This window comes from Methylovulum psychrotolerans, from assembly GCF_002923755.1.
Taxonomy (GTDB): Bacteria; Pseudomonadota; Gammaproteobacteria; order Methylococcales; family Methylomonadaceae; genus Methylovulum; species Methylovulum psychrotolerans.
On sequence record NZ_PGFZ01000002.1, the window covers coordinates 1 to 57,551 of the forward strand.

Genomic DNA, 57,551 nt, shown 5'->3' on the forward strand with positions numbered 1-57,551 from the left:
TTTGGCACTTGGCAAACCGTGTCATCCGCAAGCTGCTTGCCCATACCGTAGGGGTGTTTCTGAATTGTTGCCTGGGCCGCCACCAACCCCTCCAATTTGAGGGGTTGGTACAAATCTAAAAAGTCGAGCATATCGTAACTATATGTTATATATGGTAAAAAACCATGATAAAGCAATTCTAAAGGATCTCAATTTGATAAGCTAGGAGAAAGTAGGCGGAGAGTAGGGGATATTACGGTGCGGTTTGGGGGCAAATGTGGCTGTCGCCGCGCACCTGCGCCATGACGCTGCCTGCGGTTAATTTGAATGTGGGGGACAGGTCAAATCCTGCTTGTTGCAGGCCTTTCGCCGTCCATTTATTGCAGGTATTGAAGAGATGGTAAGTGCCTACGCCTTCGTAAAATTGGCTGTCGCCATAAATGCCTTGCTTGAGCGGTTGTACCCGCCCTTGTGGGTCTTTAGCGAAACTGGCGGCGATAAAGTCAAGCAGTGCCGTGTAATTGCGCTCACTGAGGCAAAAGCTGGCCTGTTCGCTGTTGGCAAAATAGCGGCGGACGTTGCGCGGTACGGCTACGACATGGAGAATGGCCCCAGATGACCAAAACATCGCCCTTAAGGTCAGCCCCGTGGTGATTTCCTGGGCTTGGTAAAAGCCTTTGTCACCCCAGCCAATTTCTAAGAACGGGGTATCGGTAAAACGGGTTTTTAGGGCAGGGATACGCGCTTGGAGAGCGTCGGCGGGGACGACAAAGCCGGTATGCCAACCGTGGCTGACGACGTAGACGGTCGTGCTGCTTTGGGCTTGGTCGGCTAATGGAGCGGGTGCGTAGGGCTGTGCGGCACAGGCGGTTATTAAGTGTAGTGCGGCTAGAAAGAATAGCTTCATGGGCTGATTTGGTCACTAGCTTGGTTGTGGCATTAGTATAGCAATTGCCTGCTTAAGTTAGGCGGTATTAGTAAATCCTGAACCGCCTAAAAGGCGGATGCCGCCAGTTGCCGACATCCGCCTAAGCCCTTAAGGTAAAATGTCCACTATGCGGCCATTTAATGCTTGGGGTAGCCTGGCGTTATTGATATACAGAGCTTCAAATTCGGCGATTTGGGCGCTGGACACGGTAATGGGGGCGCGGGCGACCGACCAATCGACACCTTCGGTACACGGCGGTGTGGTTAATGAACCGGCATAGGAGTAAAACTTTCTGCTGGGCGATAACAGCCCGTTGGGGTCTAAAGTGACTCCAACGGGGGTGTTGGTGTTGCCTGCAATGCTTGGCGCATTATCCAAGATTTTTTGGAATTCTGGGTTTTCTGCGCCCGCTTTGATCATGACACCCAGTACGGCCAGCTTGCCGCTAGGTGTGGAGTGGACAAAATGCAGTTCCAGCGGAAAAGTCTTCCCGTTCAGGGTATGCTCGCTGGGGGCGTGGAAGTGGAATTGCAGCAACTGATAATTTTCTTTGCCGATCAACAAGGCATTCGGGTTTGCGGTTATCGGCATGTTTACCTTGATGGTATGGCCGTTATTGCTGACCGAAAGCGGTACTGATGCGTACAGCGGATTTAGGTGGTTTAAGGAAGCCTTGGCGGCAGGTACGCTGATGTCGACAGGCGATTGCTTTTGGCCTAAGCCGCATTCGGCAAAAGGATACAAGGCCGGAATGGGGGCAGTGGGGTCGGTGTTTTCTAATGCGCCCCAGTCGGCTTGTTCGTCATAAGTCCAATGCGGGTCGGCGGCATGGCTGGCGGCGGCAGTGGCGATCATGCCGATGAATGCGGCGTATTGCAGACGCTTGATAATAGTCATGTTGTGTACCCCTTCTGTTAGCAAGTGTGTTCGCGGCAGTAGTCCGCAATACTGGGTTTTGGGGCACTGGGGGTGTTAGTGCCGTTTGTTTTGGCTTTGCCTGCGTCAGGTGTCGGGGTGCTGGTGGGGGCTGGTGCTGGTGCTGGTGTGGCCGGAGTCTCGGCTGCGGCTGCATAAGTTGACAATGTGCATAAAATAATGCCGATCAATATGCTTGTTTTCATAATCTCTTCTTCTCCTAGTGGATGTTGTGCTTCAGGCCAAGCGGTGTAAAGCGACATATCTCGCTCTTGTGCCGTTGTCTTAACCTTGCGGGTGGTTTTGTGCAATATCGGCAAACGCTGTGGAGGGGTTTGCATTGTGCACAGTGCGGATTATAGGTGTTGGTTTGCTGGCAAGGTAGTGAATACCTCACTATTTTAAAAATAAATTTGCAATTTCTATCGCTAAAGGTAGGTAGAATACAGTTTTTGGTTGTATCGCCAGAAAAGTAGCTGAAAGTAGCGGTTACGGTCACCCCGTAATGCGTCAACTCCTATATAATCGCGCCTCCCTTTTTGCAATCACATCCTCGCCATGGGTATCTTAAAAAAACTCGCCTCACAAACTGCCATCTACGGGCTTAGCAGTATTTTCGCCCGATTTTTAAATTATCTGCTGGTACCGCTGCTAACTTATTCGTTTTCGGCGCAAGAGTATGGGGTGGTGTCGGAGTTTTATGCCTATTCGGGTTTTTTGTCGGTGTTGTTGCTGGGCGGTTTTGAGACGGGTTATTTTCGGTTTCGCGATAAGGCGAACCCACGCCATGACACGGCGTATTCAACGGCGTTATGGTTTGTCCTGCTGGTCAACGGACTGTTTTTTCTGGGCGTGTTTTTTGCCGACCAGACCGCAGCGACTGCACTGAATTACGCTAGCCATCCTGAGTATGTGTTGTGGTTCGGGTTGATTTTGGCCTTGGATGCGTTGGCGGCGTTGCCGTTTGCCCGGCTCCGTGCCGAAGAGCGGGCGTTTAGGTTTGCGTTTATCAAGCTGCTGGAAATTGCCGTAACGGTGGGTTTGACGGTGTTTTTTATCGTCTACTGCCCCAAGCTGTACGCACATAACCCGCCGCCTTGGCTGGTCTATGTGTACAGCCCGCATATCGGTCTGGGTTATGTGTTTATCGCTAATTTGCTGGCCAGTGCCTGTAAGGCGTTATTGTTGTTGCCGCAATTGGCGGGGCTGGTGTGGGGGTTTGACCACCGTTTGTTTGCGCGGATGTGGCGGTATTCCGCGCCGATGATGGTGATCGGCTTCGCGGGCATTATTAACGAAATGCTCGACCGCGCCTTGTTAAAATATTTATTGCCCTACGATTACGCCACTAATATGCAGATGCTGGGCGTGTACAGTGCCTGTTACAAGCTGTCTGTCCTGATGTCGCTGTTTATCCAAGCGTTCCGCTATGCCGCCGAACCGTTCTTTTTTGCCTATGCCGACAAAAATGATGCGCGTGATGTGTATGCCAAAGTGCTGAAGTTTTTTGTCATTTTTTGTGTGGCGATTTTTCTGCTGGTGACGCTGTATTTAGATTTTTTCCAATATTTTATGGGTGCGGAATTCCGCACGGGCTTAGGGGTGGTGCCTATTTTATTGTTGGCGAATTTATTTTTAGGCATTTATGTCAATCTGTCGATTTGGTACAAACTGACTGACCGCACCTTAATGGGCGCGTGGGTATCTATAAGTGGGGCGGCATTGACTATCGGCCTGAATGTCTGGTGGATTCCCTTATTCGGTTATATGGGGTCGGCATGGGCGACTTTGGCCTGTTATGCCAGTATGGCAGCGGTGTCTTATCTGTTGGGGCGGCGGTTTTATCCGGTCGCTTATCCATTGGTGCGGATTTTGGGCTATATCCTGTTAGGTATCGGCCTATCGGTTACCCAAGCTTATTTGCAGCCGTATTGGGCTTGGCCGAGCTGGCTATTGGCTTCGGCGTTAATGGGCGAATATTTGTTGGTGGTGGCGTTATTGGAGCAATCTCCGCTGCGCCGGGGCAAACGCTAGCCGCCACTTTCTGTAGACAGTGTGTTTTCGGTGGGGCTTCGGTGTTAGAATGCCGCACCGTTTTCATCATCCTGTATCTGTCATGACCGATTCACTGCAAACACGGGCGCGTTTAACTGCCGTCGCTATCCTTTTATTATTAGGGGGCTGGGTTGTCCAAGGCTTTCTGCCTTTATTGGGGTGGGCGGTGGTGCTGGCCATCAGCACTTGGCCGATTTACCGCCGCTTACTGCTCAGTAAAGAACGCCATGGCAGTATCACTTGGGGGGCGGTAGGCCTGACCTTGCTGATTGGGGCGATGATTCTGGTGCCGCTCAGTTATGCCTTGGTTAAACTGTTCGCGGAAACGAATGCGCTGGGGCAATGGTTGTTGGTGGTGCAAAAGACTGGCATTCCGCCGCCTGATTGGTTGATAAAATTGCCTATGATGAGCGAGTCGGCGCAAGAATTTTGGCAAAAATCCTTGGGTAGCCGGGAGGCGGCCAATAGTACCTTGCACTGGCTGAGCACTAGCGGGGCGTTGGGCTATACCAAAAATTTCGCCGGTCACCTGATACAACGCTTGATGAGTTTTTTTGTCATTTTGTTGGTGTTGCTGTTTGTCTACCAGCATGGCGATACCCTAAGCCGCCAAGTCTTAGCCAGTGGCCGGCGGATTTTCGGTGATGTTGGCGAGCGTTATCTGCGCCACGCCGCCGCCGCCGTGCGCGGTACGGTCAACGGCATGATGCTGATCGGTATCGCCAAAGGTATTTTGATGGGTGTGGGCTACCATTTTGCGGGGCTGGGGCATCCGGCGATGTTGGGGGCTTTGACTGGCATTTTTGCGATGATCCCGTTTGCCGCCAAGCTGATTTTTGGCGCGTGTTCTTTGGTGTTGGCGGCAGAAAGCCATTTCACCGCCGCCATTGCCCTGTTCAGTTACGGCATGGTGCTGACCTTAATTGCCGATAATTATGTGCGTCCGGTGCTGATCGGCAATGCGGTCAAGCTGCCGTTTATCTGGACGTTGCTGGGGATTTTTGGCGGCATGGAAGCATGGGGGTTGCTGGGGTTGTTTTTAGGCCCCACGCTGATGGCGGTTTTGATGTCGGTGTGGCGCGATTGGCTTGAGGATTTGGAAAAGGTGGAATAAATTAACGGTAACTGCCTGCCTTCACTATGCTATAAAAAAGCCCCGTATTGTGTTTTGAGGTCTTTTTTAAAATACACGAAAATACGATGGCCATTAATAAACCTTTCATTCCGGCATACCTTCAGGGGCATAAAGGAATTGCCGGAATGACGGATATTTTAAGGGCGTTAAAACATTTAATGCCTTATTTGGCTATGTCCTCAAAACACAATATGAGCATTACTATCAATTAGATAGGTTTGTCGTGGCCGATCCTGTCAGGTTACGCTAGTGCTTTTATGCCCTGTAAGTAAATCCGACCTGCGGCTCCTGCTGATTGTCCCATTTGCCACGCCCATATCCTGCCTCATTTTCAACAGAAACTCAACACTAAATCAGCATAATATAAACACCTAAAATGTTTAAGTTTAACTAAAAATCCTATGGATATTGAATAAGACTTGGTATAAGCTCTAGGTTTTTGCAAGCAGGTTTTTCTGGCAATCCAACCTAAGGTGGCACACAATGGCAACGTATAATGGCGACAATAACGACAATTTTTATGACGGCACGGCGCAGGATGACTTTATCTACGGCTATGGCGGCAATGACTCGTTGTGGGGCAATGATGGTAACGACACTATCAATGGCGGCACGGGCGATGACACCTTAGGGGGCATGGGTGGCAATGACACCTACCTGATTGCCAAAAACGATGGCATGGACGATATTTATGATAATGGTGGCGTGGATGTGGTCAAATTCACCGATTTAGCCTCCACCGGCATCACCCAGGTCAGCCGAGTGGCGGGCTTGGATTTGCAGCTAAATTATGGCGGCAACAGCCAACTGTACTTCTGGAATTATTTTGAGTCGGCGGACTACCACATCGAACAGTTCCAGTTCAGTGACGGGGTGGTGTGGGGCTGGGCGGACATCAAGGCGCACATCAGCCAGGCCGGCACCAGCGGCAATGACGGGCTGTACGGCTATGACGACAGCGACGACCACCTGAGCGGTTTGGCGGGCAATGACTGGCTGTTTGGCTATGCTGGCAACGACACCCTCAATGGCGGCACGGGCAATGACTACCTGGAAGGCGGGCAGGGCAACGACACCTATCTGTTCGCTAAAAATGATGGCGCGGATACGCTGTATGATGAAGGCGGCGCCGATGTGGTCAAGTTCACTGATGTTACCGCCAGCGGCATCACCCAGATTAGCCGCATCACTTACAACAGCACCGCCAGTTTGCAACTGAACTATAGCAGCGGCCAACTGACCATCCAAGGTTATTTTGACTCGGCGGACAACCGTATCGAGCAATTCCAATTCAGTGACGGCACGGTCTGGGGCTGGACGGAGATTAAAGCCAAAGTTTTGCAAGGCACGGCGGGCAATGACTGGCTGTACGGTTATGACGACAGCGACGACACCCTGAACGGCTTGGCAGGCAATGACTACCTGTCTGGCGGTCAGGGTAACGACACCCTCAATGGCGGCTCCGGCAATGATACCCTGTATGGCGGGCTGGGCAACGACACTTATCTGTTCGCCAAAAATGATGGCGCGGACACGCTGTATGATGAAGGCGGCGCCGATGTGGTCAAGTTCACCGATGTGGCGGCCAGCGGTGTCACCCAAGTCAGCCGCACCAACTATAACGGCAATGATTTGCTGCTCTCATATAGCGGCAGCCAGCTGACCGTGTACAGTTACTTCGCCTCGGCGAACACCCGCATCGAGCAGATCCAGTTCAGCGACGGCACGGTGTGGGGCTGGACGGACATCACGGCGAAATTTTTGCACGCGACCTCCGGCAATGACACTTTATATGGCTTTGACGGCGGCGATGACACCCTGAACGGTCTGGCCGGCAATGACACCCTGTATGGCTATGGCGGCAATGACACCCTCAATGGCGGCACGGGCAATGACTATCTGAATGGCGGGTCGGGCAATGACACTTATTTGTTCGCCAAAAACGATGGGGTAGACACGCTTTATGATGAATCCGGCACCGACACCGTCAAGTTCACCAACCTGCTGGCCACCGACATCAGTGTCAGCCGGATTGATTATAACGGCTACTACCCTGGCAACACTTTGTTATTGACCTACAGCGGTGGCCAATTGACCGTCGAATATTATTTTTATTCAACCAACAACCGCATCGGGCAGTTCCAGTTCAGCGACGGCACGGTGTGGGGCTGGGCGGACATCAAGGCGCACATCAGCCTGACCGGCACTAGCGGCGATGACCAACTGTACGGCTATGACGACAGCAACGACACTCTCAACGGTTTGGCGGGCAATGACACCCTCTATGGCTATGTCGGCAATGACACCCTCAATGGCGGCACGGGCAATGACACTCTGATCGGCGGGTCGGGCAATGACACTTATTTATTCGCCAAAAACGACGGGGCGGACACGCTTTATGATGAATCCGGCACCGACACCATCAAGTTTACCAACCTGCTGGCCACCGACATCAGCCAAGTCAGCCGTATCGGTTACGATGGCAGCGGTTTGTTGCTGGCCTATAGCGGCGGCCAATTGACCGTCCACAACTGCTTTAGCTCAACTGCCGCCCTTATCGAGCAATTCCAGTTCAGTGACGGCACCGTGTGGAGTTGGGCGGACATCAAGGCCAAAGCCTTGCAAGGCACAGCGGGCAACGACACCTTATATGGTTATAACGACAGCAACGACACGCTGAATGGTTTGGCAGGCAATGACATTCTCTATGGCTATGCCGGCGATGACAGCCTCAATGGCGGTACGGGCAACGATGTCTTGGTCGGTGGTACCGGCAATGACAGCTATTGGCTGGACAGTGCCGCCGATAAGGTCTTGGAATACGGCGGTGATGGGATAGACAGCGTCTACAGCTCGGTGGGTTGGCGGTTATCGGCCAATGTCGAAAACCTGACCTTATTGGCGGGCGCGGCGTTTGCGGTCGGCAATGGTTTGGACAATACCCTGACCGGCAATGCCGCCAATAATATCCTGCAAGGCGGTGACGGCAACGACAGCCTTAACGGCGGTGACGGCAACGATAACCTGCGCGGCGATGGCGGCAACGACATCCTTAACGGCGGCAATGGCGTGGACATCGCTAACTATGAGAACGCCAGTGCTGGTGTGGCCGTCAACCTCAGCCTGGCCACGGCGCAAAACACCCTAGGTGCCGGCACCGACACCCTGAGCAACATCGAAATCGTCAACGGCAGTGCCTATAACGACACCCTGACGGGGAGCACCGCCAACAATGTCCTTGATGGCGGCGCGGGCAACGACAGCCTCAACGGCGGCGACGGCGACGATAGTCTGCGCGGCGATGCGGGCAATGACAGCATCAACGGCGGCAATGGCGTGGACACCGTCCACTACGGGACCGCCACTGCCGGGGTGGTGGTCAACCTAGGGTTGACCGGAGCGCAGAACACTGGCGGCGCCGGCATCGACACCCTGAGCAATATCGAAAACCTCAACGGCAGCGCCTACAACGATACCCTGACGGGAAGCGCCGCCAACAACAGCTTATGGGGCGGGACGGGCAATGACGTGCTTAACGGCGGCCTAGGCAACGATGTCCTGGCAGGCGGCTTAGGCCAAGACCGTTTTGTCTTTAGCACTGCCTTAGGCCTAGGCAACACCGACACCGTCACTGACTTTACGGTCGCCGATGACACCATTCAACTGGCGCACGGCATCTTCACCGCCTTAGGCACTGGCACATTGGCCGCCGACCAGTTCAAAATTTTCGGTGCTGGCTCGGTCGAAGACAGTAACGACCACATCCTCTATAACAGCACCTCTGGTGGCCTGTTTTACGATAGCGATGGCAGCGGCAAGGCGGCGGTGGTGCTGGTCGCCCTGCTCGGTAAGGGGCTGGCGATGACTTCGGCAGATTTTTTAGTAGTTTAAAGGCAAGCTGCCATAACCGTGTGCCTCGCTGTTTGCAATGTAAAGGGGCATAAGTGTCTACGCAACTTTTATTAGTCATTGTAAAACTAATGGTTAGTGCATTTGATAAAAGTGATGATTTTATCAAAATTAAAGGGTTGCAAAATTTGTGTAGATACTTATGGTAAAAGAGGGCAAATTTTAAAATCAGTTTAGGCTATATGAGTTTTGAGGACGTTTACTGTGAAGAAATGCAGCGACTATAAATAGCCCCGTCATTATGGCAATCCATACCGAATTGCCGCCGATACTGTGTTTCGGGCGGAACGTGTTTTTATTGTCAATCTGTTGGCAAGAGGCAGCGATGATCTTTTAATGCTTGTGGCAATCGTATGGCGCAACACGCTCATGTTGGGCAACAAAATCAACAAAATACCCGATTTATACGTACCCCATCATCCGGTACAATCAGCTTATATCTGGTTTTAATTTCCATCTGGCGGCTTCAGCCCGCACAAATGTGCAGGTAGCCCGTGTTTTAGTCAGCGGATTTTCAACCCGCCAGCTTTAGCTGATGGGTGTTGAGTTAAGCTTGGCGGTTGATAGGGAAGGCCAAAGCCACCCAAACAAGTAACCGCTGAGGAGATTCATTATCAGAGAGCTTTTATGTTACAGACGATTATCAACGCAGTAAATGATCGGGAAATGCTGTCTTTGGCATACGGTAGCCTTATCCATACCGTAGAGCCTCATGCTGTTGGGGTATCGGTTGCGACAGGTACGCATGTGTTGTGGTGTTTCCAACTCCATGCCGAACCGCTTGCCGCCACTCAGGGCGGTATGCCTAAGGCTATGGCGGTCAATTATATTGGCCAAGGCTATGAATGGGATGTGTTTGAAGTGGCGCAAATATCCAGGCTACATGCTTTGGGCAAGTATTTTGTCAATGAACGGCATGGCTATATGCGTAATAATAAGCACATGAGCACCATTCTTGCCCAGCTTTGACCCTCACGCGGCCTGCCGCTTTTAGGTGGTTAACGGTACTTAAGGTACACTAAAGTACCGTCTATCAGCCCCTATTTTGCCTATGCCGCCTTTTGTGCCAGCCCGCCGCCATTTCCTAAAGGGCCTTGCCGCGACGGGCATTGCCTCGCTGTTGCCTGCCGAGTGTCGGGCGGCGAGTGCCGAGGTGCTTAGCGGCACGGCGTTTACCCTGACTATTGCCCAAACTATGGTTAATTTTACGGGTACGGCGCGTCCTGCGACCACGGTTAATGGCTCCATCCCCGCGCCGACTTTGCACTGGCGCGAAGGTGATACGGTGACGCTAACGGTGGTTAACGAGTTGGCGGAAACCACGTCGATACATTGGCATGGCTTGATTTTGCCTTATGAAATGGACGGTGCGCCCGGTATCAGTTTTAACGGTATCCCGCCGGGCAGCCGCTTCACCTACCGCTTTAAAGTCCAGCAATCCGGCACTTATTGGTATCACTCGCATTCGGGTATGCAGGAGCAAACTGGGCTGTATGGGGCGATTGTCATCAGCCCCGCCACCGAAACCATTGTCGCTGACCGTGATTATGTCGTGCAATTGTCGGAATGGACGGATGAAGACCCGTTGGCGGTGTTTGCCAAGCTGAAAAAACAGAGCGATTACTACAATTTCAACCAGCCCACGGCGGTGGATTTTATCCATGATGTTGCGCACGATGGCCTAGGGGCGGCGTTGGACAAGCGGGCGATGTGGAACGAAATGCGCATGTCCATGACCGATTTGGCGGACATTTCCGGGTATACTTATACTTATTTAATTAATGGCAAAACGGCGGCGGATCATTGGTTGGGACTGTTCCAACCGGGTGAGCGGGTGCGCTTGCGCTTTATCAATTCGGCGGCGCAAACTTTTTTTGATGTGCGTATCCCTGGCCTAAGCCTCACTGTCGTCCATGCCGATGGCCAGCCGATTGTTCCCGTTAGTGTCGATGAATTGCGCATAGGCCCTGCGGAAACCTACGATGTGCTGGTCAGCCCCAGCCAGCAAGCCTATACCGTGTTTGCCCAGTCTATGGACAGAAGCGGTTTTGCTTGCGGCACGTTAGCTGTCCGCGCGGGTTTGTCGGCTCCTGTTCCCACGCCGGATAAGCCGGAACCCCTCACCATGACCGATATGATGGGGGCAATGTCCGGCCCAGTCGCCGTCCACCACGCCAAAAGCGAATACGGCGCGAGTGTCGATATGCGCGTTGATACCCCGCGCACGAATTTGGATGATCCGGGGGTGGGCTTGCGCAACAATGGCCGCCGGGTTTTGACGTATGCCGATTTGCGCAGCGTAGAGGGCATTATCAGCGACCAGCGGCCACCAGGGCGCGACATAGAGCTGCACCTTACTGGCAACATGGAGCGTTATAGCTGGTCTTTGGATGGAGTGCCGTTTGACGAGTCCACGCCTATCCATTTCCGTTACGGCGAACGCCTGCGGGTGATTTTTGTTAACGATACCATGATGAGCCACCCCATGCACTTGCACGGCTTATGGAGCGATTTGGAAAGCTCCGACGGCCAAGTGCAGGTACGCAAGCATGTGGTGGTGGTGCAACCCGCCCAGCGCGTCAGTTTTCGAGTTACCGCCGATGCGCGGGGCTATTGGCCTTGGCATTGCCATTTGTTTTATCACATGCACGGGGGCATGTTCAGGGTGGTGGTGGTGGCATGAAAAAACGCCTGTTACTTTTAGTGCTGTTGGGCAATGTGCCGTCAGCTAAGGCCGAGCCTGCTATGGATCATCAGCATCATAATATGGCGGATATGTCCGCCGAGGACATGGAGGCGATGGAAGAGCCTAAGCATCCTGCCGCCACACCCAAACCGCATCAGCACCCCGTTGATGCCGAGCCAGAACCGCATCAGCATGGCGTTGATGTTGCGCCAGAACCTCATCAGCACGGCGTTGATGCCGCGCCAGAACAGCACCAGCATGGTGTTGATGCTGTGCCAGAACAACATCAGCATGACGTTGGTGTTGCGGCTGGTCTGCATCAGCACACAGGGCATACCGCAGCTAACGACCGCCCCCCTAAAGATGCCCGCGACCCTGATGCCTATTCTGATGGCTATGATTTTGGCCCAGGTATTGCCCATAGCCATAAAGAAGAACACCCCCTTGCCGCCTTGCTGGTTGACCGTTTGGAAGGCTTAGGTACGGGGTCGCAGAGCCTGATGACCTACGATTGGCAAGCGTGGTATGGCAAAACCGCCGACCGGGTCGTGATTAGGGCAGAAGGCAATATCGACGCGGGGCAATTTACCGAGGCGCGTAATGAAGCGCTGTGGGGTCACGCCTTAACCCCGTTCTGGGATACGCAGATGGGCATCCGCTATGATGCGGGGGCAGGGCCTGAGCGTAGCTGGGCCACTTTCGGTTTACAAGGCTTTACCCCGTATTGGCTGTATGTCGAAGCCACCGCCTATATCGGCGAGCAAGGCCGGGTCGCGTTTCGGATTGAAAACGAATACGATTTGCTGATTACCCAACGCCTGATCCTGCAACCGCGTATCGAAGCTAATTTTTATAGCCAAGACGATGCCGGGCGCGGTATTAGCAGCGGCTTGTCTGATTTTGAAAGTGGCTTACGGTTGCGCTATGAAATCCGCCGCGAATTCGCGCCATATATCGGCGTGGAATGGTCCACCGTGCCTACGGTTAACCATATTGACAGCCGCACCGATACGACCCGTTGGGTGGCGGGGGTGCATTTTTGGTTTTAGGGGATGGGCTTTATATCGTTATTAAGCAAGGGTATATTAGGTATCTTTTGGAATGTTTCCGGTAAGTATTAAGGTGCGGTATGTAGCTTAGGTCTTGCTAAGAGGCTAGGCGCAAATACTCTACAGCGTAGGATATGGTTTATGGGTTGAGAATGCTATAAGCGCTGGTAAAAAGGCTGATGTTTTCATCTAATGCCATTTTTGTTTTTATTAAAGCACCGCATAGTGCATTAGTATTTTAGGAGCCGTTATGACGCGACAAATATCCCACCCCAGTATCAAAGTGATAGGCCCGAATGGGCAAATATCGCTGGGCAAACAATATGCGGGCAGACAAGTGTTGGTTGAGGAGCAAGAGCAAGGCGTGTGGCTAATCCGCACCGCCACTGTTATTCCCGACAACGAACACTGGTTACAGCATCCTAAGGTTGCCGCCGATTTGCAACAGGCCTTAGCGTGGGCTACCACCCATCCGGCGAGCGATGCTACTCTCGATAGCGTGATGGAAAAACTGCATGAAGGCGAGTGATGCCGGAATGTCTAAGGTGTGTCTTGATTTAAATAATCCTGTTTTTCAAGAAAATTTGTTGTCCTTACAAAAGCCAGAACGTCATGCCGCATTGGATGCTTTGAATAAGATTAGGCAAATGACATGGCAACAAGTTTACCGTGATAATGGCCTTAAGTGGGAAAAGATAGCCAGCATCAGGCCGCCTCAAGGTATTGACGCGCTGTATTCGTTACGCATCACACAGTCTTGTCGTGCTATAGCGTATCGTGATGGCGATTTCATTCGATTGCTGACCATTTCATCGGATCATGACGGGGCTTATGGTAAGAAATGAAATAGATGGATGGTTTTTTTCACTGGTTTTGATCATATATGCGTTTTTTCGACAGCGGCTCCTTTATTGATAATTACTTAGTGGTGTGAATAAAATAGCTTTGGCATAGTTATTTTGGGGAGTGAGCAAGGTGCCCGCGCCCAAGACCCGCATCCTTTAGCGTTTGCCGAAATTGTTGCTTACCCGTTCCTTACGATTAGCGTGGTATGGTAAAACCGCTGACAGTGCCGTGATTAGGCTGGAGTGCATTTTTGGTTTTAGATGATGGGCTAAGGATTTATGCCCGTAATTGGGAAAGCTGTTTACGCTGATGCGCCTGCTACGTTGACTAGGTGGGGGCGGCATTAAGCAAACGACAGGCTAAACGGTTGGTACACACGGTTAGGCCATCGTGCAATGGCTGAAGAACTTTGCCGAGGGCTTTAACTTCGCGCCTACCCAACCTGTCAGGTTAGTCTGTCTCTGTATCCTTAATGAGTGACGGCATCTATATATTTATTTTGAATGTTTTCTGCTTTTCTTGGTTTTCTTTGTTTCCTTTACTATGCGTCTGATACATACAGAGCTATGCAATTTTGCGGACACATCTTGTTCATAGCTTGCTGATCGAAAAGCCGATGTTTTTGCTTTAGTGGCTTTTTCCGCCGCCTGAAGAGCCGTAACTTTGGCCGAAGCGGTATCAGATGATATGTCCGTAACCGATACGTTTAGTGAATCGAGCTGAGCTTTCAAGTTTGCAATATTTGAAACACTGGCGCAACTAATGGATAAAACGGATAGTAAAGTAACGGCGAATAATTTGGAAATTCGCATAATGATTTTATTCGTGAATACAGTTGTAAAAATAGCGACATAGCACTGTCTCATAATCTGTTTGCTACCGGAATCCCAATGAGCCAAGTACCCTAGCCCCGAAAGACTTGGTGTTAAGAAGGTATTTTTAGGTGGATATTAATTTTATAATGATCAGTCTAACAGCTAAAAATACCTTTCGCTATGAGTTTTTACCATTTTTCGGGGTGGGGAGGATTTTAATGGTGTTAGTCCTGTTTTTGATTGTGCGCTATGCTAATTTATTAAATTACGTTAGGTCAATTGAATACAAGATGCTGAATGCGCCTCATAATCCGTATATGAAGCCAAGACTAATGGCAACCTTCCTGCTATTTGGCGTACTATAAGCCAATAGGTGCGGTAGAGTTGAATATTCATACGCTGATCCTATCCGTTCGTACTTTGACAGGGTTTTCGGCAAGCTCAGGAGGCTTTGCCGAAGGGTTTAGCTTGAACGGATGGAGATAGGCGTAATGACAGCTTAATTCCCGCGCCGCCCTTTTACCATCAACCTCGGAACCACTGCCATGCACACACAAAAACTCAAGGATTTGCAGCATCATCATGATTTCGCCGTGATTAGTCGACAAGGTGAGCGGCGTACTTGGCAGGTGTTGGTGCTGACCTTGATTATGATGGTGTTGGAAATTGTGGCGGGGACGCTGTACGGGTCGATGGCGTTGCTGGCAGACGGTTGGCACATGGCGACGCATGTCGCGGCGTTTATGATTACGCTATTGGCTTACCGCTATTCCAGGCTTCATGCGGATGACCATACGTTTGCGTTTAGTGCGGGTAAGGTGGGGGTGTTGGGTGGGTTTGCCAGCTCTATCGCGCTGGGGGTGGTGGCGTTGATGATGTTGCTGGAGTCGGGCGAGCGGATTTTTCATCCTCGGACGATTCATTTTGACGAGGCGTTGGTGGTGGCGGGGGTAGGGCTGTTGGTGAATGTGTTGTGTGCTTGGTTACTGAAAGACCATGACCATCACGATCATCATGCCGCTCATGAGGGCCACGGCCACGAGCATCATCACGACCATAACCTTAAGGCGGCTTATGCGCATGTTTTGGCGGACGCGCTGACTTCGGTGCTGGCGATTGTCGCGTTGGTGGCGGGTAAGTTTTATGGTTGGGTGTGGCTAGACCCGGTGATGGGGATTGTCGGGGTGCTGGTGATTGCCCGTTGGTCTTATAGCTTGGTTGGCGAAACTAGCCCGGTGTTGTTGGATGAAAGCGTGGGGCAGCATTATCAAACGGAGATCCGGCAAGCCCTTGAGCAAGATGCCGATAACCGGGTCGCGGATTTGCATATTTGGTGTGTAGGGCCTGGGCATTTTGCGGTGATTGTTTCGGTGGTGTCGCATCAGCCACAAGCGCCGGATTATTATAAGGCCTTGCTTAAGCCTTTTTACCGTTTACGCGGTTTGGGTAAGCTTTCGCATATTACGGTGGAGGTTAACCAGTGCGTAGGGGAGGGCTGTGATGGTTAAGGGAGAGGGTAGGGGTTTTTTGACAGCGGATAAACGATGATTAGTGTAATACAACGCGTGACTAGCGCGAAGGTGACGGTTGATGCGGTGGATATTGGCGTGATCGGTACGGGGATTATGGCGTTGGTGGGGGTGGAAAAGCCGGATACCCGCCAAGCTGCGCAACGTTTGTTAGAGCGGATCCTAAATTATCGGATTTTTGCCGATGCCAATGACCGGATGAATTTAAGCCTGCGGGATATTAACGGCGGCTTGTTGTTGGTGCCGCAGTTTACCTTGGTGGCTGATACCCAAAAAGGTAATCGCCCCAGTTTTGCCAGTGCCGCCCCGCCTGAGCAGGGGCGCGAGTTGTTTGGCTATTTGCAGGAATTGGCGCAAGCGACTTATCCGCAGGTGGCGTTCGGGCAGTTTGGTGCGGATATGCAGGTGGCGTTGGTCAATAACGGGCCGGTGACGTTTACGTTGAGGACTTAGGAACGTGCATAAAATTAAGTAGGCGTTCATTTACACCTCAGCGTGTTAAACCCCACCCCAGCCCTCCCCTTTGCAGGGGAGGGAGCCAATGTCTTCCCCGTCATTCCCGCACGGCATAGTCAGCGAAAAGCCTAAGGGGTTTTCGGCTTGCAGTTTTTGCGCGGCTTGCTTTGCGTGTAGTTGTTGGCTTGTTGCCTGTGCCCGGCGGGCTTGTTCGCTTAGCCCTAAGGCGTTGTAGATGACGCTGAGGTTTTGGTGCCAACTGGCATGGTGCGGCTGTTTGGCGATGGCTTGTTGTAAGAGCTTGAGGGCGATTTCGGTTTGGCCTTGTTGGAAGCGGGCAATGCCGAGCATGTGTAGGGCGGCGGCGTGCTGGGGCTGGTGTTGCAGGATGGTGCTAAAAATCGTGGCGGCGGCTTCCTGTTCGCCTGCTTGTAAGCGCGTCATGCCTTGAAAGAAATAGCCTGCGGGTAAGGCGGCGGGCGGCTCCGGGTCGGTTTGCGCCTCGCTTGGCGGGGCGTTGAGGATGTCTTCTAAGGGCTGTAAAAAATCGGCGTAGCGCCGCCATTTTTCGGTTGAGGTGTTGTAGATGGGTTGCCGCACTTGCCAGACGCTGGCGGTTTTTACGGCGCGTTCTAAATTTTGGTAATCCAATACGGTGTCTGTCCAGTCCAGTTGCAGGTAGGCGAGGATTTGGCGGGCGGCGGCTTCGGTGTCGGCGACGACATCCTCGTAGCGGATGGTCAAAATCGGTTTTGCCAGTACCGCATCCCAATGGCGCATTAAGGCTTGATGGTCGCGCAGTTGTTTGCCGATGTCTTCTAGGTCGTAGGCGAAGCCCATGCCGCCAAATTTGGCTTGGTAATCGGTGAAGTAGTTGGAGACGGCGACATCACGCGGTTCGCGCAGGACATGGATAATGGGGGCGTTGGGGAACAGCAGGCGGATCAGGCCGATATTTTCAAAATTATGCGGCAATTTATCGACGATATAGCGGGCATCGGGGGCGTAGTGGCGTAACTCCGCGAGGATTTCGTCGGCATAATGGCGGGCTTGGTCTGCGGTTAAGTCGCGGACACAGGCGGGGTAGTGTTGCCCTGAGCCTAGATGGCGTTCCCAGGCGTTGAGTTTTTGGATAATGCCTGACAGGAGGCCGATTTCGCCCGCGACAAAAATGTCTTTATGGCCGCCTAAGATTTGTTCGACTAAGGTGGTGCCGGAGCGGGGCATCCCTAAGACAAAGGTGGGCTGGGCGGACGGGTTGCCGTAAGCTTGGGTTTGGGCGAAAAAATCCGCCGTGAAGGTTTGGCGTATCGCCCGGCACTGTTGGCTATGTTGCTCGGCATTGTAGCTGAGTAATTTACGGTTGGCGGCGTTGGCTTGGTTAACAAACTGGAAGGCTTTGGGGTAGTCTTTTAGGTGTTCCCAAACCGCCGCCAAATCAAACAGCAAACAGCCGGACACCGCGCCTTGTAAGCTGGGCAGGTAGGCGACCCGTTCTATGTGCGCCAAGCGTTCGGGGTCTTCGGGGAAGCGCCGGGCGTTAATCAACGCGCCTAAGGCAGCGACCGGATGCCGGGCGGTTGCCGCTTCAAAATGGGTGAGGGCTTCGTCTACCCGCCCCCATTGCAATAATAACTGCCCTAGGCCTAAGCAGGCGGGGGTATAGTCCGGCACTTGCGCTAATGCTTGCCGATAGTAGTCTTCCGCCAGACTTTCTTCGCCTGTGACGCTGGCGATTGCCACTAGGGCTTCGGCGCGGCTTAAGCCCGAATCGTTGGCGGTCAGCGTTAGGGCTTGTTCGGCGGCTAACCGTGCGCCCTGTTCGTCAAAATACTTTGCCCCCAGTTGCGCCAGTTGCGCCCATAATGACGCGTTATCCGGTGCGTGTTGGATGGCGGTCTGCATATAGCGTACGGCTTTGCCATAATGGCCTTGCACCCGCGCCAGGGTGGCTAGCTGCATCAGCAATTCGACATCTTCTGGGTGGTTGCTTAAGGCGTTGCGTAACGATTCGGCGGCTTGTGCGTGTTTGTCTTGTCCGGCTAAGACCAATGCTAAGAGTTTGACGCATTTGAGTTCTTCCAAACCTGCGTCTAAGGCGTGTTGGATGGCGGTTTCGGCGGCTTCCCAGTGCCGTAGGGCGACGTAGGTGTCCACCGCGACCAGTAACCATTGCTGTAAATGCCCACCGCCCGCCGCCTGTGCGTGTGCCACGGCTTGCAGGGCGAGTTCAAGGTCTTCCAGATATAAAGCGCAACGGGCGATATTGATGTGCAAGGCGGCTTGTTGCGTTGCCGGGCTGTATTGTACCGCGCGTTGGAAATCGGCCAACGCGTCGGCAAAATGGCCTAATTGCATCCGTACCAAACCGCGCCGCGCCTGTGCCAGATAGGCGTTCGGCTGTTGGCTTAGGGCTTGGTCTAAAGCCGCTAAGGCGGGTAAGGGGTCTTTTAACAGGAAATGGATGGCGGCGATGTCGGTTAAGGTGTCGGCATCGGCGGCTAGGGTAGCTTCCGGCGGCAAGGCCTGTAAGCATTCGCGGCCTTGGTCAAACTGTTGCTGTTGGCAAAACAATACGCCCAGTAAGACCAATAAGGCCGGATGCTTGGGGGTTTGAGCCAAGGCTTGTTGGCATAGTGCCGCCGCTTCGGCTAACGCGCCGCATTGCTGTAAGGTTCTGGCGGCGGCCAGCTGCGGTGGGCTGAAGAAGGTTGGCTGGGTCATAAGGCGCAAGAATCGGGTAGGCTGGGCTAAAAGTTTGGGGGCGCGTAGGCATGTGTCTTACTGATGGCCTTTCAGGTGTTATCGGTCTGAAAGGCCCAGGTCATAATGGAGCAGACGATTTTATGGCTAGGCTGGGCAGGCCGCTAGACAAAGACAAATTGGCTGTCGGGTAGGCCAGCCGGGAGGCCGGTCAGTTCAATTTTAGCGGTATGTCCTCCTATCATTGTGACAGTCCCCGAGGTGGTGTAGGAAGTGGTCTGCGTATGGTAATAACCAGACCTATAGGTGTGCTGGCTGGAAATCAGCTCGGCCTTAGTGGCGCCCGCTTGCCAAGAGACCCAGTCATGGTATGAATGGACTTTGACCCCATGGGCAGACTGGGACGTATAGGTATAGGCTTGCGAAATATAATGGCTTCTGTTGACGGGGTCAGTACCGACAAAAGTTGCACCACTTAAGTTAGCGAACAGCAATTTGTCTTCTAAGCCAAAACCGCTTAAGTCAATGCTGGGTGTCGTCCAGTAGGTGCTGGTCAACAGGGTGATGTCCTGCTCTGAGCTGTTGAAAACACTGCCGACATTGGCGGCACTGATTGGGTCGGAAATGCTGTAGGCGGTAGGGGCGACAATATGGGTGATGGCGGTGTTGAGTTCTAGAGTCTCGCCGTTTTTGGTGAAGGTGTGGTAGCCGTTGCTGATGCCGTCGTCCGTCCAGCCGCTGTCCATTTTTACGGTGTTGCTGTTGCCGCTGGCATCGACTTTCAGGGTGTTGTTGCCGCTGATGTTGGCGATGCTTTGGGCATCGACGATTAAGGTGTCGTGGCTGTCCGCCAAGCGGATGGTTTCGATATTTTTTATTGTCGAGGCGGTGCGCAAGTCGATGGTTTGGTTGGCCGCCATAATTTGCAGGTTGTTGCTGCCCGTGCCGCCGTCGATGGTGTCGCCGTTAAAATCGCTGACCTGTAGGGTGTCGTTGCCCGCGCCGCCGAGCAGGGTGTCCACGCCCAAGCCACCAGTCAGGACATCGTTGCCCGCCCCGCCGTCCAAGATGTTATTCGCATCGTTACCTTTCAATGTGTTGTTGAGTTCGTTGCCGGTGCCGTTGATGGCGTCCGTGCCGGTCAGGATCAGCTTTTCAAAGTTCGCCCCCAGTGTCCAACTGATGGAGGATCTGACCGTGTCGGTGCCGCCGTTGGCCGTTTCGACCAGGGTGTCGGCGGCATTGTCGACGAAGTACACGTCATCGCCGTTGCCGCCAATTAAAATATCGGTGCCGCTGCCGCCGTCCAGGCTGTCGTTGCCGTCGCCGCCGATCAGGATGTCGTCCCCGCTGCCGCCTTTCCTTTCAGGACATCGTTGCCCGCACCGCCGATCAGGTTGTCGTTGCCGCCATAGCCGAAAAGCTTGTCGTCGGACAGGCCACCGATTAGGGTGTTGTCTAGGTTGTTGCCTTTTAAAATTGCCATATATCCACCATTTAATAAAAGTTTATGTGCTATTAACGCCGTGTCGCGGCTTTGTAGCTGCTCACAGCTTATCCAGTTAACATGACTGCATTGTTAACTGGATAAGCTATTGGTTTCTTGCGGGCTACCCGATAGAATCCGTCAGAGGGATGCCTTAAATAAGCCAAGACTTAGGCGTTATAGGCCGTTAAGGCCTTTTGAGCTTGGCTTGGGTATAGGATGACTCGACAGGATCTATTTGTGTGTTGCCTAGGGTTATTGCGCGTACTTCTTCTGAATTTCGCCAAACAGAATATAGTACCTGGGTTTTGCTGACTTTACGATAGCAAATAAATGCGGTGGAGCGTTATTAAATATTACCCAAAGCCCTGTAAATTTGTCACAACAGGGAGCTTGGTTGCTTACGCATTCAGTATCCGCACTGGCAGGTTGCGCTGGGAATGCCGGATTTTCTTTGGATGGCGGCTCAATGTCACACGCGCTACGCGGGCATCCTTGTATAATACGGTTTTTAATTTGAGATTGTTTAAGCTATGAGCCTTTCCCTTGTTGAACTTGAAGCTGTGGTGCGCGAAGCGGGGCAGGTTGCCTTGGCGTATTTTAGAGATTTAAAGAATACCGCTATCCACAAAAAAAATCCGCGTGATTTTGTGACCGCCGCCGACTTGGCTGTGGAAGCCTATTTACAGGCGGTGTTGACGGAAAAATATCCTCAGTATGGGTTTTGGGGCGAAGAGAGCGGGCAGTCGGCAAATCAAGCTTCGCGCTGGATTGTTGACCCGATTGACGGCACGCATTCGTTTGCCAGAGGCCAGTATTTTTGGTCGATCAGTGTCGCGTTGGAAATTGACGGTGAGCTGATGGCGGGGGCCGTGTATGCGCCAGCTTTGGATGACTATTACACGGCGGCAAAAGGTCAGGGGGCGTTTAAAAACGGCCAGGCGATTACGGTTTCTGCTGAAGCCAGTTTGGCGGATGCAATGGTGGCGACGGGGTTTGCCTGTTTACGCGCATATCTGACCGATAATAATTTGGCGCGGTTCGGGCGTATTGCCCAGCAAACTACCGGGCAGCGGCGGTTCGGGTCGGCGGCGATGGATTTGTGTCTGGTCGCGGACGGTCAGGTCGATGCGTTTTGGGAGCAGGAGCTGAATTTGTACGATGTCGCCGCTGGCGCGTTGATCGTTTTGGAAGCGGGCGGTACGGTCACGGATTTTCAGGGTAATCCTGGGGTGTTCCCTAAGCAGATTTTGGCGACCAATGGCAAGGTTTTAGCGGATATTTTGGCGTTGATGTGAACGCCGATTGAAGGGGCTGTACCCTAGGGTACAGCTTACCGGGCATTTTTTGATAATGATGGCTTAATAATGGCGACTAAATATCTCAATCCTTACACCGATTTCGGCTTTAAAAAGCTGTTCGGCGAAGAAGCCAGTAAAGACCTGTTGGTGGATTTTTTAAACCAACTGTTGCCGCCCCAGCATCAAGTGGCGGAGTTGAGTTTTAAGAACCCCGAAAAAATGCCCGGCACAGCGAAAGAGCGCAAGGCGATTTTTGACATTTACTGTAAGAACGTCAATGGCGAGCAGTTTATCGTCGAGATGCAGAAAGCCAAGGTGAAGTTTTTCAAAGACCGTTCACTGTTTTATTCGACTTTTCCGATTAAGAACCAAGCCCAAAAAGGCGGCTGGTCGTTCAAGCTACTGCCCGTATACATGATCGCCATTTTGGATTTTGTCTATGACGAACAGGAAGAGGCGGCGAAATTCCGCCGCGATGTTTGTCTGAAAGACCAGGACGGCGATATTTTCTACGATAAGCTGCATTTTAAGTTTCTGCAAATGCCCTTGTTTAACAAACAGGCGGATGAATTGGCAACGCACTTTGACAAGTGGCTGTATTTTCTTAAAAATCTGGAGAACTTCGACCATATCCCCGCGATACTTAATGAGCCGATTTTCCAAAAAGGTTTTGAGATTGCCGAATTGGCGCAGTTGCGGCCTAAGCAGTTGGATGATTACCAAAAAAGCTTGTTGGAATATTGGGAAGTGAAAAATGTAATGGATACATCGTTTGAGGAAGGGGTTGTGAAAGGTAAAGAGGAAGGCTTGGCGGAAGGGATGGCGAAAGGCAAAGAAGAAGGTTTGCTGGAAGGGATGACGAAAGGCAAGGAAGAGGGGCTACTGGCGGGTAAGTATGCTATTGCTAAGACAATGTTGGCGGACGGTGAGCCTTTGGAGAAAATTATCCGTTACACGCAATTGTCCGCCGAGCAAATTGCGGCTTTGAATGGTACGCGCAAGTAGCCTTCTTGTCGGCTACTTGCGGCAAAGGCGGGCTGTCCGCGCTCCAACGGGATTAATAGGGCGCTTCGCTAGGCTTGGGCTTTAAATTTTCGGGGTCTTCAGTGCCGCCACTGCGCATAAAGCCAAATACGCTGGTGATTTTTTCCCATAAGGTTTTGTCCAAGTCGCGCTTAGGCACGTTGATGGTCTGCTCTTTAGGGGCTTTGATAGTGGGTACGCCGCCGCCCGGTTTCAGGTCGCCTTGCATTCCGGCCAGTTCGTCGCCGTTAAACACTAAGGTGACGCGCTTTTTCACTTCGTCTTGGCCGCTGACTTTATCGGCATAGATATAATCCCAACGGGATTGGTGGAAGACGTTTTTCAGCATTGGCGAACCCATGATATATAGCACTTGGCGTTTGCTCATGTGCGGTTTGAGCTGGTCTATCATGTCCTGTTCGACAATATTGCCTTGCTGAATTTCCAACGTATATACGCCGGGCAGGTGGTTTAAGACCATAGAACAGGAGGCTAGGGTTAGTGATAGCAGACAGACGGAAAAAAGCGGTTTACTCATGGGGCCGGCAAGTTCGGTTAAAAACGTAAAATCATACAGGATGTTAAACGATTATCCTATAAAACTGTCATGCCTTGATGGCTTGAAAAAGGCTACAATGGACAGAATTTTCACCCACTGCCGCCATTGCGGCGAACCGGAGTTTACCAATGGAATCCCATGATTTAAGAAATGCGGGCTTAAAAGTGACGCTGCCGCGCGTTAAGATCCTGCAAATTTTAGAAAAACAGCTTAACGAGCGGCATTTGACGGCGGAAAAGGTCTATAAAATTCTCCTCAGCGAAAATGAGGAAATTGGTTTGGCGACCGTTTACCGGGTACTGACCCAGTTTGAGGCGGCAGGCCTGGTGACCCGCCACCATTTTGAAGGCGGCAATTCGGTGTTTGAATTGGCGACCGCCGACCATCATGACCATATTATGTGCATGAAATGCGGCAAGGTCGATGAATTTACCGATCATGTGATTGAAACCCGCCAGAAAGAAATTGCCGACCGGCTCGGTTATGAACTGACTGACCACGGCCTGTATTTATACGGTTTTTGCCCTCATTGCAGAAAATCCTGATTTTTCCTCCTACCGATACTATTCATGTTTAAACCCTTAATATTTTATATCGGCCTGCGTTATACGCGGGCAGAGCGGCGCACACAGTTTATCTCCTTTGTTACCTTGGCATCGGTGCTGGGTATTGCCTTAAGTGTGGTCGCTTTAATCACGGTGCTGTCGGTGATGAACGGTTTTGTCGAGCAGATCAGTGCGCGTATGCTCAGCATGACCGCCCATGCGACGATGACCGGAAAATACGGGCAATTAGACGATTGGCAAGCCCTAGACCAAAAACTGGCGAATATACCGCATGTCCAAGGCGCAGCGCCGTTTATTAACGGGCAGGTGATGATTAACGCCGATAGGCGGGTTAGTGGTACGGTGCTAACCGGGGTGTTGCCGGATAAGGAAGCTAATGTCTCGGAAGTCGCGCAGAAAATGGTTGACGGCAAACTGGGCGATTTGGTGGCTGGGCAATACGGTATTGTTTTGGGGGCGGAGTTGGCTAATTATTTGGGGGTGATGATGGGCGATAAAATCACCGTCATCAGCCCGCAGGTCAATTCTACGCCAGCGGGGGTGGTGCCTCGGATGCGCCGCTTTACCGTGGTCGGCATTTTTAAGGTGGGCATGTTTGAATATGACCGCAATATGGCTTTTATCCATTTGGACGATGCCGCGAAGCTGTTCCGCATGGAGGGGGCGGTGTCGGCGGTGCGCATCCGGCTGGATAATTTGTTGGATGCCCCGCGCATTACCTTGGCGTTGGCCAACCAATTTGCCGGTGAGTATGCGGTCAGCGATTGGACAAAGGCGCACGATAATTTTTTCCAGGCCATTAAAATGGAAAAGCGGGTGATGTCGATCATTTTGCTGCTGATGGTTGCCGTGGCGGCGTTTAATATTGTCTCGACGCTGATTATGGTGGTGACGGATAAGCGCGGCGATATTGCCATTTTGAAGACCCAAGGCCTGACTTCGGGTTCGGTGATGGGCATTTTTATGGTGCTGGGCACGGTGATCGGTTTGGCGGGGACGGCTTTGGGTGTGGTCGGCGGGGTGTTGCTGTCGCTGAATATCGCCGATTTGATCCATGCCATTGAAGAGGCGACCGGGTTTAAATTTTTATCGGCGGAAATCTATTACATCAGCGATTTGCCTTCTAAATTGCTGTGGACGGATGTTTATGGCATCGCGGGCATGGCGTTTTTGCTGTCCTTATTAGCCACCATTTATCCCGCTTGGCAAGCGTCGAAAGTCAATCCGGCGGAGGTGTTGCGTTATGAATAAGCCAGCTATTTTAACTTGCCAGAATCTGACCAAACGCTATAGCCAAGGTGAGTTGGATGTCGAGGTCTTAAAAGGCGTTAACTTGCAGATAGGCATCGGTGAACAAATTGCCATTATGGGCGCGTCCGGTTCCGGCAAAAGCACCTTGCTGCATTTACTGGGCGGTTTGGATAAGCCCACGGGCGGCGAGGTGGTGTTGGACGGGGTGAACTTGAACAAGGTCAGCAGTAGCCAGCAGGCGAAACTGCGCAACAAGTCGCTGGGCTTTATCTACCAATCGCACCATTTGCTGGGCGAGTTTACCGTCTTGGAAAACGTCGCCATGCCGTTGTTGATTGCCGGGCTGTCGGTCGCCGAGGCGAAAGTCCGCGCTACGACCTTATTGCAACGGGTCGGTTTGGGGCATCGTATCGCCCATAAGCCGGGGGAATTGTCCGGCGGTGAACGCCAACGCGCCGCTGTGGCGCGGGCGTTAATCAACAAACCAGCGGTGATTTTAGCGGATGAGCCGACCGGAAATTTGGACAGCAAAACCGCCGAACAGGTTTATCAATTAATGTTGGAACTGAACCAAGAATTGCAGGTGAGTTTTTTGGTGGTGACGCATGACCATGAACTGGCAGCGAAGATGGGTAAGGTGTTGCACATGGAGGATGGGGTGATTGTGGGGGGATAGGTAACTGTTCTCGCGTAGCCAAGCCGTATTCTCCGATACAACAGATAAGCATAAGCAACCATTATGATTAAAGAATTAAGGCTAAAAAACTGGAAAAGCTTTGCCGATGCCACGCTGTATATTGATCCGCTGACGTTGTTGATAGGTACTAATGCCAGCGGTAAGTCGAATGCGTTGGATGCTTTGTTGTTTTTGCATCGGCTGGCTTCTAGGGAGGAGGTTTTTCAGGCAATTAATGGTGATGATGACATTACGCTTCCGCCTTTGCATGGTGGGGCTGAATGGGTTTGCCTTAAACCGTACAAGCAATTTACGCTTGAGGTTTTGGCGGATGGTGTGGAGGCAAACCAAGATTGCCGTTATGTGTTGACAGTTCAGGTTAATCAAGCTGATATTAATATTATTGATGAGAGCTTAACTCTGTTGACTTATGAGTCTGGGAGCAGGCTTTCACCTGAAGAAAAAACTCTTTTCAGTAGCGATGATGATTGGACGAATACATGTTTTCTGAGTTTATTTATATCTATATCATTAGGTAAAAGCAAAAATCTTATACGGGATAGGCTTTTTGAAGCAGATGTTATTATCAGTATCGATTATTTTCTCGCACAACTTAAGAAAATTTTCATATTTGATCCCATCCCTAGCCATATACGCGGTTACGCGCCTCTGTCAGAAAAGCTCAAGACCGATGGTTCCAATATTGCAGGTGTTTTAGCAGCGCTTGAACCCTCGCGTAAAGAAGAAGTTGAAGCAACGCTAACAAACTACTTTAAATCCTTGCCGGAATCGGACATTAAACGGGTCTGGACAGAAACGGTCGGCAAGTTTAATTCCGATGCCATGCTCTACTGCGAAGAAGGCTGGGGTGAGGCGGCCAGCCATGAGATAGACGCGCGCGGCATGTCTGATGGTAGCTTGCGTTATCTGGCGATAGTTACCGCGCTGCTAACGCGGGAAAAAGGCAGTTTGTTGGTGATTGAAGAGGTTGATAACGGTTTGCACCCTTCACGGGCGCATTTGCTGTTAGAAATGCTGAGGACATTGGGCAAAGAGCGTGGGGTGGATGTGATTGTAACCACCCATAACCCTGCGTTACTGGATGCGGCAGGCGGCAAAATGTTGCCGTTCATTACCGTGGCGCACCGTGACGGCAAAACGGGTGTAAGCCAGCTAATCCAGCTTGAGGACGTTAACCAATTGCCCAAGCTGATGGCTTCGGGCAGTTTAGGCAAGCTTAGCACGGAAGGGCGGATTGAGGCCGCTTTGAAGCGTGAGGATGCGCAGTGAGAAAAGTGCTGATTATCGACACCAGCATTTTATGTGTTTGGTTGGCTGTGCCAGGTAAAGATACTTGCGGCTCAGATGATAACCGCTGGGATAAGCGGCGGGTCGATCAAACGATTCAAGACGAGCTGCAAGCCCAAACGACGTTTGTCTTGCCCTTAGCCGCCCTTATTGAAACGGGCAACCATATCGCCCAAGCTCCTGCTTATCGGTTTGAGCGCGGGCTAGCCTTGGCGGATTTGTTGCGCAAGGCGGCGGATAGTGAAACCCCGTGGGCGGCGTTTTCTGAACAATCTAGCTTATGGTCGCCGGAAAAGCTTAAATATCTCGCTGACACTTGGCCTAAATTGGCGGCGCAAGAGCTATCATTAGGCGATGCGACCATCAAAGATGTCGCCGACTATTATGCTCAAATGAATTATGAAGTGGAAATTCTTACCGGCGATAAAGGCTTAAAAGCCTATCAACCCAGTGTGCCGCCGGATGTGCCTAGACGTAGGCAGCGGCGTTGACCGCCTATGATGGTCATCGCCCCGGCTTTTTTAGCAGGGATTGTGCTGGTGCAGCAATTGGCGCAGTTGCCGTCGTGGTACGGGCTGGTGCTGTGTGCCGTGGCGGCGGGGCTGATGGCGTATTGGCGGTGGCTCTTCGGGGTGTTTTTCTTCTTGGGAGTGCTTTGGGCGGCATTGTTTGCCCAGTACCGTCTCGCTGACCGCTTGCCCGTGGCATTGTCGGGTGTCGATATGGTCGTTACCGGGCGCATTGCCGATTTGCCGGAGCAGGCCGAGCATCTGGTGCGTTTTGATTTGCAGGTTACGGACGCGCCGCCGCAGATCCCGTCGAAAATACGGTTGAGTTGGTATGCACCTGAGCAGGCGCTAAAGGCGGGACAGTTATGGACGTTTACCGTGAAGCTTAAGCCGCCGCACGGGACGCTCAATCCCGGCGGCTTTGATTACGAACGCTGGCTGTTCACCGAAGGTATGGGGGCGACGGGCAGTGTCCGCCCCTTTCCTAAGGCGGTGCAGGTGGCGGAAGCCTCGTGGCGGACACCGCTGGCGTTATGGCGGCAAGCGGTCAGTGACCGCTTGTCGGCAGTGCCGATACCTGCCGAGTCTATCGCGTTGCTGAAAGCCTTAACTATCGGTTTCGGCAATGACATTAGCCCAGCGGCTTGGACGGTGTTCCGGCAAACCGGCACCACCCATTTGGTGGTCATTTCCGGCTCCCATATCGGCCTGATTGCGGGCGGCGTGTATTGGTTAGTGGCGCGGTTGTGGGCGCGGACGGGCTATCTGGCATGGTCGCCGCCACGGGTGGCGGCGCTGGCGGCATTAGTGGCGGGGACTGTCTATGCCGGGTTGGCGGGGTTTTCCGTACCCGCGCAACGCGCCGTAGTCATGTTGGCGGTGATGATGTTGGCGATTGTTTGGCAGCGTCCGGTGCGGCCTTTTTATACCTTGGCCTTAGCGTCGTTTGTGGTGTTGGTTTATGACCCGTTGGCGGTGTTGTCGCCGGGATTTTGGTTGTCTTATTTTGCCGTTGCGGTGATTTTCTACGCTATTACCGGGCGTTTGGGCAAGCCGCATTATCTGAGCGAAGCTATCCGTATCAATTGGCTTACCTCGGTGGGGTTATCGCCGCTGTTGCTGTTCTTTTTTCAGCAAGTGTCTTTGTGCGCACCGTTAGCCAATATGGTGGCCGTGCCGGTGATCAGTTTTTTGTTAGTGCCGCTGGCCTTACTTGCTACGCTGTTACTGTTTGTTTACGCGCCTTTGGCGAATATGTTACTGGGGGCGGCGGATAAGTTATTGCAGGGTTTGATGTGGCTATTATCTGGTATGGCGCAATGGCCTTGGGCTAGCCTTAACCATCCGCAACCTTCCGGCTGGGCCTTGGCTATGGCGGTGTTGGGCTTATTGTTGCTGTTCGCCCCGCGTGGGTTGCCGTCGCGGTTTTTAGGGGCGGTGATGCTGTTACCGCTGCTGTTCCCGGATAGCCAGAAATTGCGCCCCGGCGAGTTGAATGTGACCGTGTTGGATGTCGGGCAAGGTTTGGCGGTGGCGGTGCAGACGGCTAACCATTGGCTGGTCTACGACACGGGCGCGAAGTTTTCCGCGCAAAGCGACAGCGGGTTGCAAGTCATCTTGCCGTTTCTGCGTTTGCAAGGGGTGGCGCGGTTGGATAAGCTGATGATCAGTCATGGCGATAATGACCATATCGGCGGTGCGGAATCGCTGTTGCATGAAATCCCGGCGGCTGAGGTGTTGACCAGTGTGCCGCAACTTTTGCAGGCCTACGCGCCGCAACAATGTGTGGCGGGGCAAGCGTGGCAGTGGGATGGGGTTAGCTTTACGGTCTTATCGCCGCCGTCCGGGCTGTTTGTCTCGGAGAATGACAATTCTTGTGTCGTCAAAATCACCTCGGCTTATGGTTCGGTGCTGTTGACGGGGGATATAGAGCGGGGGGCGGAACTCGGTTTGTTGAGGACGTATGGCGACCAGTTACACGCCGATGTGTTGGTCGCGCCCCATCATGGCAGTAAGACCTCGTCAACGGCTTCATTTTTGCAAATCGTGCAAGCGGAAACCGTTATTATCCCGGCGGGTTTCCAAAATCCGTTTGGCCATCCCCACGCGAAAATCCTGCAACGTTATCAAGCGTTAGGGGCGCAAGTGTTGAATACCGCCGACAGCGGTGCGGTGACTGTCCACTATGCGAATGGCATTAAGGCCTTGGCGTGGTTCCGGCACAGCGAGGCGCGGTATTGGCATTATCGCTGAGCATGAACGGCCTTAGCGTCTGGGTAACGGCGAAGAAAAAAACCTTATTCGGGCAAGAATGTTATAGAATAAACGGTTTTGAAAATTACTGCCGGGATTCACCGGCCCATAATAAAACAGTGGCTTAAGAATTATGCGATGTCCGTTTTGTGGAGCACACGATACCCGCGTACTGGATTCCAGATTAGCGAATGAAGGCGATCAGGTGCGCCGCCGTCGTGAATGTAATGTCTGTAAAGAGCGCTTTACCACGTTTGAAGTGGCGGAGCTGACCATGCCGCGCGTGATTAAACGCGGTGGTGTGCGGGAGCCGTTTGATGAAAAGAAATTGCGTTCGGGGATGTTGAAGGCTTTGGAAAAGCGTCCCGTCGAAGGCGATGCCATAGAAGCCGCCGTCAACCGTATCAAAAAAGACTTGATGGTGTTGGGTGAGCGGGAAATTTCGGCGCAGGAACTGGGCGAAAAAGTCATGAAAGAATTGAGCGGCCTGGATCATGTCGCTTTTGTGCGCTTTGCTTCGGTGTACCGTAGCTTTCAGGATGTCAGCGAGTTTACCCAAATGATCGCCGATTTACAGAAGACCAGTTAATGTCCCAATCCGCCCGCGATGATGCATTTTATATGGCGCGTGCCGTCCAGTTGGCGGCAAATGGCCGCTATACCACAGACCCTAATCCACGGGTCGGCTGTGTATTGGTCAGGGACGGCGTGATTATTGGCGAAGGTTGGCATCAACAGGCCGGTTTTGCCCATGCCGAAGTGGCTGCACTCAATAGCGTTGCCAATGCCCAAGGGGCGACCGCTTATGTGACGCTGGAGCCGTGCAGCCATTTTGGCCGGACTCCGCCTTGTTGCGACGCGCTGATTAAGGCGGGTGTCCGCCGTGTTGTCGCCGCTATGGCAGACCCGAATCCATTGGTGGCAGGGCAGGGCTTGGCGCGGCTTAAGGCGGCTGGCTGTGAGGTGCAGGTCGGTGTTTTGGCCGCCGATGCCCAGGCCTTGAACCGGGGCTTTATCAAACGGATGACCGGGCAAGGCCCGTGGGTGCGCAGTAAATTGGCGATGAGCTTGGATGGGCGCACCGCTTGCGCGTCTGGAGAAAGCCAATGGATTACCGCCGCCCCAGCGCGGGCTGATGTCCATCGCCTACGCGCTGAAAGCTCGGCGATTTTGACGGGCGTTAATACCGTGCTGGCGGATGATCCGAGCTTGAATGCGCGGGTCGATTTTCCGGTGTTGCAACCGATTAGGGTTGTGCTGGACACGCATTTACAAACGCCGCCGACGGCGCGGATGGCGGCTCTGTCGGGTCGCTCGTTAATCTTGACTTGCTCGGATGATGCGGCTAAGCAACAACGCTTACAAGCGGCGGGGTTTGAGGTGTACCGTTTGCCGGATAAAAATGCTCGCTTGGATTTGTCTGAAGTCATGCGCTTTTTGGCCGACCAGCAGATTAATGAAGTCTTGGTGGAGGCAGGAGCGGTGCTGAACGGTGCTTTGCTTGCCGAAAACTTAGTGGATGAGATTGTTGTCTATATGGCACCGTCAATCTTAGGCGACCAAGGGCGCGGCCTGTTCCACCTGCCTCAGGCGTTGGCGATGGCGGATAAGAAGGAATTGCAGTTGTTGGATGTGCGGCAAGTGGGCGGGGATTTGCGCTTGACGTTGCGGCCTCACGATAAAATATAGGGTGCGATAATCATTTAAAGCATTTTAGTTAACTAGCGAATAAAACAAACCATGTTCACAGGCATCATTCTAGCCATAGGCAAAATTTCCGCTATCCAACGTAAGGCGGGCGATTTCCGTTTGCAAATCGATACGGGTAAGCTGCCGCTTCAAGACGTGCAGTTGGGTGATAGTATTGCCGTTAACGGCGTGTGCCTGACGGCGGTGGAGTTGGGGGTGCGGCATTTTTGTGCCGATGTTTCTAACGAAACCTGGGAGCGGACGACGCTGAGCCAAGCGGCGGTAGGTACGGCGGTTAATTTGGAATTGGCGTTAACACCGTCCACGCGCATGGGCGGGCATATTGTCAGCGGCCATGTGGACGGCATCGGCAAGGTGGTTGGCAGGCGGCAGGATGGGCGTTCGCAGCGTTTTACCGTGCAAGTGCCTGATGGCTTGGCGAAGTATATCGCCGAAAAAGGTTCCATTTGCATCAACGGTATCAGTTTGACGGTCAACGAAGTCAACGGCGCGTTGTTTGGGGTTAATATCGTCCCGCATACCTTGCAGGAAACCACGCTGGACACGGCGGTGGTGGGTACGGCGGTGAATCTGGAAGTGGATATTCTGGCGCGGTATATGGAGCGGCTGATGCGTGGCGAGGCGGCGGCGCAGCCGTACGGCGGCGTTACCGAAGATTTATTGAAAAAAAGCGGCTTTTTCGGTTGACCTTGGCGGGTACGGTTTGCCGTCGGGGCTTTATGGCACGGTAGCGGAGGTTCCGCTCTTAGACCTAGCAGGTCTCACTCTCAATTAGGCAACAATGAACACTATCGAAGAAATTATCGCCGATTTACGGCAGGGTAAAATGGTCATTATCATGGATGATGAAGACCGCGAGAATGAAGGCGATTTGGTGATGGCGGCTGCCTTTACCCGCCCGGAAGATGTCAATTTTATGGCCCGTTATGGGCGCGGGCTGATTTGCCTGACCTTAACGCCTGAGCGTTGCCAACAATTGCGCTTGCCGTTGATGGTCAATGAAAATAAAACCCCGCATTCGACTAATTTCACCGTGTCGATAGAAGCGGCCACGGGGGTGACGACGGGTATTTCCGCCGCTGATCGGGCGCGTACCATCCAGTGTGCGGTCGCCCATAGTGCCAAGCCGGATGATTTGGTGCAGCCTGGGCATATTTTTCCGTTGATGGCGAAATCCGGCGGCGTGCTCAACCGTGCCGGACATACCGAGGCGGGTTGTGATCTGGCGCGGTTGGCGGGGGTGGAAGCGGCGGCGGTGATTGTCGAGATTTTGAATGAAGACGGTTCTATGGCGCGGTTGCCGGATTTGCAGGCGTTCGCCCAGCAGCATGGGCTGAAAATCGGCACTATCGCCGATTTGATCCATTACCGTATCCAACATGAAAACACGTTGGAGCGGATTAGCGAATGCGCTTATCCTACTGAGTTTGGCGAGTTCCGTCTGTATGCCTATCAAGACTGTAATGACGATAATGTGCATTTGGCTTTGGTGATGGGGCAGGTGTCGGGTGACGAGCCGGTGTTGGTGCGGGTTCATGCCCGGAATCTGTTGGATGACGTGTTTTCGTCCAAACGTAGCGACTGTAATATGCCTGTCCGTTTGGCTATGCAAAAGATTGCCGAAGAAGGCCGTGGCGTGTTGGTGATTATCCGCCAAAGCGAAAATAATAAGGCCTTAGCGGAGCTGATCCACAGTTACCAATTAGAAGATAATGGCATTGCCCATGCCGGACAAACGGTTGATCCCGATTGGCGCACCACAGGCACAGGGGCGCGGATTTTGGCAGATTTGGGGGTGCATAAGTTGAAGGTGCTGGGAACCCAGAAAAAATATATCGCCCTATCGGGGTTTGATTTGGAAGTCGCCGAGCATGTCGGTTGAAGTTTATTAAGTAAGGTCAGTAGAGAATATCATGTCAAAAATAAAAACCTATGAAGGGATTTTTTCCGCACAAGGCGGAAAATTTTGTATTGTTGCTTCACGTTTTAACAGCTTTATTGTTGAGCAGCTCGAAGCGGGGGCGGTTGACGCGTTGGTGCGTCATGGTGCGGATAAAGACGATATCCATTTAGTCAAAGCCCCTGGGGCGTTTGAATTGCCGATGGTAGTGCAGCGTGTTGCCGCCAGCAAAAAATACGATGCGATTATTGCCGTGGGCGCGGTGATACGCGGCGGCACTCCGCATTTTGAGTATGTGGCGGGCGAGTGTGTGAAGGGTTTGGCGCAGGTGTCTTTGCAATATAATATCCCAGTCAGTTTTGGTGTGTTAACGGTTGATACCATTGAGCAAGCGATAGAACGTGCCGGAACCAAAGCGGGCAATAAAGGTGCGGAAGCGGCGTTGTCTGCTATCGAGATGGTCAGTTTGTTTAAAAATATGGAACTTTAATGAGTCAGGCCCGCACCAACGCGCGTAAGGCAGCGGTACAAGCCTTGTACCAATGGCAAATGACCGGACAAAATCTGAGCTTGATCGAGCGGCAGTTTGGCGAAGAAGATTGGCTGAAAGATGTGCAGAAAAGTTATTTTAAGGAACTGTTCCACGGTGTGCCCGAACATCTTGACACCATAGACCAGGCTTTGGCGGAATTTGTCGACCGTGAGGTGGATTTGATTGATCCGGTGGAGCGGGCGATTTTGCGCATCGGCACTTACGAATTACTGTTCCGTCTGAATATGCCCTATAAGGTGGTGCTGAACGAAAGCATCAATTTGGCAAAATGTTTCGGCGCGGACGGCAGCCACAAGTATGTGAATGGCATTTTGGATAAGATTGCCCGGCAAAAGCGGGTGGTCGAAATGCAAGCCCAGCAACAAGCCGCGCAATAACGCGTTAATTGGTTCATGGCCTTATCCGAATTTGGTTTGATCCAGCGGTTTTTTACCCGTCAGACGGTTACCCACCGCTCTACGGCCTTGGGTATAGGTGATGACTGCGCGTTGTTGGACATACCCGACGGCTACCAATTGGCGGTCACTGCCGATACCATGGTCGAAAACGTGCATTTTTTTGCCGGGACAGACCCTTATCGCTTAGGCCATAAGCTATTGGCGGTGAATCTGAGCGACCTTGCCAGTATGGGCGCACAGCCCTTGTCGGTGACTTTGGCGTTAACCTTGCCGCGTGTTGACGAGGCTTGGCTGGCGGCGTTCGCCCAAGGTTTTTTGGCTTTGGCGGGGCAGTTTGGGGTAGATTTGATTGGCGGCGACACCACGTCAGGGCCATTGACCTTAACGGTGCAAGCTATGGGCTTAGTGCCGCGCGGACAGGCGTTGTTGCGCTCTGGCGCTCAAGTCGGCGATGATATTTATTTGAGCGGGGCGTTAGGCGATGCCGGGCTCGGCCTAAAAGTCCTCCAAGGCTATGCGTACCTTGAGCTGGAGGCGGCTTTAAACCGCTTTCACTGCCCTGTGCCTAGGGTCGCCACCGGTTTGGCTATCCGGCCTATTGCGACGGCTTGTATCGACCTTTCTGACGGTCTGGCGGGAGATTTAGGGCATATTCTCAGGCTGAGCCGGGTCGGGGCGTGTGTGGATTGGGCGGCCTTGCCTTTATCGGCGGCGGTGCAGGGGTATTGTCAGGCTACGGGCGATTGGCGGATGCCTTTGGTTGCGGGCGATGATTATGAGTTATGTTTTACCGTACCGCCGCAGTTGGCGGCACAAGTACCCGCCGAGTGCCGGAAGATTGGTGTGATCGACGCGGGCGCAGGTTTGCGCTTGCGTAAAGACGGGCTTCTCCATTCTATAGACACCAAAGGTTATGAGCATTTTTCTTGAGACGGTCGGCATCAATAAACTCACTCCCAAGCAGATATTAACCGACCCCGTGCTATTTTTGGCATTTGGTTTCGGTTCAGGGCTGGCCAGAAAAGCCCCCGGCACCTTTGGTACTGTTGCCGCCATTCCCTTGTATTGTATGTTTGCACAAACAGAATTGCTGTTGTACAGTATTTTGACGCTGCTGGTGACGGGGGTAGGGGTCTGGTTGTGTGGGGTAGCTGCCGACAAGCTGGGCGAGCATGATTTTGGCGGTATTGTCTGGGACGAGATTGCCGGATACCTGATCACCTTATGGTTGGTGCCATTCAGTTGGGCGGCGGTGTTTTGGGGCTTTGTGCTGTTCCGTATTTTTGATATTGCTAAACCCTGGCCTATCCGTTGGATAGACCGCCATGTCCACGGCGGTTTGGGTATTATGCTCGACGATGTGTTGGCCGGGGTATTTGCGGGTATCTTATTATGGCTGATGGCGGGGCAGGGCTGGTTAAGTTAAGGCTGTTGGGGGATACCCCCAACAGCCCATAGTTCGCCTGGTTTTTTGTAGGAATCGCTTAAATCGGCAGGTCGTCAACCTTTTCTGCCGCTTCATCAATTGCATCATGTGCGGTATTGCCTACTGTAGGTACGATAGAAACGACCGCGCCGCCGACCCGCATCGGGACGCTGACAAGTTTGGTAAACAAGCAGCCTTGTAACAGGCTGGCCAGAGCGACCAATAACAGCGCATTTTTTACTTTCATGTTGAACTCCTAAGTGTCATAAAACAGCTAATCGAAAACGTACAATAACCTGCTCCGTCTGAAACAGCAACTGTGTTGAACTTTTCCCCTTAACCCTTCTTCTTAAGCCCTTTATTTTTCTGTTCTAGGCCTTCATGAAATCTGCATTGAGCCGTTGCGGCTTTTTAGTTGCCAGTATTATATTATCCGCGTGTAGCTCTTTTGATCCTGCAATGTCTGTGCAGAATGGCCTTTTACCGTTGGCAAAAATCTTCCCTACCGTCAATTTACCTTCATCGGCATTCGCGGCCAGTATTATTGCCTCGCCCTTGCTGGATACCGCTCACGGTAAGCCGCGCCTGATTGTGCCTGCATCCGATGGGGTCGTGGCGATATTGGATGCGGAAACGGGCACGTTATTGTGGCGGTTGCAAATGCCTGCCGATCCTGGCGAGCAAATCCAACTGATTTCTACGCCTGTGATGATAGGCGATAAATTGGTGGTTTCTTATCAATGTTTGCGGCAGGGGGTGCGCACCCGCCACCAATTGGTGGTGGTCGACCTTAAGCATCAGCGCATTGACGACAGTTTTCCGAGCTTGACCTTTACCGCCGAACAGCCCAGCTCCGACGGTAAGGGTATGGTCAAATTTAATCCGCCGACCGTTTTTTCCCATGCCGAGCTAAAACATATTGATAGGGTCGATAGCCAATACGGCTTGGTCTATGCCGCGTTTGGCAATGCGGGTGATGTGCAGCCTTATCATGGCTGGGTTTTTGAAATCGATATGGATGCTTGGCGGCGGCAGGGCGTGGCGGGAGCGGTTAAAAATGTCTTATTGACCACGCCCGAAGCCGATTGCCCGGTGAAAATGGAATACGGCACGCAGGAAATGATTTGTGGCGGCGGCGTGTGGGTGCCGACCGGGCCGCTGGTGGTCGATAATCAAGGTGATGTCGATTTGTTTATCCCCACAGGTAATGGCCAAGTCGATTTGGTGCGGCATGATTATGCCAATGCTTTGCTGCGGGTTAAACCCGGCTTGCAGTTTGACGCCGCGTGTGATGCCCAGTTGTGCGAGGCCTTTAATCCGAAGCAACCCAGCGCCGCTTGTTTGGAGTCTTGTAAAAATCTGTTTATTCCCCGTTTGGCGGCGCATAATGCACCGTTAAAACCGCCTTACCATGAATGTGACGATAAGGATTTTTGGGAGTGTTTGGCGTGGATGGATTATGATTTAGGCGGCAACACGCCGATAAAAGTCAGCCTGCCGAACGGGCAGACCGTGTTGGTGCAAGCGGGTAAGGATGGGGCGGCTTATTTGATTGATGCCGAGCAGTTGGGCAAACAATATGACCGCTTGCAAATCGCCCCTGTGTGCGGTTCGGCAACCGATTTATGTAAGCTGAGCTGGGCGGGGATGATTGTGACCCAGCCTGTGCAAACGGCTGTGGGCGGTGATCCGGTTGTGGTTATCCCGGCCTTCAATGCCGACCAGACCCATTCATCGGGCGTGGTTGCTTTAAAAGTGGTTTTAGCCGATGGCCAGCCCAGACTCAAGCCCTTTTGGACGTTTCCTAAGGCCGGACAGGCCGAAGCCTTACAGATGTTCAGGAGCCACCCCTCTTTTCCGGCCCTTACCACTCATTTGGGGGCTAACGGCGAGGCGATTATCTGGATTGTCGACATCGGCACCCACGGTACGCTGTACGGTATCCGCGCCCAAGACGGGGCGGTGGTCGTCAAACAGACCCTGCAAGGTACTGGCAGGCAATTGTCCATGCCTCTGATTGTTGGGGATATGATTTATCTGTCGTCAAAAATGCCTGGTACGGGTAAGGCGATGATTGAGGCCTATCGGATTGGCGGTTAGGCGTGCCTAATTAGACTTTTTACCAAAATAATGCAAAAATCCGGTTTATACATCACGCTAAATCCTTTATTACGCCAATGCTGATTCGTTTTGGATGTGCCAACTACAAATCCATTTATGGCTATCAAGAATTGCTGTTCACTGCCTCTAGCTTGAAAGATCCTCAAGCTGATGTGCTGAAAAACGTTGGTATCCCTGAGCCTGTTTTGCCCAGTATTGGCATTTATGGGGCGAATGCGTCAGGGAAGACGAATATGATTGAGGCCTTGGCGTTTTTAGTGGGTTTTATTAATGATTCTTATGCGCAAGCTAAGCCAAATGGCATTAAGCGGTCTATCTTTAAGCTAAATTCCAATGCCAAAGTTGAAGTAAGCGAGTTCGACATTGATTTTATCTTTGCCGATAAGCATTATCATTATGGATTTAAAATTAATGATGAGGCGGTGGCAGAAGAATGGTTGTTTGCTTATGCTTATGATAAGCGTAAATCTAGGAAGGTCTTATTTCATAGAAGTATAGCCGAAGAGAATGTTTATAAATTCAGCAGCCATTTAAAAGGTGAAAATAGGCTTATTGCCAAGCTTACTAGGGCGAACAGCTTATATTTGAGTACGGCGGCCCAAAATAATCACGAACTTTTAGGGGCGATTTATAGCTGTTTTAACTTAAGTTTTTTCTTTAGGATTAATTATAATTATCATCAACAGCTTTTGCAGTCATTGTTTATGGTACCTATTCTTAAGGAATGTGGCACATTAAAGCAAGTATCTTATTTTATAAGTAATTCTGGATCAGGAATAGATGCTGTTGAATTAAAAACCAAAGACCGTGACGATATTGAGCTTAAGATCTTAAACGGCTTACAAAATGTTGTTAATGATTCTTTAGGCGACCACGCCCTCAATATGGATACTTTGATTAAAGATGGCGATATTATTGAACTGGCTCATAAGGATCAACACGGCAATATTGTACCGTTTGATTTGGAAGAGGAAAGCCTTGGCACTAAAGCGCTGGTCGCGTTATTAGCCCCTGCATTTAAAGTCTTAAATCAGGGCGGTGTCTTTATTGTTGATGAAATTGAATCTAGCCTGCATGTGTTCTTAACCCTTCAAATAATCAAGCTGTTTAACCGTAAAGAGACCAACCCCAAAGGGGCGCAGTTGCTCTTCACCACGCATGAAACCCATATTTTGTGCAGCAATATCTTAAGGCGCGACCAGATTTGGTTTTCTGAAAAAGCGCCGGATGGCGCGACCGTCATCGCCCCTTTAACGGATTACCAATTACGCGCAACGGACAATATCCAAAAAGGTTATTTAGAAGGGCGGTTTGGTGCCATTCCGTTCTTGGGGGATATGCAACAGCTTTTCCAAAGCGAAAGCCCTTCCAATGGCTAGAAAAATTCCGTCCTCCAGACCGACAAGCCGGAAACCAGCCAATAAGTCCCCTAAGTTTTTAATTATCGCGGTCTGCGAAGGCAAAAACACGGAACCGGCATATTTGAAAAGTTTTGCCAGGCATTATGGTAACGGCTTGGTGGAGGTTGAGACGGTAGCCCCGGCCGGTGCGCCCTTAACGATTGTGCAGACCGCTGTCGCCCGAAAAAAGGCGCGTGACGGGCGGAAGAAAACCGATAGTTTTGATAAGCTGTTTGAAGTCTGGGCGGTATTCGATAGGGATGAGCATCCCAATATCCCCCAAGCGCTTGATATGGCCAAAGCCAATAACGTGCAGATAGCCATATCCAATCCCTGCATAGAAATCTGGCCGTTATTGCATTTTGCAGACCATCAAGCCCCTATTCACAGGCATAAGTTGCAACGGGAATTGGCGGAACACATGCCAAGCTATCAGTCGGACGGCAGTAAAATAATTGACTTTGAAGCCATTAAAGATAGGTTTACGGTAGCCAGAACCCGCGCAGAACGGCAATTGGCCGGGCATGAGGCTACGGGCGATCCGTATGGGAACCCGTCAACCACGCTCTATCGGTTATTGGATAAAATTATACAAAATGGCATTGTGCCTAGCTCTGGGGATGGGCATAAAACTACCTGAAAATGGTTTTCTGAACCTAATTTAACCCCTGTGGGAAAAATATAAGCCTATGCGACTTTTGCTAGTAGAAGATGATGAGATACTCGGTGACGGTTTGGTCGCTGGTTTGACGATGGAAGGCTATGCGGTGGATTGGCTGACCAACGGTAAGTTAGCGGACGAGGCCCTTAAGCTGAACAGCTATGAGCTGATTGTACTGGATTTAAACCTGCCGGATATGGACGGCTTGTCGATTCTACGCGCCCTGCGCTCGCGTAAGGACGAAACGCCTGTCATGGTGCTGACGGCCAGGGATACCGTGCCGGACCGCGTGTTGGGGCTGGACAGCGGTGCCGATGATTTTGTCATTAAGCCGTTTGATCTGGACGAAGTCTGTGCCCGGCTCCGCGCGTTGGCGCGGCGCAATGAAGGCCGGAGTGTGCCGACGATTGAATATAAAGGTGTGGTGCTGGATCCGGCGGCGCATCAGGTGACATTCAACAATGAAAAAGTTGAGTTGTCGCAAAAAGAATTCGAGATACTTAATTTTTTAATGGGCAATATCGGGCGGGTGATTTCCCGCGCCCGGCTGGAAGAGAGTTTGTATTCGTGGAATGCCGACATCGAAAGTAATACAGTTGAGGTGCATATCCACCATTTGCGCAAAAAGCTTGATGCCAGCCTGATCCGCACGGTGCGCGGGGTCGGTTACATTATTGACAGCGACACCGGACAATGAATTATTCCTTACGCCAATTATTGCTGGTCAGTCTGCTGTCGGCGGCGATGCTGATTTGGGGCATTGCCGCCTATGTCAGTTACAAGCAGACCCGCACCGAAGTCGCCAATCTGTTCGATGCCGAGCTGTCGCAATCGGCACGGGTGTTACATGCCTTTGTCGAAAGCTTGTTGCGTGAAGGCTCGTTGTCGAGTTTATGGAGCCAAGGGCAGTTGGATAAAAATCTCCATGATTATGCTTTAAAGCATAAGTTTAAGCGCAAAAACGGTGTGCAGTTATGGGCATGGAATACCGATTTTTTTGCCCAGTCTAACGACAAGCCAAATTTTTCTGTGCAGGGTTTTGATAAGGGGCGTATCGACAGCCAGTTATGGTATGTGTTTGACGATGTCCTGCAAGCCAATGCCTTAGGCCGGGATTATGAGCGCAAAATCGCTTTCCAGCTCTGGTCGAAAAAAGATGGCCTGTTGCTGCGCTCGGAAAGCGCGCCTAAATTCGCTTTTTCTAAAGAGGATGACGGTTTCAGCCAAGCCAATATTGACGGGCAGTTATGGCATGTCTTTAGTATTTCCGATGCGACAGGCCAATATGTGGTGCATGTCGGGCAGAAGGAAGAGATCCGCGCCGAATTGACCGATGAAATTTCCGCGCATACAGCGTTGCAGTTGCTGATAGGCCTGCCGTTTTTGGGCTTGGTGATTTGGTTTATTGTCGGGCATTGTTTAAAGCCTTTGGATAGGCTAGAGCGGTCATTGTCCAAGCGTGAGGCCAGTTATCTTAAGCCTTTGTCCACGCGCAAACTGCCCAATGAGATTTTGCCCGTGGTCTACGAAATTAACAACCTGTTCGCCCAGCTTGAGCAGGCGTTTGAGCATGAGCGGCGTTTTACCTCGGATGCCGCGCATGAGCTGCGGACACCGCTGGCGGGTTTATTGACCCAAGCCCAAGTGGCTTTGCGTACCCATGATGATGATGTCCGCAAGCAGGCCTTAAAGCGCATCGAGCAGGCGGTCAATCGGATGACCTATATGGTGCAACAATTGTTGACCTTTTCGCGGATTGAATCCAGCGCGGAATTTTTGACCCAAGAGCCGACACCTTTAGGGCGTGAGGTGGTGCAGATCGTCGCCGAATTGGAGCCGGAAGCGTATAAAAAAGGCATTTTTATGGAATTTGTCGAGGATAACCCGCCGCCTGTGCAGGTGAATCCGCCGCTGATGGCGATTTTAATCCGTAACATCATTGATAACGCCATTAAGTATACCCCTGCCAAAGGTTCGATCCTGATTAGCTTGGTAGAGAAAGACGGTCAGTTGCTGTTATCGGTGGAAGATTCGGGGCCGGGCATTGCCCCTGACCAGTATGAAAAATCCCTGCAACGCTTCCACCGTTGTACGGAAACGGCGCATACCGCGCCGGGTACGGGCTTGGGGTTCTCGATTGTCGAGCGTATTGCCGCCATCCACAATGCCGATTTGATACTGGGTGTGTCGCAGTTGGGCGGCCTGAAAGTGACTATCGGCTTCCCTTTGCAAAAAGCCGACAGCAACCAATCGTGGCAACGCAAGCTGAGTTTTTTCAAAAGCTTGGCGGAATAGGCCGCAGAGCACTTAAGATAAATACTTTACCGTTCGGCAATGACCGGATTTGCTAAAGTGCCGATACCTTCAATCTCTACGCGCACGGTTTGCCCCGGCTTTAAATAGCCGCGCGGTTTCATTTTTACCCCAACCCCCGCTGGTGTGCCGGTAGCGATCACATCGCCGGGCTCTAGGGTCATGGCCTGCGATAAATAGGCGACCATTTCATAGCAGTTAAACAGCATTTGTCCGGTATTGGCGTTTTGCCGCAACTCGTCGTCCACCCACGTTTTAATTGTCAGATTATGCGGGTCGGGGATTTCGTCGGCGGTGACCAGCCACGGCCCTAATGGCCCGCAAGTGTCGAACGATTTGCCGACCATCATGGTCGGGGCGTGCATTTGCCAATCCCGCACGGAGACATCGTTGGCGACGGTAAAACCGGCAATGACTTCGCGGGCTTTGTCTACGGGGACATGGCGGCAGCGTTGACCGATGACAAAGGCCAGTTCACCCTCGTAATCGAGCTTATCGGATACTTTCGGTTGCTGGATGGCCGTGCCGTGTCCGATGACACAAGTGCTTTGTTTGGTGAAAAAACTGGGATATTCGGGGCGTTCACGGCCTGTCTCGGCAATATGGTCGGCATAGTTAAGGCTGATGGCCAGATATTTTCCTGGTCTTGGCACAGGTGATGCTAGGATAACTTCGTTTAAAGGGATGCGCCTGCCCTGGCCGCTGATAAGCCATTGTTGCATCGCGGCCATTGCAGTAGTGCCTGCCGCGAGAAAGTCCAACATTTGTGCGGGCAGGTCGGGGCTACCATCACTATCAATGACATAGTTGCCGACGACTGCACCCATTCGGGTGCTATTTTGGTGCGTAAAAGTGACGAGTTTCATGATGAGTTCCTAGGAGCAAGGTTTTTAGTAAAGTGCGGCTATGAGTAAATCGGGTAACTAGTTGATATTTTTTGGCTTGGATGCGTTTTGATGGGCAAAGCTCGGCCACTCTGTGACTTATTTACAATTGACGGTATTGTGTCGGCAATGTTATCGTTTGCTAAACTCTACAAGCACAGGGCGTGGCGGCTCTGCCGATAGGCGGCGGTGGAGACAATATAACAATAAACTATAACGTAAGTACCCCCAGTGAAACAATTGCTGACGGGTTTTTTTAATAACGAGGAATACGAGAAATGAAACCAAATTGGATTGCCCCTTCTATTTTATCCGCCAATTTCGCCAAATTAGGCGAAGAAGTCGATAACGTGTTGGCTGCTGGGGCCGATATTGTCCATTTTGACGTGATGGACAACCATTTCGTCCCTAATTTGACCATCGGGCCTTTAGTGTGTGAAGCATTAAGAAAGCACGGTGTCACTGCACCGATTGACGTGCATTTAATGGTAGAACCTGTTGACCGCATTATCCCTGATTTTGCCAAAGCAGGTGCGAGCATTATTACGTTTCATCCTGAAGCGTCTATACATATTGACCGGACTTTGCAATTGATCCATGACAACGGTTGCAAAGCGGGTTTGGTATTTAATCCGGGTACCCCTTTGCATTATCTGGATTACGTTATGGATAAGCTGGACATCATCTTATTGATGTCGGTCAATCCAGGTTTCGGCGGCCAATCGTTTATCCCTTCCGCATTGGATAAATTGCGCCAAGTCAGAAAAATCATCGATGACAGCGGCTTAGACATTCGTTTAGAAATCGACGGTGGCGTCAAAGCCGATAACATCCGTGCCATTAAGGCGGCGGGCGCCGATACTTTTGTGGCCGGTTCGGCGATTTTTAACCAACCGGATTATAAAAAAGTGATTGATGATATGCGGGTGGAATTAGCGTTGGCCGAGTAAACTGACGGGTATCCGGCAAGGATACGGCAGGCTGTCAGATTCTGAAAATGCCGCCGCAACCTCAATATCGGTTGTGGCGGTGTTTCTTCGGAAAAGTTTTCTAGCTTTATCCCAGTTTGCATAGGGTATCACCCTATTGTCGCTAAAGGCCTGTGATGGCCGACAACTCAGCCGACAGACATGCCAAGCGTTTTAATCGTCATAAATTAGTGGGTTAATGCCTATACCCCTATCATTGCCATCGTGCAAAAATGTTTCTTCTTTCAAAAATGCTCATTTTAAGTTAATCCGCGTGTAGCAATAAAACTACTGTAGATAAGATATTTTTAAGCCGTTCTTTGAGAGGTTATCCCTCCTCTATAAATTTATTGGAAATTCAAAATATGAATGAAAAAACAGCTATCCAAGTATTTGGTGATATTAAAGCCTTGTTTCATGATAATAAGCTTGATGACGCATTAGAGATGGCGGAATTGGCATTACAGTTATTTCCTGATGAAGCGGAAGGGCATTATTTATGCGCGGAAATTTACCGCCAAAAAGGCATTAATAATGACCAAATTCTTGGTTATCTGAGTCGGGCTTATGAGTTGGATTCCCATCGGATTGAGTATATTGGCCGCTTGGCAGAGCGGTGCTTCATGGAAGGCAAGCTTGATCTGGCGATAAGCTATTATCAAGAAATATTAAGCCGCGAGCCTGTAGTTTGGGGCTATATAGGTTTAGGTAACGCTTTAGAGATGAAGGGCGAGTTTAATGTTGCCGCCTTGTATTTTCAACGGGCGGTTGATTTAAACCCGAACCGCTCAGATGCGTTGCTGGCGCGATTGGAAAAAATCCGCCTAAAACAGCTCAATACCCTGATTGTGATAGATGAATATAAGAAACTTATTTCTGATCATTTGGATGAGGGGCAGTTATTTGACATCACTAAATTAATCGCCCTTTTGTATGCCGGCATTTGTGAAACGACGGAAGCGGCTTATTTTTACCAAAAAGTGGCGGAGTTATATGAGAGTTTACTCGCTGATTATGGGGTGGAAAATCCGCAAATAATCCATCCGGGGATTACCCAATCGACCCGTGAGGGGCAATACGGCTGTATCCGCTCTGTGAATGAGGAAGGCATCCGTGGCTGGTTTTTCGATATGGCCGCGGAACCAGACGCACCCGTTGCCTTGGATATTTTCTTGGATAATAAAAAATTGGGCACGGTTGTCACCGATACGGTGGATACCTATGTGTCGGCTATCTATGGCGTACCCGTGCGCTGCGAATTCAGCTTAAAATGGAGTGATGTCTGTCTGGACGGACAATTTGATTTCCATGATAAAACCATCAAACACCTGCTGACCTGCCAAGTTTCCGGTACTGACCAGTATTTGTTGGTGATGGCCGACCCCGTTACCCTTGAGTTGTTGGAGGAATGGAGCAAGTACGGTTTTATTGATATGAGCGGGCATATTTCTGACCGCTACGAAAGCACTGCCGTTACCGATACCGCAGAAGGTGAGGAAGATGAGTCGGTTGTTGAGCCAGTGGCCGGGTTGATAGCAGATTATGTCGTTACCAAGATCATCGAACTGGATGATAGCCTGAAATATCAATACGAAAAGATCAAGGACGGTTTTGACATCTCTTATTATCTGACTAAGTATCCCGAAGTCAGAAAGGAGCAAGTTGATCCGATTGCCCATTATCTTACTGTCGGGGCAGCAAAAGGCTTTGATCCGAATTTGGAGTTTGAATCCAAATATTATTTGGATAACAATCATGATGTTAAGGATAGCGGTGTCAATCCATTTTATCATTACATAGTTTCAGGACGTTACGAGGGGCGGGTTTACAAACCGTTCGCTGCGGCTGAAAGAAAAACTCTCGGTACGTTGCAAACATTAGAAAGCCGTGCCAAACATTGGCTGAGCCGCGACCGGAACCCTTTAGTCGGCAAATCTATCCTCAGCCTTTTGTTGGATAAGTTTTTGACCGACAGCACCAGCATCGTTTTATCCGTCAGCCATGACAATGCCATGTCGGGTGTGGGCGGCATTCAATTGGCGATTCAGCAAGAGTTGGAGCTTTTTAATGCTGAAGGTTATTTGTATATCCATTTATACCCAAAGCAACCCTTGCCGATTTTGGACCTTTCCGAAACCTCGCGGACATTCTATTATGGCATGAGCCTGAATGGCACTTGGGTGGGCTTTGTCAGCAGCGACTGCTTGGTTGAGGTGTTTTCTGACTATAGCGCTAACTATTCGGGTGACAAAGAGTGGCTGATGTTGGTCCATTCTTTATTGGGCTGTAATGTCGATTCGTTATTGGCTTTGCACAGCGCCTTTAAATTTAACCAAGCGTATCTGTGGCTGCATGATTATTTTATGATCTGCCCGCAATATACTTTATTGAGAAACGACATTACTTATTGTAATGCGCCTAAAATTGATAAAGCCGGTTGTGAAATATGCGTTTACCATGACGATAGGGTCAAGCATTTGGCGCAGTTTGAAATCTTATTTGGCACGATCCCTTTCTCATTGATTGCCCCTTCTGCGGTCGCCGCGCAAATTTTTGTCGATAAGACGACTTTGCCTTATAAAAATGTGGTCGTTTCCCCGCATCGGTATTTAGAGAAAACGCTGTTGCCGGTTCCAAAAGCGAAAAAACATCCAGAAATTAGGGTGGCTTATTTGGGGCAACTGGTCGGTCATAAAGGCTGGTTTGAGTTTGAAAAATTAGCCGAAACGTTCGGCACTAGCGGCAAATATAAATTTTATGTGTTTGGGGTTACTAATCCTGAGGTAAAGCATATTACCCATCTTAGCGTCCATGTCTCTAACACCGACCCGGATGCCATGATTACGGCATTAAAAGATAATGCGATAGATGTGGTGGTGTTGGGTTCAAAGTGGCCGGAAACGTTTTGTTTTACTGCCCACGAAGCGTTGGTTTCAGGGGCGGCGTTGGTCGCGCACAAAGATAGCGGCAATGTGGTGGCCTTGATTCAGCAATATGAGTGCGGCCAGATATACGACAATATCCAGCAATTGGTGGCTATGTTTTCGGGTGGGGCTGTCGACCAGTTGCTTGAGGCCTCCAAAGCCTATACCTATACCTTAAAGCCTGGCGTTATGTCAGCGTGTGTTCTTGAAAACGTTAATTGATTGAGGTGCCCAGTGAGCGATGTCCATGTCTATACCAGTTGCAACTATTATTATCTTGATCGTGCCAAAGTGCTGGCGACCAGCTTAAAAAGGCATAATCCTAATTATACGTTTTGGTTGCTGCTAACCGATTATCCTGATGATGTCTATAGCCACGATTGGAGTGCCGAGCCGTTTGATAAGGTGTTTTGGAGTACCGACTTGCCGGTACAAAACGTTAACCAATGGATGTTTAAGCATGATGTGGTGGAGTTGTGTACGGCGGTAAAGGGGCCGTTTTTAGAATATTTGCTGGCCCAAGGCTGCGAAAAAGTCATTTATTTAGACCCTGACATCGCTGTTTTTGATAGCCTTGGTTCTATCGAAAGGTTGCTCGATACTTACAGCATCGTCCTGACTCCGCACCAGTTGGAACCGGAAAGCAAACATGAGGTGTTTGCTATTCAAGATAACGAGTTGTGTTCATCGTTGCATGGCGTTTTTAACTTGGGCTTTGTGGCCGTTAAAAATAACAAGCAAGGCAACCAATTTGCGACGTGGTGGAGTGACCGCCTACAAGCGTTTTGTTTCGACGAGAAAGACAAGGGGATTTTTGTTGACCAAAAATTATGCGACCTAGCCCCCTGTTATTTCAGCGAACTGTATATTCTGCGGGATTATGGCTGTAATGTCGCCAGTTGGAACTTAGGCCATAGAAAAATTAAAATCACCGATGAGGGTACTATTTTAGTTAAGAATGATACGCTGAAGTTTTATCATTTTACCAAATTAGGGCCAATTGGTGACATAATGACGGAGCGCTATGCGAAGGATAATGTCGAGGTCTATGAGTTGTGGGCGTGGTATAAGCGCAAGGTTATCGAGTTTAAAGATGAGCGGTTGCCCAAAACGTGGTATTACGGTTACTATGCGAATGGCGAAAAAGTGACCAACGAGGCCCGTATCCTCTATCGCCATAGAAAAGACCTGCAAAATTATTTTACCGACCCTTATTCTACCGAAAAAGACGGCGGTTATTATCAGTGGTTTTTAGTGAATGCATGATATTGTTTCTTAGAAGCCATACCGCAACTGTTCTGTATTTCCAATAGGGAAGGGCGGCTTTTACCCCGTAGTTTTTATATACTTCAATCGGTTTGGGTGGGACGTTATTGTCTTATACAGACCGGATTTTGACAGGCATTTGTACGGGCTGTCTATTTTTTACTGGATCAATAACAAATGAGTAATTTTTGGCTCTTAGAATATCAAGCAATCACTAAAATCGAAGATTATGATCTTGATTCGCTTATGTTTGCTATCGACAATCCAAGCAACGGTGAGCTTTTTTCAAATCACATGGTTGAAATAGCGGGTTGGGTTGTTAGTTTGAAGGAAGGTTTTTATATTGAAAACTTACAATTTATAATTGGCGATAGAGGATTTCATGAGGTTACCTCATTTTCTCCTAGGCCTGACGTAAAAAAAGTCATTCAGGCCAGTAAAGATAAGGCGGTTGAGCTTAATTGCGGATTTCGGGTGTCAATTCCTGCTTATCTCACTAACAAAGATTGTCCCTTAATGTTGGTTGCTATCCTTTCAGATGGCGTTATCCGATATCCGATAAATTTATGCACATTAGTTTTCCTCAGTTCGCGTAAGGAATTGCTTGGGCAGTTAGCGTTTACCCCAGTAGTTGTTACGAGTACGGGCAGGAGCGGCAGTACCATATTATGTAGGGCGTTAACACACCACCCTAATGCGGGGGTGTCTAATGTTTTGGATAATCCAGGAGAGTTGCGTTTTATTGAACACTTTTTAATGAATTGTCTTATTCAGACCGGACAATGTCCTGGGACTGATTTGAATAAAGGTAGCCTTTATAGCAGCTTAGAATATTTGGAACGCCCGCCATTTTTGGCGCCCAGTTTGTTTAAGAAGGCAGGTGACAGTAAATTAAAAGCCTATGTTTGCCACACTTATCCTAAGGATTATCAAAAAGGGCTTTTTACGTTGTTAGCCAGTTATTTTGCAACATGCTACACCAGCCCAGACAAGCCTGCACCGACCCATTTAGTGGAAAAGTCTTGGGATCCTATTGGGATTTATTTAGGGCATTTGATGATTGAAGGCTTTAAGGAAGTCATTCTGATTAGAAATTTTAGCGATTATCTAAGTTCTAGAATTAAGTTCCTGAAAAAAATACATCAAACAGATTCGTTAGAAAATGAGATTGAATTATATGCAAGTAGGATTGCTAATTTTGTTAGGTCGGTTAATTTTCGCGGTAACTGCGCCTTAGTGGTAAGGTTTGAGGATCTTGTTTCTGGCGATGAGGCGGTGCTTGGGGGGATTTTAGATTTTGTCGGTCTTGAAAACACTCCCGATATATTGAAACGGCTCTCATCAGTCATTTTGGAACGTGATACTGTTTTTGAGCAGCATGTTACCCAAGATGAACAGCTTGATCCGACTGAGCAAACCTTGGTTGATCGGATTATATCTAAGTTTTCAACTGAATTTGGCTCACTGGGGCTTCCTGTTAAATAAATGGTTGCCCGACCTTAAAAATTGAAAAATTTTCGGTCGCGGGCTTATCCTGTCTATGTTTTTGAAAGAGCTGATAATTGTCTGGGAGGTATGGGCTTAAAAATATGTTGCAGCTAAAAAGCTTACCTAAAAAAGATTTTTAAATTGACTTGTGCATAGTTTAATCTGAACCCAGTTTAACTGAAAAATAGTAAAAATAATTAAGGTATAAAAATGAAAAAAGCACGAAAGAACCAGGCGAAGAAAAAACCAAAACTGATCAACAAAAATATCCGTATCAATACCCAACTGGAGCAGTTTATGACCGTTGATTTGAATTCGTTAACAACAACCCAGCTTATCGAAGAAGCGAACATCCTAAACAAGGCGGTTGATGATGCGCAGCCTGAGCAAGTGCTGGAGCAGCGTACCCGTATTGCTGAGATGGTCGAGATTTGGATGAAAAAAACCCAACAAGTGCCTGAATGGGCCGCTACTCTCCACGCCAAGCAACTTATTGGCAGTGCTTTGGCTTGTGATGCCTTGGCGACTGCGAATAAAGGCGATGATGATACAGCTGCTGGTTACTGGTTAAAAGGCAGCTTATTGTTTAGCCAAGTTTTGTCCCTGTATCCCAACCAACCGGAGTGGGTGGCAAATTATCATCAGAAGCATTTGTTGGAAGGTGGTGCGGCGTTTGATCGTGTGGCGCAGGCCAGTAAAGGTACTGACGACCTTAAAACCGCCGACTATTGGGTAAAAGGCTCGGCGTTATTGGGTGAGTATGTCAAGCTTTACCCGAATGCGCCTGAATGGCTTGCACCTATGTACACCAAGCAGTTGCTGGAAGGCGGCATGATTTATGACCGCTTGGCGGATGCCGCTAAAAATAGCGATGATGATAGGGCTGCGGATTATTGGGTGAATGGCGCTTTGTTATTGGGCCGTCTGGTGGCACAGTATCCTGACCAACCTGAGTGGGTGGCGCGGTTATTTGAAAAGCAATTTTTAGAAGGTGGGGTAGCGGGTGACCGTGCCGCGAGCGCCAATAAAGGCACAGATGACGCTAAAGCGGCGGATAATTGGCTAAAAGGTGCGGCGTTATTGTGGCAGTATTTGAAGATGACGGCTGATGCCCCTGAATGGGTCATTAACTCCCATAAAAAGCAATTGCTTGAAGGTGGGCTTGCTTGTGACCGTGTTGCCGTCGCCAGTAAAGGTGTCGATGATGTTAAAGCCGCTGATTATTGGACAAAAGGGGCCTTATTACTGGGCCGGTATTTGAAGCTGTATGGTAATGATCAGGAATGGGTATTGAATGCCCATGCCAAACAATTATTGGAAGGCAGTGTTGCTTGCCATCGCGTGGCTACTGATAAAAAAGCCCAAAATGATGCCGCCGCTGCGGATTTTTGGGCGCAGGCGGCAGTCTTATTCGGGCAATTGCTGGCAGATTATCCTGAGCAACCGGAATGGGTTGTCACCCATCGGGATATTGCCAAAAATAATGCCTCAGCAACGCCTTATTTGGCGCAATTGATAGACTTGGACGCATTTGACAAGGCGTTTTGTGTAAAAAAAAAATAGCCTTAGATAAAATCGTTAAGCTAGCCGCTGACGACGCTTTATCTGAGCCGACTGGTGCACCTGCCCGCGATTTGGGTGCGCCATGCCGTAACCAACAGGCTATTTTAATCCTTGGGATGCACCGTAGCGGCACTTCGGTGCTGACGCGGGTCATCAACTTATTGGGGGTCGATTTAGCCGACCATTTAATGACACCTAATTGGGATAACGAGGCGGGCTATTGGGAGTCGTTTGAGTTGGCGCAAATCCATGACGATTTGTTCGCCTTGTTGGGTTCGTCTTGGGATGATCTGTTACCGATTGATGAAAGTTGGTTAGCCTCGCTTATCGGCAACGACTATAAGGCGATTCTGGGCGCTTATTTGCTCAAGCAGTTTAGCTATTCGCCGTGTTTTGCCATTAAAGACCCGCGTATGTGCCGATTCATCCCTTTATGGCTGGATGTTTTGAAAACGCTAAAGGTGCAGGTTAAGGTGGTGATCCCTTACAGGCATCCTGTTGAAGTGGCGAAGTCGTTGGAAAAAAGGGATTTATTTTTATGGGAAAAAACCTTTTTGGTGTGGTTGCGGCATATTTTGGCGGCTGAATTCCATACGCGCGGCTTAAAACGCTGTTTTGTCAATTATAGTGATTTGTTACAGGAACCTGGACAAACCATGGCGCGTATTTCTAAGCAGTGTGCGATTGCTTGGCCAAATAGCTCGCCTGAGGTTATGGCCGCTGCCTTAGCGGCAATAGAACCGACCTATTACCATCAACGTATGCCAGCGACCGATGCGGTTTTTGCAGGCTTTTCAGAATTAATTCCCCGTGCTTACCGTGCTGTCGGCAAGTTAAGGCTGCGCAGCGATAATAAGCAAGCCTTGGCACAGCTAGATGCCATTAGTGAATGTTTATGCCAAGCCGATAAGCTTTATCAGGCGATTATCATCGATAAAAACAATGACATCCAGTATTTGTTCGATGCCTATAATAGTGATGGTGAGCCGTCCGAATAATGCTTTAAGCCATTCCCGACAAAGCGCCAGCAATGCCTATACTGCCCATTTATTAAGCTAAATAGGCTGTTTTTGCGGTGGCGACCGCGCTAAAATGCCCCCGTATTGCATTCCCTCCCAATTGCTGCCACCCAAATCCGCTATTTTCGGTTATAATCGAACATTTAACCGTACCTTGCCACGCTTGGGTTTTGCCATAACATCTTGTGCCAGCCATCATGACCCCTGAACAATTCGCCCTTTATGCCCAACAAGGCTATAACCGTATTCCGGTTTGCCGTGAGATCCTCGCCGATTTGGATACGCCTTTAAGTGCGTATCTGAAATTAGCTGACGGAGCCTATTCTTATCTGTTTGAATCGGTGCATGGTGGTGAGCAGTGGGGACGTTATTCGATTCTGGGCTTACCTTGCCAGACGGTGCTGAAAGTTAGCGGTTACGACATCCGCTTAGAAAAAAATGGCGAGTTGCTCGAAGCTGTTACCGACAGTAACCCGCTGGTGTGGATAGAACAATTCAAAGCCCGCTATAAAGTGCCGGATGTTGACGGCTTGCCGCGCTTTAGCGGCGGCTTGGTGGGCTATTTTGGTTATGAGACCATCGCCTATATCGAGCCTAAGGCTTGCCGGATGGCCAAGCCGGATGTGCTGGGCTGTCCTGATATTATCCTGATGGTATCGGAAGAGATACTGGTGTTTGATAACCTGTCCGGTAAAATGCTCTTATTGACCCATGCCGACCCTGCCGAGGCCGATGCCTATACCCAAGCGGTCGCGCGTTTGGACGCGCTGGCCATTAAATTGCGCACGGTGCAGATTAAAACCGATACTGGCCACCAGCCGAAAAGTGTCGATGAAGCGGATTTTGTCTCCGGCTTTACCCAACAAGGTTACGAAGACGCGGTACGCAAAGCTAAAGAGTACATCACCGATGGCGACATCATGCAGGTGGTCTTGTCGCAACGCATGTCCATCCCTTATACGGCCTCGCCGTTGACGCTGTACCGGGCTTTGCGGTGTCTGAACCCCTCGCCGTATATGTTCTACCTGAACCTGGATGGTTTCCATATCGTCGGCTCTTCGCCGGAAATTCTGGTCAGATTGGAAGACGATACGGTGACAGTGCGCCCGATAGCCGGCACCCGCCGCCGGGGCGCGACTGCCGAGCAGGATTTGGCGCTGGAAAAAGAATTGTTGGCAGACCCGAAAGAGCTGGCCGAGCATCTGATGCTGATTGATTTAGGCCGTAACGACACCGGACGGGTGGCGGAAATCGGCACGGTGCAACTGACCGATAAAATGATTGTCGAACGTTATTCGCATGTTATGCACATTGTTTCCAATGTCACCGGCACACTTAAATCTGGCCAAACCGCCTTTGATGTCTTGGCGGCGACGTTTCCGGCGGGTACGGTCAGCGGTGCGCCAAAAATCCGCGCGATGGAGATTATCAACGAATTGGAGCCGGTTAAGCGCGGCATCTATTCCGGCGCGGTCGGCTATGTGTCCTGGTCGGGCAATTTAGACACGGCGATTGCCATCCGCACCGCCGTCATCAAAGATAACATGTTATACATACAAGCGGGGGCGGGTATCGTCTATGATTCGGTGCCGACGAGCGAATGGGAAGAAACAATGAATAAAGGCCGGGCAATTTTCCGCGCCGTGGCAATGGCAGAGGCCGGTTTGGCAGGAGCAAGGGTATGAGCGCGATTAATCTGGTGATGGTCGATAATTACGACTCGTTCACTTACAATCTGGTGCAGTATTTTGGTGAACTGGGCGCGAAGGTAACGGTAGTCCGTAATGACCAAGTGACGGTTGAGGACATCCGCCGCTTGTCACCCGATAAAATTGTCATTTCCCCCGGCCCTTGTTCGCCGAAAGAGGCAGGGGTGTCGGTCGCTACCATTACCGAATTGGCGGGCGAAATCCCGATATTAGGGGTGTGTTTGGGGCATCAGAGCATTGGTTATGCTTTCGGCGGTGACATCGTCCATGCCAAAAGCATTATGCACGGTAAGACCTCGCTGGTTTACCATCATAATAACGGTGTGTTCCAAGGCCTTAGCAACCCCTTTACCGCCACCCGCTACCATTCCTTGGTGATTGCCCAAGCCAGCTTGCCCGATTGTTTGGAAGTGACCGCATGGACGCAAGATGCCGACGGCAACCAAGATGAAATTATGGGTGTACGCCATAAGACCTTGGACATAGAGGGTGTGCAGTTCCACCCCGAATCCATCCTTACCGAATACGGCCACGAATTGCTGGCGAATTTTTTGCGGCGGTAAACGGCTTACTGTTCTATTGCTGGCGCGGGCGGTGCCTGCGCCAGCCTTTTGCCTGCTCCCTAATGGGGGGTGGGTTTTCTTAAGCGCCTTGTCGGCCTGTATAGCATTTCTCACGAAGTCTTGTGCCTTTCGATCAGAACCTTCCTGATGCACAACCCTTTAGGGAACACTCGTTATGCCTGGCTACCATGTCAAATTTGAAACCGTCACTGTCGGCGGTTTTGCGTATCAAATCCGCTCGCTTGCTGACCTCCAGCAATATTACGATCCCTTGCAAGAAGCCGAATTGGCGGGCATTTCCCCGGCCAGTTGGCCGCTGTTTGGGCATTTATGGCCATCGGCGCGGATTCTCGCCCAAGCCATGCACAGCTTGGAATTGACCGGACAGCGCATTCTTGAGATTGGCGCAGGACTGGCCCTCGCCAGTTTGGTCATCCATCGGCGGGCGGGGGATATGACGGTGAGCGATTGGCATCCTTTAAGCCAAACGTTTTTAAACGAAAATACCCGCTTGAACCAACTGTCGGTACTGAAATACCATGCCGGCAACTGGGCGGGGAAGAATCCGGGGCTGGGGCAGTTTGATCTGATTATTGGTAGTGATGTGTTATACGAACGCCAACAGCCGGGCCAACTCGCCGCCTTTATCCACAGTCATGCCGCTCCCGCCGCCGAGATTATTATTGTTGACCCCAACCGGGGCAACCGCGTCGGTTTCTGTCGGGCCATGGCGGATTTGGGCTATGGCTTCACCAGTAAAACCGCCGACCGCCTTATCGAAAACGGCGACCCATATAAGGGGCGTTTGCTGACGTTTGCCCAATGCTTGGCAAGCTAGCGGCGCGTGGGTGAATTTTTTGCTGATCTGCACTATACTGGCTTTATTTGAACGATAATGCTGAGCAAGGCATTTTTTCCTTTCCTTTGTTAAGAGATTGCGTACATTTATGGATTACCCGGTTGATAATTTAGATGATGCTTATAATGCTTGTCACCCTGATAAGCCGTTAGAAAGTGGCGATCCTCGGTATTTGGATTTAAAAGATGTCCGCAATAAAAAAAGTGTCAATACCTTAGCGACGCGCATTATCCGCACCAGTCAGACTGAAGACTTTTGCAAGCAATTAGTCACAGGCCATACTGGATGCGGCAAATCCACCGAGCTAAAGCGCTTACAAAAACACTTGGAAAATTCCAGTTATTTTGTGATTTTTTTGGATGTGGAAAATAGTTTAGACCTACACCAGATCACTTATCAGGATGTCTTGTTAAATATTGCCCAAGGGGTTATTGAGGCCTTGGCTAAACAAGCGATAAATTTGGATAAGGGGCTTTTAAATGATTTGGATCTGTTGTTGGCAGAAAAAATAGTGACCCATGAGTATCTGACGGAAGCCAAAGCCAGTATTGGTATAGATACCCAAGCTGGCATAGATATTTTTGGTATCGGTAAATTCATCACGAAAATTATGGGCGAAGTACGCAGTGGTAGCAGCCACCGCGAACAAATCCGCGAAAGGATCAAAGGCGTTCAGCAAGAATTTATCGCTAAATTAAACGATTTGTTGATTGCCGCACGGGTGAAATTGAAAACTAAAGGTCATGCCGATATAGTCTTCATTGTCGATGGCTTAGAAAAAATCAGGGAAAGTGCGACCTACAATGATTTATTTATCGAACACGCCGAGCAACTGAATGAAATAGGCGCACATGTTTTATATACTATTCCGATTGCCTTGGCTTTTAATGCCAATTTAGGCGATTTTTTTGCTAATGATGTGTTTTTCATGCCGATGGTCAAATATCAAACACCAGAAGGTAAGCAATATTTAGCGGATTTAATCGATAAACGTATGCAAGTAGCGCTATTGTTTGCTGATCCGGCTTTGTTACAGCGTCTGATTGCCATGAGTGGCGGTTCCATACGCGATTTGTTGCGTTTAATTCGGATTGCCTCCGAAACCGAGGAAAGCCAGATTAAAGACGTTGATATTGATCGCGCCATCAGCCATTTGGTTAAGGAATATGACCGTCTGGTCAAAGAAGAAGATGTTGAGTTTCTGAAAGAAATTGCCGCTGCCCGACGGGTCATAAAAGATAAAGATAAGCGTTACGAACGTTTATTAAGTTTGCGCTTGGTGAATGAATACGAAAACGGCAAGCCTTGGGCGGATTTACATCCCGCTTTAAGGGAAATCAGTTGGTTACAAGCTAAATTAACCGCGCCTAATTGAGCCGTGACCTCAACGCTGAGCGATATTTTTACCCAACATCCAGAGCTAAAGCATCTGCGCCGCGCCCTGCAATTATGTAAGGGCTTTGGGCTGTATTTTGTCAGTTGCAATACCGTGCCGTTGCGTAATGAATTGGTCGCCGCCTTAAAAGCCAACCTTGCCACGCCTATTATTGAACTGCCGTTAACGCCTGAAAACGATATTTTTATTGATGCGCAAATGGCGGCCTTACTGGCGGCTGCCAGTGCGGATGCGATAGTGTTCATTTACGATTTGGAAAAGCTCTATCATTTAAAAGACCGCTATGTTATTCAGGAGTTAAATTGGCGGCGGGAATTTTATGGGAGGGCTAACCATCCGGTGGTGTTTTGGATGCCGGATTTTTTGCTGACGGAAATTTTTAACGAAGCCCCGGATTTTGCCGATTGGCGGAGTGGGCTTTATGAGTTTACTTTGTCACAGCCTGAACAGCTTAGCTTGATGCAAAGCACTTGGGAAAGTGTGGGTGAGAATT

Annotated in this window: 52 protein-coding genes (1 of these 52 running past the window's edge); 42 read left to right on the forward strand and 10 right to left on the reverse strand. The window is 50.6% G+C overall.

All coding sequences use genetic code 11. The features are described 5' to 3' along the window. Positions 1-232: 232 nt before the first annotated feature. The 3 genes from AADEFJLK_RS05680 to AADEFJLK_RS23860 all read right to left on the reverse strand — a co-directional run bounded on the left by AADEFJLK_RS05680 (position 233) and on the right by AADEFJLK_RS23860 (position 2,028). Complete coding sequence (locus AADEFJLK_RS05680; protein WP_103973627.1) at positions 233-886, reverse strand: TIGR02117 family protein; 654 nt, start codon at positions 884-886, stop codon at positions 233-235. Between the two features lie 129 nt (positions 887-1,015). After that, positions 1,016-1,804 (reverse strand): carbonic anhydrase, encoded by a 789-nt coding sequence (locus AADEFJLK_RS05685; RefSeq protein ID WP_103973628.1) that lies wholly within the window; start codon positions 1,802-1,804, stop codon positions 1,016-1,018. Between the two features lie 17 nt (positions 1,805-1,821). After that, positions 1,822-2,028, reverse strand: coding sequence for a hypothetical protein (locus tag AADEFJLK_RS23860; protein WP_146054516.1), 207 nt, complete (start codon positions 2,026-2,028; stop codon positions 1,822-1,824). Positions 2,029-2,380: 352 nt separating this feature from the next. Here AADEFJLK_RS23860 and AADEFJLK_RS05695 point away from each other — a divergent pair, with 352 nt between their 5' ends. The 8 genes from AADEFJLK_RS05695 (at position 2,381) to AADEFJLK_RS05730 (ending at position 13,501) form a co-directional block, all read left to right on the forward strand. Then, on the forward strand, positions 2,381-3,856 hold the full coding sequence (locus tag AADEFJLK_RS05695) for a lipopolysaccharide biosynthesis protein (protein WP_103973630.1): 1,476 nt from the start codon (positions 2,381-2,383) through the stop codon (positions 3,854-3,856). An 82-nt stretch (positions 3,857-3,938) separates the two neighbouring features. Further along, complete coding sequence (locus AADEFJLK_RS05700) at positions 3,939-4,991, forward strand: AI-2E family transporter (RefSeq protein ID WP_088617633.1); 1,053 nt, start codon at positions 3,939-3,941, stop codon at positions 4,989-4,991. Positions 4,992-5,495: 504 nt separating this feature from the next. Then, positions 5,496-8,903 (forward strand): beta strand repeat-containing protein, encoded by a 3,408-nt coding sequence (locus tag AADEFJLK_RS05705; RefSeq protein ID WP_103973631.1) that lies wholly within the window; start codon positions 5,496-5,498, stop codon positions 8,901-8,903. Positions 8,904-9,548: 645 nt separating this feature from the next. Further along, positions 9,549-9,890, forward strand: a complete 342-nt coding sequence (locus AADEFJLK_RS05710) for a hypothetical protein (protein ID WP_103973632.1) — start codon at positions 9,549-9,551, stop codon at positions 9,888-9,890. An 82-nt stretch (positions 9,891-9,972) separates the two neighbouring features. Beyond that, entirely contained in the window at positions 9,973-11,604 is a 1,632-nt protein-coding gene (locus tag AADEFJLK_RS05715) for a copper resistance system multicopper oxidase (RefSeq protein ID WP_103973633.1), read from the forward strand. Next, positions 11,601-12,656 (forward strand): copper resistance protein B, encoded by a 1,056-nt coding sequence (locus AADEFJLK_RS05720; protein WP_249027987.1) that lies wholly within the window; start codon positions 11,601-11,603, stop codon positions 12,654-12,656. Before AADEFJLK_RS05715 ends, AADEFJLK_RS05720 begins: the two co-directional genes overlap by 4 nt. 250 nt (positions 12,657-12,906) lie before the next feature. Then, positions 12,907-13,185 carry a hypothetical protein gene (locus tag AADEFJLK_RS05725; protein WP_103973634.1) on the forward strand — a complete coding sequence of 93 codons (279 nt, stop codon included), beginning with the start codon at positions 12,907-12,909 and terminating at the stop codon, positions 13,183-13,185. Further along, positions 13,172-13,501, forward strand: coding sequence for a hypothetical protein (locus AADEFJLK_RS05730; RefSeq protein ID WP_249027988.1), 330 nt, complete (start codon positions 13,172-13,174; stop codon positions 13,499-13,501). Before AADEFJLK_RS05725 ends, AADEFJLK_RS05730 begins: the two co-directional genes overlap by 14 nt. A gap of 495 nt (positions 13,502-13,996) precedes the next feature. Here AADEFJLK_RS05730 and AADEFJLK_RS05735 read toward each other — a convergent pair whose 3' ends face one another. After that, positions 13,997-14,314, reverse strand: a complete 318-nt coding sequence (locus AADEFJLK_RS05735) for an alanine-zipper protein (RefSeq protein ID WP_211299160.1) — start codon at positions 14,312-14,314, stop codon at positions 13,997-13,999. Between the two features lie 548 nt (positions 14,315-14,862). Between AADEFJLK_RS05735 and dmeF the strand changes: the two genes are divergently transcribed. Then, a complete protein-coding gene (dmeF, locus tag AADEFJLK_RS05745) occupies positions 14,863-15,825 on the forward strand; it encodes a CDF family Co(II)/Ni(II) efflux transporter DmeF (RefSeq protein WP_103973637.1) in 963 nt (320 codons plus the stop codon). 36 nt (positions 15,826-15,861) lie between these two features. Continuing rightward, positions 15,862-16,299 (forward strand): D-aminoacyl-tRNA deacylase, encoded by a 438-nt coding sequence (dtd, locus tag AADEFJLK_RS05750; protein WP_088617626.1) that lies wholly within the window; start codon positions 15,862-15,864, stop codon positions 16,297-16,299. Positions 16,300-16,344: 45 nt separating this feature from the next. On the opposite strand, the gene AADEFJLK_RS05755 is transcribed toward dtd, so the two are convergent. The 3 genes from AADEFJLK_RS05755 to AADEFJLK_RS25020 all read right to left on the reverse strand — a co-directional run bounded on the left by AADEFJLK_RS05755 (position 16,345) and on the right by AADEFJLK_RS25020 (position 20,491). After that, entirely contained in the window at positions 16,345-19,026 is a 2,682-nt protein-coding gene (locus AADEFJLK_RS05755; RefSeq protein ID WP_103973638.1) for a sulfotransferase, read from the reverse strand. A gap of 143 nt (positions 19,027-19,169) precedes the next feature. Next, positions 19,170-20,264: a calcium-binding protein gene (locus AADEFJLK_RS23865; RefSeq protein WP_211299161.1), complete on the reverse strand. Its 1,095-nt coding sequence runs from the start codon at positions 20,262-20,264 to the stop codon at positions 19,170-19,172. A gap of 74 nt (positions 20,265-20,338) precedes the next feature. Continuing rightward, entirely contained in the window at positions 20,339-20,491 is a 153-nt protein-coding gene (locus AADEFJLK_RS25020) for a hypothetical protein (protein WP_211299162.1), read from the reverse strand. A gap of 533 nt (positions 20,492-21,024) precedes the next feature. Between AADEFJLK_RS25020 and AADEFJLK_RS05765 the strand changes: the two genes are divergently transcribed. Both AADEFJLK_RS05765 and AADEFJLK_RS05770 read left to right on the forward strand, forming a co-directional pair. Further along, entirely contained in the window at positions 21,025-21,789 is a 765-nt protein-coding gene (locus AADEFJLK_RS05765) for an inositol monophosphatase family protein (protein ID WP_103973639.1), read from the forward strand. A gap of 69 nt (positions 21,790-21,858) precedes the next feature. Continuing rightward, the gene (locus AADEFJLK_RS05770; protein ID WP_103973640.1) at positions 21,859-22,797 is read left to right on the forward strand and encodes an Rpn family recombination-promoting nuclease/putative transposase; all 939 of its coding nucleotides are present in this window, start codon (positions 21,859-21,861) and stop codon (positions 22,795-22,797) included. Positions 22,798-22,849: 52 nt separating this feature from the next. Here the strand turns inward: AADEFJLK_RS05770 and AADEFJLK_RS05775 are convergent, their stop codons facing one another. After that, positions 22,850-23,353: an outer membrane protein assembly factor BamE gene (locus tag AADEFJLK_RS05775; RefSeq protein ID WP_103973641.1), complete on the reverse strand. Its 504-nt coding sequence runs from the start codon at positions 23,351-23,353 to the stop codon at positions 22,850-22,852. Positions 23,354-23,502: 149 nt separating this feature from the next. Here AADEFJLK_RS05775 and fur point away from each other — a divergent pair, with 149 nt between their 5' ends. From fur to AADEFJLK_RS05845, 14 genes are all read left to right on the forward strand, one after another. After that, on the forward strand, positions 23,503-23,919 hold the full coding sequence (fur, locus tag AADEFJLK_RS05780) for a ferric iron uptake transcriptional regulator (protein WP_088617618.1): 417 nt from the start codon (positions 23,503-23,505) through the stop codon (positions 23,917-23,919). A gap of 24 nt (positions 23,920-23,943) precedes the next feature. Then, positions 23,944-25,191 (forward strand): lipoprotein-releasing ABC transporter permease subunit, encoded by a 1,248-nt coding sequence (locus tag AADEFJLK_RS05785; RefSeq protein ID WP_103973642.1) that lies wholly within the window; start codon positions 23,944-23,946, stop codon positions 25,189-25,191. Next, the gene (gene lolD / locus AADEFJLK_RS05790; RefSeq protein ID WP_088617616.1) at positions 25,184-25,867 is read left to right on the forward strand and encodes a lipoprotein-releasing ABC transporter ATP-binding protein LolD; all 684 of its coding nucleotides are present in this window, start codon (positions 25,184-25,186) and stop codon (positions 25,865-25,867) included. Before AADEFJLK_RS05785 ends, lolD begins: the two co-directional genes overlap by 8 nt. 63 nt (positions 25,868-25,930) lie before the next feature. Further along, complete coding sequence (locus tag AADEFJLK_RS05795; RefSeq protein ID WP_103973643.1) at positions 25,931-27,157, forward strand: AAA family ATPase; 1,227 nt, start codon at positions 25,931-25,933, stop codon at positions 27,155-27,157. Next, complete coding sequence (locus AADEFJLK_RS05800; protein ID WP_103973644.1) at positions 27,154-27,666, forward strand: hypothetical protein; 513 nt, start codon at positions 27,154-27,156, stop codon at positions 27,664-27,666. Before AADEFJLK_RS05795 ends, AADEFJLK_RS05800 begins: the two co-directional genes overlap by 4 nt. 6 nt (positions 27,667-27,672) lie before the next feature. Beyond that, entirely contained in the window at positions 27,673-29,937 is a 2,265-nt protein-coding gene (locus AADEFJLK_RS05805; RefSeq protein WP_103973645.1) for a DNA internalization-related competence protein ComEC/Rec2, read from the forward strand. A 133-nt stretch (positions 29,938-30,070) separates the two neighbouring features. Beyond that, a complete protein-coding gene (gene nrdR / locus AADEFJLK_RS05810; RefSeq protein ID WP_088617612.1) occupies positions 30,071-30,526 on the forward strand; it encodes a transcriptional regulator NrdR in 456 nt (151 codons plus the stop codon). After that, positions 30,526-31,626 carry a bifunctional diaminohydroxyphosphoribosylaminopyrimidine deaminase/5-amino-6-(5-phosphoribosylamino)uracil reductase RibD gene (gene ribD / locus AADEFJLK_RS05815; RefSeq protein ID WP_103973646.1) on the forward strand — a complete coding sequence of 367 codons (1,101 nt, stop codon included), beginning with the start codon at positions 30,526-30,528 and terminating at the stop codon, positions 31,624-31,626. Before nrdR ends, ribD begins: the two co-directional genes overlap by 1 nt. 51 nt (positions 31,627-31,677) lie before the next feature. Further along, complete coding sequence (locus AADEFJLK_RS05820; RefSeq protein ID WP_103973647.1) at positions 31,678-32,334, forward strand: riboflavin synthase; 657 nt, start codon at positions 31,678-31,680, stop codon at positions 32,332-32,334. Positions 32,335-32,428: 94 nt separating this feature from the next. After that, positions 32,429-33,529, forward strand: a complete 1,101-nt coding sequence (ribBA, locus tag AADEFJLK_RS05825; protein ID WP_103973648.1) for a bifunctional 3,4-dihydroxy-2-butanone-4-phosphate synthase/GTP cyclohydrolase II — start codon at positions 32,429-32,431, stop codon at positions 33,527-33,529. A 31-nt stretch (positions 33,530-33,560) separates the two neighbouring features. After that, a complete protein-coding gene (ribH, locus tag AADEFJLK_RS05830; RefSeq protein ID WP_088617605.1) occupies positions 33,561-34,037 on the forward strand; it encodes a 6,7-dimethyl-8-ribityllumazine synthase in 477 nt (158 codons plus the stop codon). Next, positions 34,037-34,477: a transcription antitermination factor NusB gene (gene nusB, locus AADEFJLK_RS05835; RefSeq protein WP_088617604.1), complete on the forward strand. Its 441-nt coding sequence runs from the start codon at positions 34,037-34,039 to the stop codon at positions 34,475-34,477. Before ribH ends, nusB begins: the two co-directional genes overlap by 1 nt. Positions 34,478-34,492: 15 nt before the next feature. Next, positions 34,493-35,428 (forward strand): thiamine-phosphate kinase, encoded by a 936-nt coding sequence (gene thiL / locus AADEFJLK_RS05840; RefSeq protein WP_103973649.1) that lies wholly within the window; start codon positions 34,493-34,495, stop codon positions 35,426-35,428. Continuing rightward, on the forward strand, positions 35,412-35,924 hold the full coding sequence (locus AADEFJLK_RS05845) for a phosphatidylglycerophosphatase A family protein (RefSeq protein WP_103973650.1): 513 nt from the start codon (positions 35,412-35,414) through the stop codon (positions 35,922-35,924). Before thiL ends, AADEFJLK_RS05845 begins: the two co-directional genes overlap by 17 nt. Before the next feature lie 58 nt (positions 35,925-35,982). Here AADEFJLK_RS05845 and AADEFJLK_RS05850 read toward each other — a convergent pair whose 3' ends face one another. Next, on the reverse strand, positions 35,983-36,171 hold the full coding sequence (locus AADEFJLK_RS05850; protein WP_088617601.1) for a DUF6726 family protein: 189 nt from the start codon (positions 36,169-36,171) through the stop codon (positions 35,983-35,985). 212 nt (positions 36,172-36,383) lie between these two features. Here AADEFJLK_RS05850 and AADEFJLK_RS05855 point away from each other — a divergent pair, with 212 nt between their 5' ends. From AADEFJLK_RS05855 to AADEFJLK_RS05875, 5 genes are all read left to right on the forward strand, one after another. Then, entirely contained in the window at positions 36,384-38,024 is a 1,641-nt protein-coding gene (locus tag AADEFJLK_RS05855; RefSeq protein ID WP_249027989.1) for a PQQ-like beta-propeller repeat protein, read from the forward strand. A 77-nt stretch (positions 38,025-38,101) separates the two neighbouring features. Further along, a complete protein-coding gene (locus AADEFJLK_RS05860; RefSeq protein WP_103973652.1) occupies positions 38,102-39,424 on the forward strand; it encodes an AAA family ATPase in 1,323 nt (440 codons plus the stop codon). After that, a complete protein-coding gene (locus tag AADEFJLK_RS05865; protein ID WP_103973653.1) occupies positions 39,417-40,085 on the forward strand; it encodes an RloB family protein in 669 nt (222 codons plus the stop codon). Before AADEFJLK_RS05860 ends, AADEFJLK_RS05865 begins: the two co-directional genes overlap by 8 nt. Positions 40,086-40,134: 49 nt before the next feature. Then, positions 40,135-40,803, forward strand: coding sequence for a response regulator (locus AADEFJLK_RS05870; RefSeq protein WP_088617597.1), 669 nt, complete (start codon positions 40,135-40,137; stop codon positions 40,801-40,803). After that, entirely contained in the window at positions 40,800-42,401 is a 1,602-nt protein-coding gene (locus tag AADEFJLK_RS05875; RefSeq protein ID WP_088617596.1) for an ATP-binding protein, read from the forward strand. Before AADEFJLK_RS05870 ends, AADEFJLK_RS05875 begins: the two co-directional genes overlap by 4 nt. A 26-nt stretch (positions 42,402-42,427) precedes the next feature. Here the strand turns inward: AADEFJLK_RS05875 and AADEFJLK_RS05880 are convergent, their stop codons facing one another. Then, positions 42,428-43,285 (reverse strand): fumarylacetoacetate hydrolase family protein, encoded by an 858-nt coding sequence (locus AADEFJLK_RS05880; RefSeq protein WP_103973654.1) that lies wholly within the window; start codon positions 43,283-43,285, stop codon positions 42,428-42,430. Between the two features lie 296 nt (positions 43,286-43,581). Between AADEFJLK_RS05880 and rpe the strand changes: the two genes are divergently transcribed. The 11 genes from rpe to AADEFJLK_RS05935 form a co-directional block, all read left to right on the forward strand. Next, positions 43,582-44,253 carry a ribulose-phosphate 3-epimerase gene (rpe, locus tag AADEFJLK_RS05885; protein WP_088617594.1) on the forward strand — a complete coding sequence of 224 codons (672 nt, stop codon included), beginning with the start codon at positions 43,582-43,584 and terminating at the stop codon, positions 44,251-44,253. A 383-nt stretch (positions 44,254-44,636) separates the two neighbouring features. Continuing rightward, positions 44,637-47,417, forward strand: coding sequence for a tetratricopeptide repeat protein (locus AADEFJLK_RS05890; protein ID WP_103973655.1), 2,781 nt, complete (start codon positions 44,637-44,639; stop codon positions 47,415-47,417). A 12-nt stretch (positions 47,418-47,429) separates the two neighbouring features. Continuing rightward, positions 47,430-48,461, forward strand: a complete 1,032-nt coding sequence (locus AADEFJLK_RS05895; protein ID WP_103973656.1) for a hypothetical protein — start codon at positions 47,430-47,432, stop codon at positions 48,459-48,461. Positions 48,462-48,638: 177 nt separating this feature from the next. Further along, positions 48,639-49,946, forward strand: a complete 1,308-nt coding sequence (locus AADEFJLK_RS05900) for a sulfotransferase family protein (protein WP_103973657.1) — start codon at positions 48,639-48,641, stop codon at positions 49,944-49,946. A 213-nt stretch (positions 49,947-50,159) separates the two neighbouring features. After that, complete coding sequence (locus AADEFJLK_RS05905) at positions 50,160-51,512, forward strand: hypothetical protein (RefSeq protein ID WP_103973658.1); 1,353 nt, start codon at positions 50,160-50,162, stop codon at positions 51,510-51,512. Next, positions 51,494-52,510 (forward strand): sulfotransferase family protein, encoded by a 1,017-nt coding sequence (locus AADEFJLK_RS05910; RefSeq protein WP_103973659.1) that lies wholly within the window; start codon positions 51,494-51,496, stop codon positions 52,508-52,510. Before AADEFJLK_RS05905 ends, AADEFJLK_RS05910 begins: the two co-directional genes overlap by 19 nt. 218 nt (positions 52,511-52,728) lie before the next feature. Beyond that, on the forward strand, positions 52,729-54,216 hold the full coding sequence (gene trpE / locus AADEFJLK_RS05915) for an anthranilate synthase component I (protein ID WP_088617588.1): 1,488 nt from the start codon (positions 52,729-52,731) through the stop codon (positions 54,214-54,216). Beyond that, positions 54,213-54,803, forward strand: a complete 591-nt coding sequence (locus tag AADEFJLK_RS05920; protein WP_088617587.1) for an anthranilate synthase component II — start codon at positions 54,213-54,215, stop codon at positions 54,801-54,803. Before trpE ends, AADEFJLK_RS05920 begins: the two co-directional genes overlap by 4 nt. A gap of 175 nt (positions 54,804-54,978) precedes the next feature. Further along, positions 54,979-55,641: a class I SAM-dependent methyltransferase gene (locus AADEFJLK_RS05925; protein ID WP_103973660.1), complete on the forward strand. Its 663-nt coding sequence runs from the start codon at positions 54,979-54,981 to the stop codon at positions 55,639-55,641. 109 nt (positions 55,642-55,750) lie between these two features. Further along, entirely contained in the window at positions 55,751-57,037 is a 1,287-nt protein-coding gene (locus AADEFJLK_RS05930; protein ID WP_103973661.1) for an AAA family ATPase, read from the forward strand. 3 nt (positions 57,038-57,040) lie between these two features. Continuing rightward, positions 57,041-57,551, forward strand: partial view of a tetratricopeptide repeat protein gene (locus AADEFJLK_RS05935; RefSeq protein WP_211299163.1) — the beginning only. It continues 1,025 nt past the right edge of the window; only the first 511 of its 1,536 coding nucleotides appear in the window; the start codon lies at positions 57,041-57,043; its stop codon lies off the right edge, out of view.

What these genes read in the sequence shown, in the direction of transcription:
- AADEFJLK_RS05920 (WP_088617587.1), top strand. Translation starts at nt 54,213, where the DNA reads ATGAGCGCGATTAATCTGGTGATGGTCGATAATTACGACTCGTTCACT.
- AADEFJLK_RS05820 (WP_103973647.1), top strand. Translation starts at nt 31,678, where the DNA reads ATGTTCACAGGCATCATTCTAGCCATAGGCAAAATTTCCGCTATCCAA.
- AADEFJLK_RS05890 (WP_103973655.1), top strand. Translation starts at nt 44,637, where the DNA reads ATGAATGAAAAAACAGCTATCCAAGTATTTGGTGATATTAAAGCCTTG.
- nusB (WP_088617604.1), top strand. Translation starts at nt 34,037, where the DNA reads ATGAGTCAGGCCCGCACCAACGCGCGTAAGGCAGCGGTACAAGCCTTG.
- ribH (WP_088617605.1), top strand. Translation starts at nt 33,561, where the DNA reads ATGTCAAAAATAAAAACCTATGAAGGGATTTTTTCCGCACAAGGCGGA.
- AADEFJLK_RS05725 (WP_103973634.1), top strand. Translation starts at nt 12,907, where the DNA reads ATGACGCGACAAATATCCCACCCCAGTATCAAAGTGATAGGCCCGAAT.
- AADEFJLK_RS05680 (WP_103973627.1), bottom strand. Translation starts at nt 886, where the DNA reads ATGAAGCTATTCTTTCTAGCCGCACTACACTTAATAACCGCCTGTGCC.
- AADEFJLK_RS05705 (WP_103973631.1), top strand. Translation starts at nt 5,496, where the DNA reads ATGGCAACGTATAATGGCGACAATAACGACAATTTTTATGACGGCACG.
- AADEFJLK_RS05775 (WP_103973641.1), bottom strand. Translation starts at nt 23,353, where the DNA reads ATGAGTAAACCGCTTTTTTCCGTCTGTCTGCTATCACTAACCCTAGCC.
- AADEFJLK_RS05785 (WP_103973642.1), top strand. Translation starts at nt 23,944, where the DNA reads ATGTTTAAACCCTTAATATTTTATATCGGCCTGCGTTATACGCGGGCA.
- AADEFJLK_RS05715 (WP_103973633.1), top strand. Translation starts at nt 9,973, where the DNA reads ATGCCGCCTTTTGTGCCAGCCCGCCGCCATTTCCTAAAGGGCCTTGCC.
- rpe (WP_088617594.1), top strand. Translation starts at nt 43,582, where the DNA reads ATGAAACCAAATTGGATTGCCCCTTCTATTTTATCCGCCAATTTCGCC.
- AADEFJLK_RS05720 (WP_249027987.1), top strand. Translation starts at nt 11,601, where the DNA reads ATGAAAAAACGCCTGTTACTTTTAGTGCTGTTGGGCAATGTGCCGTCA.
- AADEFJLK_RS05900 (WP_103973657.1), top strand. Translation starts at nt 48,639, where the DNA reads ATGAGTAATTTTTGGCTCTTAGAATATCAAGCAATCACTAAAATCGAA.
- AADEFJLK_RS05865 (WP_103973653.1), top strand. Translation starts at nt 39,417, where the DNA reads ATGGCTAGAAAAATTCCGTCCTCCAGACCGACAAGCCGGAAACCAGCC.
- AADEFJLK_RS05845 (WP_103973650.1), top strand. Translation starts at nt 35,412, where the DNA reads ATGAGCATTTTTCTTGAGACGGTCGGCATCAATAAACTCACTCCCAAG.
- AADEFJLK_RS05730 (WP_249027988.1), top strand. Translation starts at nt 13,172, where the DNA reads ATGAAGGCGAGTGATGCCGGAATGTCTAAGGTGTGTCTTGATTTAAAT.
- AADEFJLK_RS23860 (WP_146054516.1), bottom strand. Translation starts at nt 2,028, where the DNA reads ATGAAAACAAGCATATTGATCGGCATTATTTTATGCACATTGTCAACT.
- AADEFJLK_RS25020 (WP_211299162.1), bottom strand. Translation starts at nt 20,491, where the DNA reads ATGGCAATTTTAAAAGGCAACAACCTAGACAACACCCTAATCGGTGGC.
- dtd (WP_088617626.1), top strand. Translation starts at nt 15,862, where the DNA reads ATGATTAGTGTAATACAACGCGTGACTAGCGCGAAGGTGACGGTTGAT.
- fur (WP_088617618.1), top strand. Translation starts at nt 23,503, where the DNA reads ATGGAATCCCATGATTTAAGAAATGCGGGCTTAAAAGTGACGCTGCCG.
- AADEFJLK_RS05860 (WP_103973652.1), top strand. Translation starts at nt 38,102, where the DNA reads ATGCTGATTCGTTTTGGATGTGCCAACTACAAATCCATTTATGGCTAT.
- AADEFJLK_RS05875 (WP_088617596.1), top strand. Translation starts at nt 40,800, where the DNA reads ATGAATTATTCCTTACGCCAATTATTGCTGGTCAGTCTGCTGTCGGCG.
- thiL (WP_103973649.1), top strand. Translation starts at nt 34,493, where the DNA reads ATGGCCTTATCCGAATTTGGTTTGATCCAGCGGTTTTTTACCCGTCAG.
- ribBA (WP_103973648.1), top strand. Translation starts at nt 32,429, where the DNA reads ATGAACACTATCGAAGAAATTATCGCCGATTTACGGCAGGGTAAAATG.
- dmeF (WP_103973637.1), top strand. Translation starts at nt 14,863, where the DNA reads ATGCACACACAAAAACTCAAGGATTTGCAGCATCATCATGATTTCGCC.
- AADEFJLK_RS05850 (WP_088617601.1), bottom strand. Translation starts at nt 36,171, where the DNA reads ATGAAAGTAAAAAATGCGCTGTTATTGGTCGCTCTGGCCAGCCTGTTA.
- AADEFJLK_RS05795 (WP_103973643.1), top strand. Translation starts at nt 25,931, where the DNA reads ATGATTAAAGAATTAAGGCTAAAAAACTGGAAAAGCTTTGCCGATGCC.
- AADEFJLK_RS05765 (WP_103973639.1), top strand. Translation starts at nt 21,025, where the DNA reads ATGAGCCTTTCCCTTGTTGAACTTGAAGCTGTGGTGCGCGAAGCGGGG.
- AADEFJLK_RS05685 (WP_103973628.1), bottom strand. Translation starts at nt 1,804, where the DNA reads ATGACTATTATCAAGCGTCTGCAATACGCCGCATTCATCGGCATGATC.
- AADEFJLK_RS05755 (WP_103973638.1), bottom strand. Translation starts at nt 19,026, where the DNA reads ATGACCCAGCCAACCTTCTTCAGCCCACCGCAGCTGGCCGCCGCCAGA.
- AADEFJLK_RS05870 (WP_088617597.1), top strand. Translation starts at nt 40,135, where the DNA reads ATGCGACTTTTGCTAGTAGAAGATGATGAGATACTCGGTGACGGTTTG.
- lolD (WP_088617616.1), top strand. Translation starts at nt 25,184, where the DNA reads ATGAATAAGCCAGCTATTTTAACTTGCCAGAATCTGACCAAACGCTAT.
- AADEFJLK_RS05855 (WP_249027989.1), top strand. Translation starts at nt 36,384, where the DNA reads ATGTCTGTGCAGAATGGCCTTTTACCGTTGGCAAAAATCTTCCCTACC.
- ribD (WP_103973646.1), top strand. Translation starts at nt 30,526, where the DNA reads ATGTCCCAATCCGCCCGCGATGATGCATTTTATATGGCGCGTGCCGTC.
- AADEFJLK_RS05695 (WP_103973630.1), top strand. Translation starts at nt 2,381, where the DNA reads ATGGGTATCTTAAAAAAACTCGCCTCACAAACTGCCATCTACGGGCTT.
- AADEFJLK_RS05700 (WP_088617633.1), top strand. Translation starts at nt 3,939, where the DNA reads ATGACCGATTCACTGCAAACACGGGCGCGTTTAACTGCCGTCGCTATC.
- AADEFJLK_RS05925 (WP_103973660.1), top strand. Translation starts at nt 54,979, where the DNA reads ATGCCTGGCTACCATGTCAAATTTGAAACCGTCACTGTCGGCGGTTTT.
- AADEFJLK_RS05880 (WP_103973654.1), bottom strand. Translation starts at nt 43,285, where the DNA reads ATGAAACTCGTCACTTTTACGCACCAAAATAGCACCCGAATGGGTGCA.
- AADEFJLK_RS05905 (WP_103973658.1), top strand. Translation starts at nt 50,160, where the DNA reads ATGAAAAAAGCACGAAAGAACCAGGCGAAGAAAAAACCAAAACTGATC.
- trpE (WP_088617588.1), top strand. Translation starts at nt 52,729, where the DNA reads ATGACCCCTGAACAATTCGCCCTTTATGCCCAACAAGGCTATAACCGT.
- nrdR (WP_088617612.1), top strand. Translation starts at nt 30,071, where the DNA reads ATGCGATGTCCGTTTTGTGGAGCACACGATACCCGCGTACTGGATTCC.
- AADEFJLK_RS05930 (WP_103973661.1), top strand. Translation starts at nt 55,751, where the DNA reads ATGGATTACCCGGTTGATAATTTAGATGATGCTTATAATGCTTGTCAC.
- AADEFJLK_RS05735 (WP_211299160.1), bottom strand. Translation starts at nt 14,314, where the DNA reads ATGCGAATTTCCAAATTATTCGCCGTTACTTTACTATCCGTTTTATCC.
- AADEFJLK_RS05805 (WP_103973645.1), top strand. Translation starts at nt 27,673, where the DNA reads ATGATGGTCATCGCCCCGGCTTTTTTAGCAGGGATTGTGCTGGTGCAG.
- AADEFJLK_RS05710 (WP_103973632.1), top strand. Translation starts at nt 9,549, where the DNA reads ATGTTACAGACGATTATCAACGCAGTAAATGATCGGGAAATGCTGTCT.
- AADEFJLK_RS05770 (WP_103973640.1), top strand. Translation starts at nt 21,859, where the DNA reads ATGGCGACTAAATATCTCAATCCTTACACCGATTTCGGCTTTAAAAAG.